The organism is Paenibacillus plantarum, from assembly GCF_013141695.1.
Classification (GTDB): Bacteria; Bacillota; Bacilli; order Paenibacillales; family NBRC-103111; genus Paenibacillus_E; species Paenibacillus_E plantarum.
Genome location: NZ_WHNY01000026.1, coordinates 1 through 57,671 on the forward strand (window position 1 = coordinate 1; position 57,671 = coordinate 57,671).

Here is a 57,671-nt window from a genome sequence, read left to right on the forward strand (position 1 = left end):
ATTTTGCTGCTTCTCACCTTTTGGAAGCATTAGATGGATTTCCTACAGTTAATTTTCACCAAAATCCACCAATCAGCCAATCTCGACCTTATTAGCTGTACTTTTTCCATCTATTCGCTAAATCTCAGGTGATACGGCGATTTTAACTGTGTTTTTTACAGTTAATTGAGTGCTAGCTACTCAAGTGAGCACTCAATACACTACTTCTATTTTCCCCCAGCACAACTCGCTGTCAGCATGCTATATGGTCAAAAAGCCGTTCCCGGGATAACCACCCTTGGAACGGCTTTTCTCAACGACTAAATACCTTGGAAAGTGAACCCATACGCATACGTGCGGTTCGCGAATAACGTAAACTCCGGATGCGTTCTAGCTCCCCAGCTATCGTCTCCGCCGACGCCCATCTGCTTGTAATTCACACGGACCACTACTTTATCACTCGCAGGTAGTTTATAAGGGTGATCGTGCGCCTCCAACTCGGATGGCGAGTACGGCAAAGCGTTAAGCTCAACGGTTGGTAAGCCCGCAATACGGAGTCCGCGCCCAGCCGCATTCGTTAAGGTCGCCCAGCGAACATCGGTCTTATTGCCGCATTCTTGTGGACGCAAATATGGAACGAATTGCTCTTCAACTGTTCCGTTATGAAGCGCAAGCTTTGCGCCTACATTACGATCCCAGTGATTTTCGTGCGGCCCGCGGCCGTACCAAGTTAAATTCTCGAACGCAGCATCTAGTTCGAACATGACGCCTACTTCAGGAATTTCCGGCAATTTGTCCCCCGGTGTTAATTGCATACCAACCTCAACTTCTCCGCTTGCGGACACAGTATAAACTAGTTGAACTTCGGAAGCAGGTTTTGTCCCCAACTCATAACGTACACGAACCTCAGCGCGTCCTGCATCCAATGATTTCGCGTTCAGTGAAAGGAGTTTACGCCCGCTGCCCGCTTCCTGCCATGTTGCACAGCGAATGTGGTGCTGGTTCCCACGGTCGTTATCCGTGTAAGCACGCCAGAAGTTAGGTACTGGCCCACTTTGGAATAACTCGACTCCGTCAAACTGATAGGAAGTGATATCGCCAGTACCTGCGTCAACTTGGAGTGTAAAACGCTCCCCTTGCAAGCTGATACGCTCTGCAGTGAACACGACTTGAACAGCAGTCTCCGTAGAAAGCGCAGCCGCGGATTCTTTTTCCGCTTCCCAGTTGCGTGCTTGGGATGCTGCATTCACTGCAGGAAGAATAAACTGCTCCCATGCGATTTCATGTCCCTTAGCTGCCCATAACGTATCGTCTCGCAGTACCAAACTCAGCGTTAACACGAATTCATCGTTCGGGAAAAGACGCTCAACAGCGTCAAGATTCAGCTCAATCGTTGTCGTTTCACCTGGTGCAACTGCATAAGATCCAGTAAACGGTTGGCTTTCTACAACACCATTGCGTGCAATCGTCCATGTCCAATCATACTCATTCAAGTTGGTGAACAAGAATTGATTCGTTACCTTGATTTGTCCCTTAACCGCATCTACCGCTTCGAACTTCACATTCTGGTAGCACTTCTTCACTTCGTGCAGCTTCGGTGACACTGAACGATCAGCGAAGATCAAGCCATTCCCACAGAAGTTGCCATCATTCGGCGTGTCACCAAAATCACCGCCATAGGCATGATACGAGATGCCATCTTGCGTCGTCGTACGAATCGATTGATCAATCCAATCCCAGATGAATCCACCTTGCAGAACTGGGTATTGATCGAACAGCTCCCAATATTTAAACAAATTGCCGCAAGAGTTCCCCATTGCATGACTGTATTCGCAAAGAATAAACGGCTTTTTCGGATTGTTTTTAGCGTATTCTTCGATCTTTTCAATTTTGGAATACATTTGACTTTCCATATCCGACGCTCTTTCCGACTCACGCCACCAGAACACGCCTTCATAGTGAACAACCCGAGAAGGATCAGCTTCACGAAGGAAATCATGCATTTTGAAGAAATTATCTCCACCAAATGACTCATTCCCCAGCGACCAGATGACGATCGACGGATGATTTTTGTCTCGCTGCATCATGGAGTTGGCACGATCAAGTACGGCCCCCGTCCACTCAGGACGACTTCCTGGCACCGTTTCACCTAATTCGAATTGCGGATAGCTCCAAGAGCCGTGGGTCTCCAAATTCGTTTCATCAATCACATACAAACCATACTCATCACAAAGCTCATACCAAAGCGGATTATTCGGATAATGCGAAGTCCGCACAGCGTTGATATTATATTGTTTCATGAGCAAAATATCGGCAAGCATACTTTCCGCATCGACGGAACGACCGCGATCACGATCGAACTCATGACGATTTACACCTTTAAATGTAATGACCTCGCCGTTGATTTTCATCAAGCCATCTTCAATTTCAAACTTGCGGAAACCAACCTTACAGCTTTCTGTCTCGAGGAGCGTCCCCTCTTCATTCCATAAACGAAGAACGAGTGTGTATAAGTATGGACTCTCAGCACTCCATTTGGCAGGTCGATCTATATGAGCGGAGAATTCCACCGCTTGGCTCGCCATGTCACTCGTTTGAAAGCCTACCCGAAGCGGCTCACCCCATAGGGCTTGCTGTTCACCATCGTATAGCACCGCTTCCACATGATGTACACCTTGGCTATTCAGATCATAGTTGGTAATCGTCGCTTGAATGTGCAATTCAGCATCCTCGCAAGCCGCGTCCAGATTCGTATTTACTTTGAAATCAGCAATATGTGCCGTTGGTGTCGAGTATAAATACACATCACGGAAAATCCCGCTCAAACGCCAGAAATCCTGATCTTCTAACCAGCTTGCATCGCTCCAACGATACACTTCAACCGCCAGCTTGTTCTCACCATCGATCAAATAAGGCGTGACATCAAAATCCGCTGGTGTAAACGAATCTTGGCTAAAGCCAACCAAATCTCCATTCACCCATACATAGAACGCGGACTCCACACCTTGAAAGCTCAGATACACCGGTTGACCGCTCCAACCCTCAGGGATCGAGAAACTACGCACATAAGAGCCAACAGGGTTATACTTTACCGGGGCAAATGGAGGCTTAAGATCCTCATGTCCGACCCATGGATAAATAATATTCGTATACTGCGGGAAATCAAAACCTTGCAGCTGCCAATGTGACGGCACAGGCATATCTGCCCAATTGTTGGTGTCAAAGTTTGTTTTATAAAAATCCTGTGGACGTCCTTCTGCATTTTCGGCAAAATGGAATTTCCATGTCCCATTTAAGTTTTGATAAAATTGCGATGCTTCCCGTACGCCAGCCAGCGCTTCTGCTTCCGTATGATAAGGCATGAGGGTCGCATGTGCTTCCAGGCGATTCAATTGATATATTTGCGGATTGTTATTCCATTCGGGGTAACCGTTTTCAGGAGCTGTGTATACAAATTTATTCGCCATGGGTGAAATTCCTCACTTTACGTTATTGGATTAACAATTTAGCTTACCCCCTTATTGTACAAGACAATTATTTCTTTTAAAATATAAGAAACAACGCATGATATATTAAAAAATGAAAGAGATGGTTGTTCCATGGCGAATGATTATAGAAAGTTTTTTGTCATTACTGAAACCGACCGCAAACTCCCTCTCATTCTCGAAACGATCGGATATGAGCGCGAGCAGCAATTTTATGTACGTGAAGAAGGCTACCCTTGTTTTCATTGGCTGCATACGATTTCCGGCAGTGGCGAAATTATTCTAGACAGCGGCCCCGTTAAGCTGAGTGAACGGCAAGGCATGCTGCTCGCTGGTGGCGTCCCTCATGCTTATCAAGTCCCAGATACCCCTTGGTCGACTTGGTATCTGACCTTCGATGGTGCATTAGCTGCCTCTATTGTGCACGCTTTGGAAATCCCGCTTTCTACCCCAATTAGCTGGGGGGCTGATACGCCATTAGCTAGTATTCATGAGTATTACTACCATAAATATCGTGATAGCCACGACTTCACCGGCACTAACGGCTCTGTTGAAATCTATCAATTCCTGACGCTGCTGAAGAAGCACGGCATTATCAACAAGAGCGCTTCCTTCTCGCAAAGTCATGATCGGCTTCTGCCGCTGCTGCTCGAGCTGGAGCATAGCTTCGGCGCTGCGCACGTCGGTCTGAGCTGGATGGCGACTCAGCTCGGTGTCTCGGCGCAGCATGTGAATACGTTATTTCGCCGCGCATTCGGACTCTCTCCATATCAATACCTGCTCCAGCTGCGCTTGCAGAAGTCCAAAGAAATGCTGATCGCGCAGCCTGATCTGACAGTGAAGCAAATCGCAGAGGCCACGGGCTTTCTCGATGCATCGCATTTCATTTCGACCTTCCGCAAAGCCGTTGGGCAGACACCGGATGTATTCAGGCAGCCGTATTTGAAATGACACTTGCAACACTTTCCCTGTTGTCATTCCAATTAAATGGAAAAACGCTATCTAAATGTCCTCGGCTGCTCTAGTAATGACAGATCGAATCTTCCACGCAAAAAAAACCGCCGCAGCGGTTATTCACAACATCTATTTAATGATTTGGAACAAATTCACTATGCGCTTCGAGCAGCTTTTGGACGAAACTCTCAAAGTCTCGTAAATTCGACGAAAATTTGAAATCGGTTACACCCGTGTGGAAATCAATAACCGTTAGAGCAACGCGATTAAGGGGATACTCGGGAATGGCTTCAGAGGCAAGTGAAATATTTTTGAAAGGGTAGATGGATGTTTCACCATAGAAACGAAGCACTGTTAAATGATCATCTCGTAACTCCAACGAAATCTGCTGTTCCGCATCCGTGAAACTCTTCAATGTACTCATCATAAATCAATCCTCCTCTTGTCCTTTATTTTACTCTTTCTTTGGAAGATTAAGAAGCCCAATTTCCAAATATTTGTTGGTAATCCTAGCGTCGTTAGAAGTTACTAGATGCAAAAAACCTCGCCAATGGCGAGGTTTCCTTGCCTATTTATACTTTTGAATAAAAGCTATCGCGCTTGCAATATCTTTCTCTGGCTGAGCGCCAACTTCACGCTCGATTGTCAGGTAGCCCTTGTAGCCAATTTCTTGCAGAGCTTGGAAGTAACGTCCGAAATCCACATGACCTTCGCCTAATGCCAACTCGCGGTACGTATCTCCAGATGTAGCCGCCTCCGCGATACTCTCGTGTGTCATCGGTTTAAATCCTAGTGAACCATACACTTCACGCGGATCAACTTGACGAAGTCGAATACCGTCCTTCACATGCGTATGAACGATATAATCTTTCAACGTGTAGACACCTTGAACCGGATCATCTCCCGTTACCATCACCATATTCGCTGGATCAAAGTTAACCGAAACACCTTTGGTAGATAGGTTGTCTAGGAAGCTTTTCAAATGTGCCGAAGGTTCCGGCCCTGTTTCTACTGCGAAATAGGCGCCTAAGCTGCTCGCATATACACCCAGTTCTTCACATGCCTGCAGCATCGTTTGATAAATAGGATCGTTCCGATCCTCGGGTACAACACCGATATGTGTTGTCACAACGTTCGACCCTAGTTCAACAGCAAGATCAAGAATGCGCTTGGATTTCTCAATTTTCTCGGCATTTACGGTCTGATCTTGGAAACCATGTCCACCTAGATCGCCGCAAAGGGCTGAAATTTGAAGATCCAATGACGCGATGTAGTCGCGTAATTCCTTACGTGCTCCTGGCGTTAAGTTCGCAGGATCCATCTCGCCAGAAACCGCATAAATTTGGACGCCATCTGCCCCTAATTCTTTCGATTTCTTTAATCCGTCCCGTAGGCCAAGTCGCAAACTATCTACCATAATACCGATTGGATTGATGATCATATTTTAAACACTCCTTATCGCGAGCTTAGCGTTAGTTAATTTCATCCCAAATTCTTCGGATATTTTGTAATCCGATCAATGTGCCTCGCTTACACTCTTCCATCCCCTCAAATTCCAAGGATATGTAACCATCGTAGCCTGAGCTTTTGACCACACGTAGAATTTCAGGAATATTCAAATCACCTTGCGCCACAATGGCTCCGCGCAAATAGGTGCCATACGTTGACTTGAACCAGCCTTCTCCAGGATTCTGATTGGAGGGGCGAATGTAGAAATCTTTCACATGGACAATAGAAGCATAAGGAAGATTATTCGTCACAGCGGCAACGGAATCCTCGTCCACACATACAAAATTACCAACATCCAAGGTTGTCCGGAAATTCGCACGATCAACAGCATGAATCAGGGCTTGAACACGTTCACTATGCTGTACGAAGAAACCGTGATTCTCTACGCTCGTAACAATCCCAAATTGGTTCGCATAATCAGCAATTTGACGACATGCTTCAGCTAAGCGATCCAAATTGGCGTTGAAATTACGAATGGAGAGATCCTCACTTCGAGCAACATCATGCCGCATTTTCTTAACACCTAATCTGGCAGCAAGATCAACCTCGCCTTTCACACGCACAATTTCCTGCTGATACTCTTCTTCTGTCTCAGTAAGGAAATTAGCGCCGATGGCATAATTGGAAATATCAATACCTCGAGCCTGAGCTTTCTCACGAATCGCATCCGCAAGCGCAAAGTTACCCGGTAAATCATACCCCAATGGGACAATCTCGACATGTTCACCTCCCTGATCCGCAATCCAATCGATGACGTCCATAATCGACATTTCGCCAGACTTTAATGCTTGATACAGACTATATGTGCTAACACCTAACTTCATATGTGCTCCTCCTAGGCTCCGATTCGTTCGGGCTATAATCTGATTTCTTGACCCTTCGCTGCAGATTCATAAATACCGCATAGGATTTTCATGATTTCTAGACCATCTTCAACCGGACTAATTGGTGTTTCACCAGTTTGGCAGCAAGATACGAAATGATTGATTTCATTTTGAAAAGCACTGTTGATATCTATTGATTTGTTATTGATTTGAGGCGTCACATTCGTAATCGTATCCAAAATCTCCGTTACGAACACGATTTCAGGCTCAAGCTCGACTCCGCCTTTGTCGCCATACAATTTGACAGCGATTTCATCCTTCTTAGCATGCAGCGTGAAACTAACATCCACCATGAGGGAAGCCCCATTTTCAAAACGAATCAATACATTCGCCAAATCCTCAACCGTGTTGCGTTCCGCATCATAATCCGCTGCTTGATAGAAAGATAAGTTCTTCACATTCTTCCGATTGCCTAGCTTGTTATACGTATGCCCGCTTACCGCAACTGGTTTCGGTTTGCCCATCAAGTACCAACATACATCAATCACGTGTACGCCAATATCGATCAGCGGCCCGCCGCCAGAGCGCTCAACGTCCGAGAACCAACCGCCTGGATTACCTAATCGACGAAGGCAAGAAGCTTTGGCATAATAAATCTCACCTAGTTGACCATTATCTATAAAATGCTTCACAAGCTGAGCATTCGTATCATATCTTCGCACAAATCCAACTTGAAGAATCTTCCCTGTTTCACGAACCGCATCTTGAATGCGTTGCGCTTCTTCAACCGTTTTACATAGCGGCTTCTCTACCAAAACATGCTTGCCAGCATGAAGAGCAGCAATACTGATCTCGGCATGCGTATTGTTCCATGTACAGATACTCACCGCATCAATCTCCGGATTCGCCAAAAGCTCGTTATAATCCGTATAAATGTTCGCAATGTCATATTTCTCCGCTTTCGCGGCTGCTCGTTCACGATTAAGGTCACAGACAGCGACAATGACAGCATCCTCTGATTTCGTATATGACGCAAAGTGCAAATCTGAAATTGAACCTGCACCGATAACACCAATTCTCAACTTGTTTATGCTCATTGCACATTCCAGCCTCCTTTAAATAACTACTACTTAAAGTTAACATGCTTTGGACACAGCGAGAATACCTAAGATAAGCAGCTCCATGGACTATATGTTCAAAATCTCACGAAGATTCACCGCTGTTCATTCAAGGAATTAGCAATATTTTGCCCGTACTCTGTCTACTCTCAAGTAATCGATGAGCCTCAGCGCCATCCTTCAGGGCGAACGTTGTCAAAGTATCCATTTTCAGATTGCCGGCACGAAGTGCTTCGAATAAATCATGTGCCCGCTGGATTCGATTCTCTAAACTAGTTACGTGATTCCAGAGGTCGCCGCCGGTTAACGTTTTGGAGGTATCCATCAGCATTCTTGGATCTACAGGTGCTGGGTCTCCGCCGGCCATGCCATAGAAAACGACCGTTCCCTTGATTCGGACTGCGGCAAAGCTATCCATTAAGGTGGAGCCTACCGAATCATAAGCTACTTGTACACCGTGCTTTCCATTAGACCACTGTAACACTTCCTGGACCCAATCCTTGGAATAGAGGATGACTTCATCTGCTCCAGCGTCTAGCGCGACTTGCTTTTTGGCTTCGGATGAGGTGAGTCCGATCACCCTGGCACCTTTCCTTTTGCACAATTGGATCAAAAGCTGACCCACACCGCCTGCAGCGGCATGGATCAGAACTTCATCTCCAGCTTGGACAGGGTAGCTGTCGTTCACCAAGTAATGCGCAGTCATGCCTTGCAGAAGCAGGCCTGCCGCATGTTCAAACGAGATGTCCGCGGGTAACGGAATCGCCCGATCAACAGGAACGGCAACTAGCTCCGCATTAGCAAAGGGCACGTCGGCAAAGGCGATCCGGTCCCCGATTTGAATATGCTGGATGTGCTCAGGCACGCTTTCGACGATCCCTGCACCTTCATACCCAAGAATATACGGCGGATTCCCAGCCAAATGATAATTCCCTTTGCGACGATAGACGTCCGCGAAATTAAGACCTATCGCTTTCGTCCTAACCAGAAGTTGTTCGCTATCTACGATCGGGTCAGGAATCTCTTTATATTGGAGAACTTCGGGACCTCCGAATTGTTCGAAAATTAGTGCTTTCATAAGTGACCTCCCCTACTTAATTAACCATTGTCATTTTAACATAACCGCTTGCAGAACCAAAAAAAATGCCTCCAACCGCTCTACAGCGAATGGAGACACTTGTAAACTATCGACTTACTAACGCATGGTGAGTAGGCAATTCCGTATAAGGCATGGGTTTATTGATGTAATAGCCCTGAATACCCCAGCACTGCATGTCAGCAAGCATATGGAAATGATCACTCGTTTCAATGCCTTCCGCGACAACGAGTAGATTCAATGCTTTCGCCATGGCAAGAATAGCTGCGATCAATGGTACATTGCCATCTGCGATGAAAATACGGTCGATCTTCAACTTGTCAATCGGCAGCTGCGTCAGCATACTTAGCGATGAATATCCTGTTCCAAAATCATCCAACGCAACGGTAAAGCCTGCATTCCGCAGCTTACCCAGAATGAGTTGTACTTCTTGCAACGAGTGCAAAGTCGTACTTTCTGTAATTTCAAGTTCCATAGAGGTTGGGTTTACACCCTCCTCTTGCAAAATTTGCAAGACTTGAGCAACAAAATTCAATTCATTGAGTTGGATCCGTGAGATATTGACAGATATTTTGAACAATGGACCATAAATAGCCTTCAGTTGATGCCAATCCTTGCAGGCTTGACGAATAACCCAATAGCCGATCGGTACGATAAGTCCTGTTTTCTCCGCAATCGGAATAAAGTCTCCTGGCTGTTTGTGCCCGCCATTCTCGCTATGCCATCTGAGGAGCGCTTCCGCACCAATCGCCATTTCTGAGGCTGGATTATAAATAAGCTGATAATGCAAATACAGTTCGTTCTTATCTATCGCTTGCGAAAGGGCTATCTCATGGATGAAATTTTCGACATGATCGTATCTAGAAGAGGCTTCGTACAAATGATAGCGTTTGCGACCTGTTCCTTTCGCTGTGTACAAAGCAGTATCAGCTTGCTTTAGTAGATCTTGAATCGTTTCATTCTGTTTTCGCTCAGCAATCCCAATACTCACAGTCACTTTCACTGCATGTTCATCTACGCGGAAGGGTTCATCGAAAAGCCCGCTCAACTGCTCTGCCGTCTCTTCAATTTGAGTGGAGGATACGGAATCCACGACTACGAATTCATCACCACCTAAGCGAATAAGCGAATAACGGCTATCACCAAATACCTCAATCAGCCGACATGCGACTTCAACAAGCACTGAGTCTCCAGCCTGATGGCCGAAGGTATCATTAATATTTTTGAAATTATCCAAATCCATTAAATAAATCGTCGGCGGCTCCAACACATGCTCGAGTAAGTATCTACGATTGAACAGATTAGAGAGATCATCTTGGTAAGCATAATTGTACAGAATGTTCTCCTGCTGTTTGCGCTCTGTAATATCTCGAGTCACTGAAAAAATAAAGCTAACATTCCCATCCGCGCCCAAAATAGGCGTTAAAATGCTCTCGCCACTTAAAGTACCATTAGGTAATTTGACGCCATCCTCGTATCGAATCGTTCGACGTTCCTCGACTACTCTGGCATATTTTTGATATAAGTAATTTGCCATTTGGCTCGAATTCGATTCAAAAAAAGTTGTTCCCATTTGATCCATTGTGATCCCACTAAATTTCGTTGCGGCATTGTTAACGTAGTAATAAGTTATCTCTGAACCTGTCACTTTCATAATGTAAATAGAGTCTTCAATATCATCCAGCATCATATGCAGTAAATTCAAATCCAATGTTGTCGTTGCAGGAATTGTCATCCGTTGGACTCCTTTATCCGAATAACCTAAGCTTTTCGCCCAGATGGGTCGATTGTACTATCTATTCGACATAGTTCTTTCGTATCCCTTCCTAAGTAGTTCTAGAACCACCATTCTAGCCGTATAGCAATATGAAAAATTAACACCAAAGCGATCTATAATGCTGACAGCAAAATAATCGTTTTGTGCTAATCATAATCGTTTTACCTCCTTATTCGAAAGTACCGCGAAGCTTACAATTACCTTATGCAAGTAATTAAAGCTAGCAAACACGGGAGGTTACACGAATGATAACGAAAGGGAATCCATTCTCAATCAGCCAATATGTCAACGAAGGCTATAGCGGGCCTATGCAGGGGCTTTCGCTGGAAGAATCCGATATGTACTATAATCGTTTCTTTGAGGTCATCGAACAGAATAAATATGAACCTGGTCCTACCAAAATGAACCTGTCAGCCTGGCATCAGCGACATCTTTGGGCCTATACGCTAGCTACACATCCAAGTATCGTTAACGCGATGAAGCAGATTCTTGGAGATGACTTGGTGTTGTGGGCCATGCATTTCTGGTACAAAGAGCCTAATAATGATAAATTCATCCCTTGGCATCAGGATATCAATTATTGGCCGATGGAGCCTGCGATCAATGCAACCGCCTGGGTGAGTTTAGGATGGTCGATTCGTGAAAATGGTTGTCTTCGCGTGATTCCTGGCACACACAAGTCGATCGTCGAGCATGTTTCAACTGGAACTGATCAAAGTGCGTTCGAACAAGGATTGCCAGCGGAGTCGATCGATGAATCGTTAGCGATAGACCTTGAGATGTCTCCAGGTCAGATTGCCTTTTTCAATGAAGCTACCTTCCATGGTTCTGAAAATAACAAATCAAATATACCGCGTGTAGCCTTCTCGGTTCGCTATACGACGCCTGAGGTCAAGTTCAAAATCGATGAGTGGGGCGGCGATACCTCGCGTATCCGTACCTTCCTTGTAAACGGTGAGGATCGGTTGAACCGAAACGAAGATATTAAGGGCATCGTGCCTCAGGACTAGTTAGGAAAACGCTGTCACCTCTGTATCCAGGCATGATAGAATAATAAGAGCAGACAAGATCCGGGGTGCGGAGGGATAGGCATTGAATTCTTTTCAGATGATGATTGAGGCGTTGGAGATTCGATTTCTTCATATAACACAGTATCAGCTTGATTATCGTTGGCAGGCCAAAGAGCGCAAACTACAGCACTGTGTGATGTGGTATGTGCATAAGGGAAGCTTCCAGCTTGCGATTGATCAAGCTTCTATGCGGTGCAATGAAGGCCAAATCATCATTTTGCCTGCCCATAGCACGATTAGTTTCCACGCCATTTCAGATGAATTATTGCTAACAAGCATTAACTTCGATGCCGAAATCTCCTTAGTTAACAACCGAAGCTGGGTGCAGCTTCTGAATCTTCCGAATGTATTTGAGGATAGGGCCAGCAAGATTGAGCGGATTGTCCACGAAATGCTTATTCCTGAGAATGAGGCGACAGCATATGCACATCTTCTGCAGCAGTCATCACTGCTTCGAATTTTGTATGAGCTGCTGCATACAGAAAATGTGGCGGAGTCCAACTCCAGTTATTCACACTTGGACAAGCGTATCCATACCATCATCCATTTTCTTCACGCGCATCCGCAACAGATGCCTGAAATAAAGGAGTTAGCTGAGCTTGTTCAGCTGAGTGATTCTCATTTGCGCAAATTGTTCATCAAACAAACTGGACAGGCTCCGCTCCATTTCGTGCACAGCATCAAAATTGAACAAGCCAAAAAGCTCCTCGCGACTAGCGTGAAGCCCGTTTCTCAAATTTCTTATGAACTAGGTATCGAGAATTCAAACTATTTCTCTCGCATGTTCAAAATCAAAACCAGCTTAACCCCGCTGCAGTATCGGCAGCAATTTGGTCTGTGGTTGAACGATTAGAATTGGCTAAAACCTACAGTTAATTCAGGCTGATTTCTGCATGTGCAGCAGATGCTCGATAATTAGCTGTAGGTTTTCCATCCAGGATGAACTTAATCTACGCCAGCTCCAACGTAACCCGTATACTCACCTGATCTTCCACCTCAGACGCAGACAGATCAATTAAGTAGACAAGCTCTGTCCCGCCCTCGTGATTCTGGTGTTCCACGGATTGAATCGAAGCCTTCAACTGTTTCGCATCATAGCGCATTAGTTGTTGTTGACCTAAACCAAGCTCCAATCGAATCTCACCTTCCCGCACGATAACTGGCCTGTGCTGTGTAACGAAACGTTCTGTTACTGAAGCGCCTGACTCACGGAACTCAAAGGAATCCGAGATTGTCAGCTTGCCTCTCAGTTTATCAAACTCGAAGCTTCGCTCAAGCTTCTCAAGTGTTGGCACGGCATAGGCTTGACTGAGTTCAAGTTTGAACTTGTCACTTGCATCCGTACATTCCGCAGCTAGTACCTGCGCACGATGCTGGATGCCCGCTTCCTGGTGTCTGCCGTTGATGATTGGCACGCTATGACCCGCCGAACTGTTACAAAGGATCGCGTACCGCTCCTCGCCAAAATATTGTTTGGTATATAGGCCCGCTCCCAAATCTTCAAACCATCTGACCCCATCCACGATCCATATGAAGTGTCCGATGTCATTGTGATTATGGGGCTCATCGTTATGCCCGCCTTTGGCTGCAAAACTAACGAGCTTGCTGCCCACCTTCGCTCGGCTCACCATCCATTGCGCTTCTGGCAAGAAATCCGTTTGAAGCGGCATTTCTTCACGTTCACGAAGCAGCTCTTCATTTAACCACACCACGTTGCGAACCGCACTAGCGAAGCGGCCACAATGATCAATAATTGCTGGCTGATTGTCCAATGTTGGAATCCGAATTTCATCAAACTGTTCGCACAAACGGCTGAAGATGCCAATTTGAATGCCATTGTTCCGTGAACAGTCAGAGAAATTGGCAATATGATTGCCTTGCAGGAAACAGCTTTGTGGGAATTGGGCAACTCTGCGTGCTTTGGCGTTCGATTGGAGAATGTCCACTTTACCGCCTGTACGCTGCTTCAGAAGTTCACTGAAATACACATAATAGCCGAAGCCATAATACCAGTAACCCAAGCCTTCCAAGCAGGCGCCTTCTTCCGAAAAGCCCTCAAGAAAGCAATCCATCGATGCGAGCACTCGTGCAATGACAGGCATCAGTGTTTTCGAATCCTGAATGAGGTAAATAGCTGTCATACCGATATTCCCCGCACAAACAGCGGACCAATTGATATCGCACGTTTCCCACCAATAAGCTCTCTTAAGTGTCACATAAGGCTCAAGAACCCGCTCCATAATTTCACGGTGAACCCTTTTTACCACGAGACCATTTAACTGAGTTTGGAACATATGGCAAGTCTCACTCAGCGCATGGGCCGTTTCTGAAGCAAATAAATCAATATGTTTATATTCTTCTCCTTCTACGGCAGCATCATGATTCAACAGATGAGCTGGCAGACACCACGTATATTCATCACAAATAGCCCAAATTGTATCTTCTAAAGCGGGCAGATGAGGTTCAACGCCATCCTTCAGCGCCGCTACGACCAAAGCCGCTAACCGTCGACGGCGATCGAAATAAAGTGCTTCGAATTCGATACGCGTTCCCTTTGAACGATACAAGTCCCACTCTCTAAAGGGTAATGCGGCAATCGGCTTGCTCCCGAACTCCTTGATCAGCGGTGAAATTTCGTTAAAGACAGAAGTAAGTAAAGGACTCTCCGTATGCCTTATTGGTGTTGTGGCCACCTGCAAAGCTTCGTGAAACAAACTGCCTTGATCGCTTTCAGCTTCTAGCAAAGCATCTAATAGATATCGACTATTCATCGTTTTACCTCCCTATGCACATACGATTTCGTTTACCTTTAAATATAACCGCTAACGATTTCAACAAACTAGTCATTATCTTTACCACTATACGTCAAAAATTGACCTCTTCGCTAATATGAAAAAAAGCCTCACGCAATAAGCGGAAGCTTTCTTCTCCAAACCATAAATATTACTCTGCTGCCCCGACTGCCTTCAGCCATGCATTGGCAATTAATGCATGTCCAGCAGCTGATGGATGTACGCCATCTGGTGCCCAGAAAGCGCTGTCAGCTTGTGTTGACGCTTGTGCAAATAACCCATCCAAGCATAATAAACGCGCGCCGAATTCTCTTGCTAATTCACGCACAGCGGTAATCTTCGGATCCAAATCTTCTCTCCATAGCTTGCGATCTTCCGGCACGGGTAGTACAAAAGGCTCGATAAGAAGCAATTTCGCTCCTGTGCTTGCTGTTTGATCCAAAAGTTGACGATATCCCTCTTTGAACTTTTCGGTCGAAGTCCCATCATTGCGATCAAATCTGCGCCACGTATCATTGATGCCAATATAAATCGAAACGAGATTAGGTTTCAAGTCTAAACAATCTTCTTGCCACCGCCCCTGAAGATCAGGCACACGATTGCCAGATATTCCACGGTTTATGAATTTAACTTGTTTCTCTGGATATTTCGCTGAAAATTGAGCAGCTGTCATAAGTGCGTAGCCTTTGCCTAAATCATTGCCATTCTCACGAACACGTCCAGCATCTGTAATACTATCCCCTTGAAATAGTACGATATCTCCTTGCTCCAACCATACTGCCATTCGAACGAATCCTCCTTTGATTTACCACTTCTGCTTCTGCTTACTTACAAATAATTTCCTCACAAATTATACCATGTCCTAAGAAGCGAGTGTACAACTAATATCAACGAAAGATGTGATGCATTTTACGAAAATGCGTTTAAATAATGACAAATTTGGACAAAAAGATACGTATTACCAAATTAAACGACGATGCCGTCCGCTTCGGACACGTGTGTATATTTGGACAAGGAGTCTTGCTGATGGATGCCATGTCTACGGTCTCACCCACATACATCTCTGACCAGCTTGAAGATAACCTGCGTGAACTCAACCACATTTATCATAAGTGTCACGATATTCACATTCACACATTCAACATCGGTCAAACAACCAAAGCCTTAGTTATATATGTGGAAGGCCTAGTTGATCATGAACTTTTGAATAAAGATGTCCTCGCACCATTAATTAACGAACCTGAAGCCGATTGGAACTACACGGTCAAGGATTTATCTGCTCTAGTCTCTATCTCGAATATCACTGAACATACGCGTATGGACGAGTTAATTTCCAACTTATCTTCCGGATGTGTCGGACTATTCATTCAAGGCGTCTCGTCTTGCTTCGCCCTAGGCTTGGCCAAATGGGAGAAACGCGCAATTATCGAGCCAAGTGCTGAATCCGTCGTACGAGGACCTCGCGAAGGTTTTACAGAAACGCTCACGATCAATACCTCCATGCTTCGCAGAAAAATCAAGAGTCCAGCTATGAAAATGATCGCTTACACCATTGGCACCCACACGCAGACTACCGTTATTGCCGTATACATGGAGGGCATCGCGAGAGAATCACTTATCGAGGAAGTAAACGAGCGAATTAGTGATATACAAATCGACGGAATTTTGGAGAGCGGCTACATTGAGGGTCTGATTGAAGATAGTCCTTTTTCGCCATTCCCGCAAATTCAAGTAACCGAGCGACCTGATGTGGTCTGCGCTGCGCTTCTGGAAGGCAAAGTCTCGATCCTTGTAGACGGCACTCCCTTTGCATTGATTGCTCCTGCGACACTCTTTTCCATGCTGCAATCTCCAGAAGATTACTACCAACGGTTTCTCATCGGTACATTGATAAGATGGATGCGCTATGTATTTTTCCTTACAACTCTTTTATTGCCGTCGCTATATATCGCAATATTAACGTTTCATCAAGAAATGGTGCCGACATCGCTATTACTGAGCATAGCAAGATCCCGTGAAGACATTCCGTTTCCCGCTTTAGTTGAAGCCTTACTAATGGAAATCTCATTTGAAGCGTTGCGTGAGGCGGGAGTTAGACTCCCTAAACAAGTCGGTGCTGCTGTCAGTATCGTAGGTGCGCTCTTCATTGGGCAAGCTGCAACATCAGCCGGTCTTGTTTCTGCACCAATGGTTATGGTCGTCGCCATTACAGGGGTTGCCTCCTTCATGATGCCGCAGTACGCAACGGGTATTGCCCTTCGTATGCTGCGCTTCCCCATCATGTTTTTGTCCGGCATCCACAAAAAATCGCTGTACCTTTCATTTTCCCTATCCATATGCTAGGTATTCCTCTACTACTCTGGGGAATTTCTTCGCTTAAAAACAAAAAAAACCGAGAAGCACACCCGTAAGTGTGAACTCGGTCAACCTATTTAAGCGATCGTTCGAAAAAAAAGAAGTTGATAATAGGTATTCAACAGTTCATCCAACTCGATAGAAAGTTTCAATACCGTTTCAGACAATAGGCCGTATGTTTGACTAGCAAGATTCAGTTCATTACGCAATGCCTCAATCTTTTCTTCCAACTCATATCGATGTCCCATATTGATCCCTCCGATTTCGAAATTCCTACTGTGGATAACTCACACGTTTTGTTACCTTTATCATAATCGATGATTGTTAAGAAACTATTAGCAAACTATACGAATTTACGAAATTTTACAGAAAATTGTTAAATTTCGACCACTTGACCTGCTGGAATTTCCACTGGTTCGCCTTCAACACTGAGCCATACCGTGATAGCCGAAGGATTATGGATGATTTGACAATTAACAGAGAACCGCAGGTTGTCAAGCGCTTTCATATAGGCCACAATTTCAGCATTGGTTGCAAACCAAATGTCGGATCGTCCTTTTACTTTCTCGCCAAATTGCTCAAGGATCTCCCAGTTGTTATCGTTCTCAAACTCATAACTGTGTCCCCATACATAGAATAAGGCCAAGCGTGAATGTCTTTGTTCTAATTGTACGAACGTATCCGCAAACTCAAGCATGTTCTTATGGTGACACGTAGGATGCCACTCCAAGAAATCTTTCGGCATTTGAAATCCGCCGTGGCTAGCAACCGTCCGTGCATACTCAATCCCTAGTGTTGGAAGCGCCTGGATGACACGATCTGAGTAGCTTCCAAAAGGGTAGCTCATGCCACGCACAGGATAGCTAACTAAAGATTCCAATGCTTCGCGATCTTGCGAGAGTTCACGAACAATTTGATCCATTGGTGACTGCTCTAAAAAAGGATGATCAATGGTATGAGCAGATACCTCATGACCTTCGAACAAGGATGCTACCTCAGATGCCTCAATATAGCCTTCTTTTCCCAAGAAACTACTGTTCAAATGAAAAGTTCCCTTGATCCCATACTCATTCAATATACGCACGAGCCTGCGATCATGTTCCCTCCCATCATCATAACTTAGCGTTAAAGCTTTGGTAACACCTTGTGGAAACCGATCAAATCGAATGCGCATAGAATTCCCTCCCAGAATATGACTATTACATTATTTTAATGTAACAGAATCTTCTCCAGTGGGCTATCATTTCCTTACTCAGCTAACCAATTCGATAGATTCGCTTTCACAAAAGCATCATCATTCAAATGTGGATAATCTTTGTACATGCGGTCGATTTCTTCCGATTGTCCTGGGGACAATTCTTCATGCGGATTCAAACACCAAGTTCCTTTCAACAGCCCTTGTCTACGGAGCACTTCATGAATACCCGGGATGCATCCAGCGAAACCATTGGCGGGATCGAAGAATGCTGCGTTCGTTTCGGTTACTTCGATATTACGAGTGAGCCATTCCGATGCCAGTGCGGGGTTCATTCTTATTCCCTTGATTTCGTCTAACAGCTCCACCGCTTTTTGCGTCCATACTGCCCAATGACCAAGTAAACCACCAACAATTCTTTTCTCTATGTTCTTACCCTCGAATTGGAATTTATAAACAGTTAGAAGATCAGTAATAATGTTATCATCATTCCCTGTATAGAGGGCAATCTCATCGCGGCGCTCCGAATAGCAGACAGCACGCACCACATCAATCGTTTGATAGCGATTGAAGGGAGCCATTTTGATTGCGACAATGCCTGGAATATTCGCGAATTGCTTCCAGAAGTCGAAGCTGTATACCTTGCCTCCAACTGATGGCTGAAGATAGAAGCCGATGACAGGCATTTTCTCGGCAATACGAGCTGTACGTTCCAAGATTTGTGCTTCTGTCCAGCCAGTCAAGCCTCCCATCGATAATAACGCAGCATCATAGCCCAGCGAGATTGAAATATCTGTCTCTTTCTCCGCTTGTTCGGTAGGACCGCAAATGCCTGCAACCTTGATAAATGGTCGCGTGAGTCCTGCAAGCTCCACTTCTTCAGCAGCCATACGAAGTACTTTCTCGTACAAATTATATTTCGGATCGCGGATTTCAAATTGTGTGGAATGCACACCAACAGCAATACCACCAGAACCTGCAGCCATATAGTAACGAGTTAATGCGCGTTGACTTTGCTCATCCAGCTGGCGATCTGCGGTTAAGGCAAGTGGATGTGCTGGAATGACGAGCCCATCATGCAGCGCTACCCGTTGCTCATTACTTAATTCCCTACGTTGCGTCATAGTTAGAATTTCCCCTCTCGCTCTTGGAAATGAGTAGGTTTATTAATCATACTGCCCCCATGCTCGATCCACTCCGCAACCCAATCCAGCATCTGGAGAAGTGATACGCGCGGGTATCCAAATAGCTGCATACTCTTCGCCGCGTTGCTGAGCAATGCCGTTTCTGACTCTTGCCCTTTGAAGATAGGCTCAATACCCAGTCTTTGCCCCAGCTGCTGTGCCGCATATTTCACGGATACGGTCTCTGGCCCCGTCACATTCAAGAAATTCGCTGGACTCTGTGTCGCCAACAAAGATCGGATCGCGATTTCATTCGCATCCCCTTGCCAAATACAATTGAAATGCCCCATGGAAAGATCGATGGCGCGTCCTTCCTTCAAGGACTTCGCAATTTCCAGTAGAACGCCATAGCGCAAATCAATGGCATAATTCAAACGGTAGATCAAAACTGGCGTTCCATTCTTGTGACTATAGTGCTCGAACATCCGCTCGCGGCCAAGACACGACTGTCCGTATTCGCCGATTGGAGCTGGACTAATGGCTTCATGCGCCCCGCCATACGTAACCGGTGTGAACGGATATACATTACCTGTTGAGAATACGACGATACGGGACTTGCTAAATTTCTCAGCTACGCGACCTGGCAGGTAGGCATTCATCACCCAAGTGAAATGCTCCTTACCCGTAGTTCCAAACTTCGTGCCAGCCATGTAAATCACATTAGGAACATCTGGCAATGCCTGAAGAGCCTCATCATTTAACAGGTCGCAAGCAATTGTTTCTACCCCAAAGGATTGTAGTTCTTCCTGCAGACCAGCTTCGGAGAATCTCGAAACGCCGTACACCTTTTTATCCACACCTGCTGCCCGAATGGCATTCATCGCTAGCCTAGCTAGACTCGGTCCCATTTTCCCACCGACACCCAGAAGCATAATATCTCCCTCTAATTCCTGCATAAACTGTATTAAAGCAGGTGATGGTGCTGACATGACTTTATCCAAATCTTCTAATGTTCTCATTCTCGTAATCTCCTCACATCATGATCTATATTTAAGCTTCCTGACTGTAGTATACGGACTCTCAAACATAAAAGACAAATCTTTATATTGTCTTTTAATAAGCGGAACTCGGGAGAGCGGCGCTAGGGTGAGCGGGAGAGCATACCATTAACTGTAAAATATACAGCTAATTATGCGTAATTTCCTTGAAAACCAGATTTAACTGTAAAACATGTAGTTAAAACTGCCTCATTTGTTCCGATCAGCTAAAATCCACAAAATTAACTGTATGTTTTCCAGCTATTCTGCGTTTTATCAAGCTATCCCGAAATTTAGCTGGAGAAAATCCATCTATTCGCTTGGTGCTCAAGCCACACATCATCTCGCCATTAATAGATAAGGGGTAAGAATCGCCTCCCCCAAGTCCTTTAAACAAATACAATCTTACATGTTCTAAAAAGAAAGAAACCGCTCCATGTGGCTGAAGTCAGCGCTGGAACGGTTTATCTTCTAAAGCTTAGACTCTGCTGGGATCAGCCGCCAAATTCTCCAGAAAGTGAAGCCGAAACGTTTGTTTCGGTCTTCCTTTTGGCACCTTCACATAGCCTACACTGGAAATCAAGTTGTGATCCATCCATTGCAGCAAGAGCCGATGCGTACTTCTGACAGTTACGCCAAGGATACTCGCTAACTCATGCACTTCGTAATCCAGCTTGCTTGTCCGTGCCACAGTCGTCATGAGGCGACTCAAATACGTCGATGTCATCCCGGCATCTTCTGCACTCTTCAGCAACTCAGGATCTGTCATCGACAAGTCTCTGCTGAGGGGGTCAGCCATCTCCAGAGGGCCAATTAACGTCTTGTCCTCCCGCACGATGAAGCAGGTATTGCCTCCGGCTTCTTTGCATCTGCGCAGCGCAAGGCGAGCATGCGTACCCGCTTCATTTGCACTGCGACCGAAGCCGATACCCATACTAAGAGAGAGACCCAGTGATTTCCAAACTTCCCGTGCAAGCGGAACCGATTTATAGCCAACCGTTTCGCGTTCGAAAATCCCCCGTGTCGTAAAAAACAAATACTCATCAGCGCCAAGATGTGTTAAATAACCATCCAACGACTCCACATAGTCGATCAGTTTTCTATGAACTTCCAGCTTGAAGCGCTGAATATCATGCTCTGTACTTTGCTGCTGCAGCTTTTTGCCGAATTCATCCACATTGATCATGCCAACTAGGATCTGCGCTTCTTTGCTGCGCCGTGTTTCCGTCGAGAGGAGTGCACGTTCCAATGCCACTGTTATGTTCTGATCAGTCGGTGTAATCCACTCACACGGAATCCCCTGCTTGTTAAGCGCGTCAGCGACCTGAATATCTGTGGTTAGCGCCGCTTTCGTTGCTCCCCTGAGGAAGGCCTCCTCATGGAATTGCGTCATCATCTCCACTTGCGGGTACGGTACGCCATCATAGATTAGAAAGCTAGCAGGTGTTTCACCGATTTCTTTGACATGCCTACTTAACGTTGAAGATGTAAAAGAATCAATACTAAAAATCGCATCCACCTCATGAAGCTGCGGCTTACTGCGTAGCCGATACAACGCACTAAATAGCCCGGTATCAGTCAACGGGATCATATGAACAGGCAAGTGCGTGAGCACATTCTCTTTTACACGTCGATAGAGTGTCGGGCCTGTTACTAGCAGCACTTCAACCTCTAACAGCAGCTGCTCGGCAATCTCTGACGCCGTTTCGGCCGAACATGCGCGTGCGATAGGCTCGAAGGACGGGAAGGACGTCGCAATCACACTCAATACTTTATTCACAAGAGCCTCTGGCCCTAATATCCCAATGGCAATTCGATTCGGAATATCCATGTGTGACGGCTCCTTTGCATCATCAATATGATCAAGTATACCGCTGTTCATGAATAAAAGACAAATCGTTATTGTGTCTTTAAATTGAAATCATGACATAGGCAAGACGATTTCAATGTGGAATACCCCCCCCCCCCGCAGCCAATAGTCCGAAATTACCGAACTAAACTCTCAGTCCGCATCATGAAATCAACTTTAGTCCTAAATAACCCAACTAATTCGCTGCAAACACCCCTTTCACATGAAAAAAAGAGAAATAGTTCGGCAGAATCGGACTATTGCTCCTTTTGGGAGAGGAATCCTCCGTTTAATTCGGAAAAATCGGACTAAAGTGGCGATTAGCGCACCACCTATGTCCCTTCTGATCCGTTCACCTGACTAAAGCAAAAAGCCCGGCCGTGAGAATCACGTGCCGAGCCTCCTATTGACTAGCTTAATTCCGCAAGCAGCGGCATTCCCGCTTGTGCACCAAAGCGCGTCACTGACAACGAGGCCGCCTTAACAGCAATCGTCGCTGCTTCAAGCACCTCTTTGCCTTGAGCAAGAGCGACGGTGAAAGCTGCGTTACACGCATCTCCTGCACCCGTGGTATCCACAACTTGGACGCGAGGTGCTGGAATCGTGGTCAGGTTCCCCGATACCAGCATAGCTACGCCTTTCTCACCTCGCGTGAGCAACAACCGAGGTCCCGTAGCTTCCCATTGCTGCATGCCAGCCAGCAGCTCAAGCTCGTTCGCATAAGCAGCCCCGCTGAGCAGCTCAAATTCTGTTTCATTCGGTGTGATGAAATCAACGAGCTGCAGCAACTCAGTTGGCAGTTCAACCGCTGGCGCAGGATTGAGCACGGTGCGAACGCCAGCTCCGCGCGCAATCTCAAGCGCTGCCTGCACGGCAGGCAGCGGAATCTCGAGCTGCACCAGCAAAGCATCCGCTTCTTGAATGAGCTGGGCATGCTGATGAACTTGCTCAGGCGTTACTTTGCCATTCGCTCCTGACACAATGACGATGCAATTGTCATCCTTGGTATGTAAGATGGTTGCCGTGCCCGTGGAACAATCGTCTCTGCGAACAATGGCCTCTGTGTGAATGCCATGAGCGGTCATTTGGGCTAGCAACGCATCCCCGAAACCGTCTTGGCCCACCGCCCCGATCATGGCAACTTGGGCTCCTAGCTTCGCACATCCGACAGCTTGATTAGCCCCTTTGCCTCCAGGGATCGTATGCAGCTCATCCCCTTGCAAAGTTTCACCAATCTTAGGCATTCGGCTCATGGATACGACTAAATCCATATTTAAGCTGCCTACAACAGCAATGCGTACTGTCTTCATGCAGTTAGACCCCTTCTTCTATTAAAATGTATACAAAGTTTCCTTATAGGTTCGTTCAACTGGGTAGGAATTCCTTTTTTTTGCCGAGAATCAACTTAATCGTAATATGCCATCAACAACTAGTTTGAGCCGCTCAGCTTCTGGAAAAAATCTCGAAATACGTGATTACGATCAATATAATGAACATAGCGAATGAGATGCCGTGATTGATCCTGGCTCCATCTAGCCTCATCGGATACGATCGGACTGGATAAAAGTACACTCGGTGTGCTTCGTTCATTCACAAGATAGGCAATCGTTGAAATATCCCAAATGACACGAGAGTAAGCGAAATGATCAGGATGAACTTGTCGGAAAGTCTCATACAAATACTCACCAATCACACCAGTTTCCTTCACATAATCTTTCATCTCGGATAACGTTGTTTGTAGATGCGAGGCAACGCCCATACAAGGAATTAATACGAGTGGCACACCGCTATTCAAAATAATTCGTACTGCCGGAATATCTTGCTCCAAATTAAATTCCCGCGTATGTTGCCAGTGGAGCGCATGCCCTCCTAACCAAACGACAACGATGTTCTCGATAATGCGCGGTTCCATAAGAATGGCGGAAGCCACGTTCGTTATGGCGCCAATCGCGACAACGTACAAGGGATCCTCCGGCGAGGAAGCCAATGCACGTTCGACCAAATTGCGGGCTGCATCGCTCTCCACCGGAGTTTCCGGATCTGGTAGATAAGCCTCAGACCCTTTGTAAATAGGAATGTCTGTGCGCCCCATCAGATTTAGAATTTTGTGCAGCTCGTGATAACTCTTCTCCATGCCATCCTTCGGCCCAGTCGACAGCTCATTAAAGAAAGGTGCTGCATAGAAAGCTTCCACTTGAAGTCTTTCTGGCGATTTCAAAGCATACACAACAGCGAACTGGTCATCAATTTCATTGAAGGTATCCGTATCGAGCACCATTCTTATCTTGCCGGTTCGTGAATTCAATCGTTCCATTCGTTGTTCTTCCGTTATTAGTGGATATTGCATAGGACAACTCCTCATCTTTTATATCATCAATTGGCTTACATATTTACTCTACAATTGAGAATATACAGATATTCTACCTAAATTCATGGTATATTTTTATCATAGATCGGCTTACTTTTTATACGATTCGGCTATCTATGATATATTTCAAGTGGAAGGATCATCTGCGATGAATGGACATTTGGATTTTCTTTTTCGAACAACAAGGCCTCAGAATGGGATGATTCATTCTCATAAACACCAGTGCTATGAATTGGTTTATTACATACAAGGAAGTGGCTCAACTCGAGTTGGAGAGCACACTCACCTCTTTCACAATGACACCTTCACGTTAATTAAGCCACATACGCTGCATGACGAGAAACATACGACGGACAGTGAAGTTCTATTTGTCGGATTTCAAGCGGAGCTAGGCAAATATCCCCTTCGAGAAGGTTTATATGTCGACCAATCGGAAGGAGCGATTCTTGCCTTGCTACAAAAAATGATCATTGAAATGCAGAATAAACGCTCTTTCTATACGGCTAAGCTGAATCATCTAGTTGGCGAATTAATTATTGAACTCCTCCGTTATGATGAATTCACTACCTCCGAGCCATCTGTTGATAAGGTCATTTATGCCAAAAACTACATCGATGAGAATGTCAGTCTGAAGATCAGTGTTGACCTATTAGCAGATTTGGTTGGCTACAGCTATGATCGATTCCGTCATCTATTTAAAGAAGAATATGGTCTTTCACCTATGCAATACGTGATGTCCAAGCGCTTCGAACTGGCCAAACGACTGTTGAAACAAACGGATCTCTCCATTTCCGCCGTTTCTAATGAGAGTGGTTTCTCCAACGATACACAGTTCTGCTCGCTTTTTAAGAAAGAAACAGGTCTCTCTCCCCGCCGATATCGCCTGCAACAATGAACATGAAGGAGCTGCATGAACCCTTATGTCTCTACAGCCTTATTTTGAGCAAAATAAAAACCAAAGTGGTTTAACCGATATCGACAGACCCTTCTATGTGGGGTGCCAAATCACGCTTCATGAGGGTTACCAGATTGCTTCGCACTGGCATTATCATATGGAAATCATTTATATTGCATCTGGTAAAGCCTCGATTACAGTAGGCAATCATAGCTTTGAAGCTGAACAAGGTGCGTTCATTCTCATCCATCCTTGTGAGGTGCATAGCGTCACGGTTTCACCTCTTCAACCCTCCAAGCATTATGTCATCGGATTCGATCCTGACATGTTAAGTCCCATGCCGCAGCTGGCCTTTGAGCTCCAGTATTATTTACCATATACGGCGACGTTTCATGGTTTGACGACTTGGCTTACACCAGCAGTACAAGACACGCTAGTCCTCCAAACGCTCATTGAGGAGATGTACTCGGAGTACCAATCGAAAGCTTTCGGTTTCGAGCTTGCTGTTTCGTCCTCAATATTTAAGTTGATTCTATGGTTGCTGCGCTATCAGCGAACACGTCTTTCCCCTACTTTTACCGATGACGCAGGTGAAGATACGAATAAGATGGCCGCATTCCGCCAGCTCCTAGTGTCCATCAACGAAGATAGCGGACTCACGATGACAGCAGAGGAAGCAGCCAAGCTGTGCCTGATGAGCTATAGTCGATTCGCGAGCTTTTTCAAAGGGGTCATGCATACCTCATTCACCCAATATGTCCTGTTTATCAAAATACGAAGAGCCGAGCAATTACTGCTCGACCCGACGAAAAGTATCACGCAAATCACCTTGGAAACGGGCTTTAATCATACCAGCTATTTCATTAAACAATTCAAGCGCATCAAAGGTGTCTCTCCTAAACGTTATCGTAAAGAACGATTGCAGGTTACATATGAACACCTTGAAGGATAAGCTCTCTTATTCCCACGTCATCTCTGCACGAGCAAGCAAATCTTTCAATACCGACAGTAGAACAGCCCCTTTGCGTTAAAATGCAGGAGGTTATCAGATCAGCCACATAGATGGAAATAATACAGTTAAATCCGCCATAATTCACCTTTTAAATGGATTAGATGGAAAATATGTAGTTATATTCATACGTTTTCAGCTAAAGTAGGCGATACACGAAAATTAACTACTCTTTTTCCATCTATTTGTAAATCCCAGCCGTAAATCATGAAAATAGCTGTACATTTTCCAGTTAAACGAGGCACGCAGCCTTTTCAGCATCTTCACTGCACGCCAGAAAAATCTCCATCGGTTTCTTCCTAAAGAATTCCGATCCTGATGAATCCAGCCTTCTTGTGGCAACGTCTTCCCCCTATCTCGTATAAATGGAAAATACCCCGTGTGCAAACGGATCTGATTCATTTTTCTCCTTTCGCTGAAACAAAAAAGACAACCCGCAGGCTGCCTTTTCTTCTCACTAAGCGGTATTCATTTAGTATAGAGCTATACCTGCTCATCCACCATACGATTCGTTAGTGCACCTAATTTCTCAATTTCAATCGTTACCACATCGCCATGCTTCAAATAAACACGCTGATCTACCGGCTTACCGAGCACAACACCCTCAGGCGTTCCTGTCAATATAATATCTCCAGGCGACAACGTCATATGCTGGGAAATATAGCTGACGATTTCATCACAGTGGAAAATCATGTCCGATGTATGCGAACTCTGTCTTGTCTCGCCATTCACCGTGCAAGTGATAGTCAACTGATTCGGATCACCAACTTCATCCGCCGTTACCAAATACGGACCCAGTGGACTGAATTTATCACAGGATTTCCCCAGCAGCCATTGTTGTGTACGCATTTGCAAATCACGTGCCGATAAATCATTCACGTTGCAATATCCAAACACATGGCTTAATGCCTGCTCCTTGGACACATATTTCGCCTGTTTCCCGATGACGATAACAAGCTCAGCTTCATAATCAACCTGACTTGTGACACGATTCGGAAGCGGAATATCATCGCCAGGTGCGGCAATCGTATTATTGAACTTGTTGAACAAAATCGGATACTGAGGAATGGCCGCATTCGTTTCTTCAGCGTGCTTGCGATAGTTCAAGCCTACGCATATAATTTTACCCGGATTGGTGACACAGGGACCGTAGCTTACTTGAGATTCATCTAACAGGTAGGCACTTTTCGCCGTCGCCCCTTCAAGAACTCTTGCTATATAACGTTCAAGCCCAGGAATCACCGTTTCAGAGTTCGCAATGACCGACATGATGTCAGTTGGAATTCCGTCCTCAGGGAACGCTTTCAATGCTGCTGTAATATCGAATACGTTGTTGTCCAACTTCACACCAAGATGTCTACTACCGGAGTGGTCAATCGTAACTAGTTTCAAAATGAACATCCTCTCTCTGCGAATAATTGCAAATGCTGATCTTTACTTATGCATTCTTACCGAATACCGCGCCACCATCAATGTATAAAGGTGAACCCATCATGAATTTGGAATCATCTGATGCTAGGAATAGGGCAGCTTGCGCAACATCCTCTGGCGTTCCGAGCTCATCGCTAAGTTGTCTACTTTTCAGTGAGGCGATAGCTGCCTCAGGATCATCATAAGATGTTTTTAAATAATTCTCAACAAATGGTGTTAAAATCGTACCAGGCAACAGCGCATTTACCCGAATTTGGTAAGGGGCATAATCGACCTGCATGGATTTCGTCAATGCCAGTACTGCTCCTTTGGTAGCTGCATAGGATGCACGTCTAGCTAACCCAATCTCAGCAACGCAAGAGGACATATTGATAATGGATCCACTGCGCTTTTCCATCATATGGGGAATAACATATTTGGACGGCAAGAATACGCCGCGAATATTCACACGAATGACACGATCCCATTGGTCCGGCTCTAACTCATGTAGGGCGCCAACACCGCTAATTCCTGCATTATTAAAAAGCACATCAATTCGTCCATACGCTTCGATTGCTCGGTCTACCATCGTCTTTACGGAATCCGGATCCGTCACATCGGCTTGTAGGAAGAGCGCATCCCCACCATTAGCTTGAATTTCGGAGGCTGTTTCCTCACCTTTGACCGCATCCAAATCATTGACGATCACATGTGCTCCTTCTTTTCCAAAAAGTAGTGCTGTGCTTCGCCCGATGCCTGATCCTGCGCCTGTAATTAGAATTACTTTCTGATGTAATCTCATCTGGTTTCACCTCTTAGTTTATTATAATAAACTTAGTTTATAAAATATCATAGACTAAGTCTATCATCCGACGTCAATCGCGTCAACGCCAAATAAACCAGATACCACCCGTTGCCCGGATCTAAACTGGTTTACCTGAAACTTCGTCTTGGTGGCTACAGTGGCACGGTTGCCGACAACGCATGTGCGAGGATCTGAATCTCTTCTCTCGCCAAATCTTGTTTCTGTATCCATTGATGTATGGGCATCGAGCAACTAACAGCCGCTATCCAATTACCGTTCCGATCAGCAATCGGCATGGCGAAGCAGTAAAAGCCGAGCACGATTTCTTCTTGATCCATCGCATATCCTTGTTTTCTTACCATTCGAAGCTGTTCCAACAGTTCTTCTCCGCTTCGAACCGTATTCGGAGTAAAAGCTTGATAGCTTCCTTCTTCGTACAAGGCGAGCACTTGAGCATCCTCCAAAGCAGACAGTAATACTTTACCCATCGCCGTCGCGTAGGCAAGCATACGCATGCCAGGCTCAGAGATGAGACGAACTGGCGTTGGCGCCTCTTTTTTGGCTAAATACACGAGCTCGCCTTTCTCCAATCTAGCCAACTGAAAGGTTTCACCAAGCCGCTCCACGGAGCGAGCAGCTTTCTCCTCAAATAACTTCACTAGCGACATACCAGAGAAATATGCGTTGCCAATCACACCGAAAAAGGAGCCGAGCACATAGGTATCCCCTTTTTCTCGGATGACCCAATTCAATGTCTCCATCGTATGTAAAAGCGAAAACATCGTGCTCTTATTAATCCCCGTTGCACCGCTCAAGTCCATTAACCTAAGTTTAGAAGGCTGCTCTGCAATTAATTGGAGAACATCTTGTGCTCTTTCTAGTGCTGGGACCCAATATTTTCTTTCCATGCGCATACCTCACTTAAACTTGACTATCCATAACCGTTTCAATTGATCCTTTATTACAGTAATTTGACCGTATCGCCGAGTCGAATTTGACCTGTTTGAATGACAGAAGCATAGACACCAAACTGCAGGTCAAAGCTTTCGTTTACTTTTTTGAGTACAGAAGGATCCTTATCCAGTGAATCTGGATCTATCGTAATCATCATACATCGCTCACAGTAGCTGTCTACCTGCAATTGTACTTCGCCAATAGAAATCTGTCGAGCTATCCATTCTCCTTCGGAGCAGGCATCGTCATCTAACGCGACTACGAAATTTCCACGAAAGCGACGTTGGTCCAAATCCTTACCGTGCAGACGCTCGAGTTTCCTTAAGCTAGCATCTGTGATAAGAAGTATGCTGGCACCATCAACGGAAAGCAGATGTGGATGTTCTGGATGCTGCTCTTTTAATCGCGACATGGTAAGGGGAGTCTTCGTTTGACTTTGAATTTCTTTCAATAGTGCGTCATCCCAACCGAATAATCGCCCATCAGCAGCTTTTATTTGGATATCTCCGTTGAGATAACTCGCTTGATAGGTTAACATGTTAGGCATATTTCGTGCCGTAACATATCGCCACCAGCCCGATTTGGATTCATCATAAAAGGCTCCAAACCGATCCCCTAGCATCCCATAGGTTTCAATCTGACATGATGTCAAATGCTCACCGGCGAATGACTTTATGGGATACCGATTAATTTCACTAATTTTACCAATGGTCACCTGCACAGGTCGTTCCTCCATCAATCTGATATTCCGCACACGCAACCATTTTACCATGTCGTATACCTCAGAGCTAGGTAATGCCAGTCGCCGCGCTTACTAGTAGATGAAAAAAGCCACCTGATTTGGCGGCTGATCTTTATCTCTATATGGTGATGTAAATATTAGAGGTTAACTACATTTTAGAGAGTATAACCGAAGTAATCATCCCTGCGACCGGAAGCCAGAACAGATATGATTTGAGAAGTCTACCTAACCAGTTGTGTTGAGCAACTACCATTTTTGTAGGATCGTGATTTCTTTGTAAGTCTGTTATTGCGCCTGTAGCATTCCAAGTATTCATATAATTCGACCTGCCGCCACTTCCGGGGGAAAAAAACATAAGCATTACCACCAAGAAACCTAGCGAGCCCATAAAAACGTAGTCAGATATTTGTTGCAACATGTTTAGCGCCCCTCCCATAGCTGATCTACATTTAATTATATATTAAAATTTGAATTTATTCCATTTTTACCCTGTTAGGTTATCATAGAACTTCTCCCGCTCAACATTTGCAAATCATCAACAAGTTACCATCTGGATCCTTAAAATTAAACCAATGTCCATGTTCGATACCCGTGACGATTTCAACATTACGGTCTTTCATGAATTGATAAGCCTGCTGTATATCATCCGTGTTAAAATGGAACGCAGGATTTCTATATGTAGCATCCACATGAAATATTTTGCTGTCCAAAATAAGATTTGACCCATTATTATCCAATGGTATGCAACAAAGATGGTCAGCGATAATATCAAATGTAGGTTCCAATCCAAGAATACCGCAATACCATTCTCTTGCGTCTCTAATGTTACTCACAGGAATAAAAATGCCTCCGACTTTACTTAAAATAATGCCCACATTTTTCACACTCCCTAATTATTAAAGTACTACGTATTAAGATCTATTGTATCATATTAATTGGTAAAATAAGGAGGTTCCTCGCTCAGGTGTTAGATATCTCTGCACAACGCTGAAATTGAGGAACGTGGTTCCCTATCTCAGCAACGTGCTCCTTTACCCCGCAACCAAGACATCGTAATAGATCACAAAATAAACCTGAGGCTCTGCCTCAGGTCCTTAGTAATTACCCAATCTGATGTGTATAGGGAGGGTTGTCCATGTTTCAAGATAAACAGGCGAGCATATTCTTCCCAAACCTAAAGAGTATCGCAAAAAGAGGAGGGTTGAATTTTCTAACGGACATGATAGCCTCTAATAGCTAAAAATGAGGCCGTTTTGATTTTTAATGGACACCATAGGCGTTATTGACTGTTTTGTGTGGCAACATGTATGGCAAGGGACTACATAACCTCCGTGGCGTCCGTTAGCACTTGGACTCCCTGCTTTTCTTATTAAATAACGGCCCTCCTGTCCGTAACTCAGAAAAAATGAAAGCTAACCTTGCATCACAACTGGTTCCCCCCTCATCTGCTCTTATCCCAACAGCAACGGTTAACCTAATCGAAGTCTTACTACTACCCATTTTTTTTTGAAAGGGGGGCGCTTTCACAACACCCCTAACGTGATTCTCGTAAACCCCAAACATATAAAACCTTATCTTTCAAAATAAGCCACACAGTACGTGTGGCTTTCTATATGTCTTCCTTACTTAAATGCCTAAAAATTTGGCAAGTTTATCAAGCAAACGTTGTTGGGAAGACAACTGTATCGATATCGTGTCAAATCGATTGTTCAGTAATTCTTCATTTGAAACGACTTGTTTGCTAACTGCTTCATCGATTAGCTCATTTAATTTCTGCGTATTGATAGCGTAATTATTACGCATTTCTTGCTCTAATTCTGTGATACTTTCCTTATGTTGCTTACGTAATTCATAGGTCACTGCATGCATCTCATTCCTAAGATTTTGCTCCAACACTTCTGTGATCTTGGGTTGAATGGTACAGAGTTCTTGTTCCATCTTCGAGATACTTTCTTGAAGTTGATTCTTTAACTCAATTGACGTGGCCTGCGTGTCACTCCTGAGGTTTTGCTCCAGAGCTTCTGTCAACTTGGGCTGAATCATAGTGACTTCTTGGAGCTCTTGTTCCAATCTGGAGACACTTTCTTGAAGTTGATTCTCTATCTCACTTGTTGTTGCCTGAATGGCACCTCTGAGATTCTGCTCCAGAGCTTCTGTCAACTTGGACTGAACAGTCGAGAGCTCTTGGAGTTCTTGCTCCAACCACAAGACACTTTCTTGTTGCTGCTTCTGCAACTCACTTGCCGATGCAAGAATTTCGTCTCTGAGGTTTTGTACGAGAGCTTCTGTCCTTTGAGGCTGAACAGTACTGAGCTCTTGGAGCTCTTGTTCCAACGTCAAGACACTATCATGCAGCTGCTTCTGTAACTCATTTGTCGTTGCCTGCATTTCACCTCTGAGATTTTGCTCTAGCAATTCTCTCAGCTTTGGCTGAACCGTATAGAACTCATGGAGTTCTTGCTCCAATGACGAGACACTTTCATGAAACTTCTTCTGTAACTCATTGGATGATGCAATTATTTCTCCTCTGAGACTTTGCTCCAGAGCTTCTGTCATCTTGAGCTGAACGGTATTGAGCTCTTGGAGCTCATCTTCTAACTTCGTGAAGCTTTCATTTTGCTGATCTTGCAGCTTCGTTGTTCCTGCGAGTAATTCACCCTTGAGATCGTGCTCCAGTGTTTCTATCAGCTTAGGCTGAACGGTATAGAGGACATGCTGCAGTTCATTAACTTGCTCTGAAACACTCTTATATTGTATGTTGAGTACATCAATGTGAGCGGCAACTTCGCTGCTGTCATCTTGTTCAATGACCTCAGCTACCTTGCAAGTAAAAATCTTGATGATATTACGCAGTTCTGCAACTTCTTCAGAAATGCCATTAAATTGAAGATTTAAGGATTCAGCTATTTTTGTAATCCGTTCATCCTGATTAGCGTCCTTCGTGACTTCGATCATCTTTTCCATAAATGTAAGAACAATATTGCGAAGTTCTGCGACTTCATTCGTAAGCTCATCGAACAGAACGTTGACGTCATTTTTAGTTGGCGCGACTTGTCTACCACTTGCAATAGAAGATATACCAACCAATTGACTATCATCTACTACTTCGTTTATACGCCTTGGTGTTTTAATTGCTTCTATTTTTTGCGTTAATAACTGTACCAGGTTACGTAATTCCAAAATCTCACTACTTACAATTGGGTTAACTTTGTTGTCTACAAGTGGTTCGTTCAATTCTGGAACACTCACTGCTGAAGAAGTAACAGGTATCTCTCCACCACTAGGCGTACGAATACCTTTCTGGGACATTTCCTGTAAATGTTCGCTAATCATCTTATGTGATTTATTGGCATCTTTCATTTTTGCAATAACTCGAAATATTTCGACTACTTCTTCTGTATATCTTAAGCCTCCTCCAACAGTGGTGGACGGAAGAAAATCAGCAAATTGTTTGGACCATTCCACGACTGTTCCTTGCGTTCTTTTGATTAAACGCGCAATCTCATTGACCTTATATGTCCTTTTCATTTGTTAACGATCATATCCTTTCTTCTTATATCCCGTAGGCTTAGGCATCTATAACATGTTATTCAGGGCCATATACAAATGACAATGAATATGTGAAATAGTTAGCATCGCAAAGAGGCTGCCCCATATGTAGGACAGCCTCGAAATAAAAAATATGAAATTATTTTACAAGTCCATGTGGATCAATGACGAACTTGCGAGAAACACCACGATCAAATTCTTGATACGCTTGAGGCGCCTCGGCCAAAGAAATGAGAGTCGCGTTGACCGCCTTGGCAATCTGTGCTTTGCCACTAAGAATCGCCATCATCAGATCTCGGTTATATTTCATAACCGGTGTTTGTCCCGTGACGAATGTATGTGATTTCGCCCAGCCCAAACCAAAACGAATTTTCAACGTACCGATTTTAGAATCTTCATCCACTGCACCAGGGTCCCCTGTGACATAGAGTCCCGGAATCCCCAAGCTGCCTCCTGCACGCGTAACTTCCATAATGGAATTGAGCACGGTTGCTGGTGCTTCACCATGCGCTTTGCCATGACCATGGGCTTCAAAGCCTACGCAATCAATCGCGGAGTCCACTTCAGGAGAGCCCAGAATCTGGTCGATTTGCCCGGCTAGATCCGCATTCTCACGCAGATTAACGGTTTCGCAGCCAAAGCTTTTGGCTTGTGCTAAGCGCTCTGCATTCAGATCCCCAACAATGACAACCGCAGCCCCTAGCAACTGTGCAGAATGCGCAGCAGCAAGACCAACTGGACCCGCCCCAGCTACGTATACGGTCGAGCCTGGACGAACGCCTGCACTAACAGCGCCATGATAACCTGTTGGGAAAATATCAGAAAGCATCGTCAAATCTAGAATTTTCTCCATCGCTTTCTCTTTGTCCGGGAATTTCAGCAGCTGAAAATCGGCATAAGGAACCATCACATATTCGGATTGTCCACCAACCCATCCACCCATATCCACATAACCATAAGCAGAACCTGGACGATCTGGATTTACATTCAAGCAAACATTGGTATTCCGCTCTCTACAACTACGGCATCGACCACAGGCAATATTAAAAGGTACGGAAACAAGGTCTCCCTTTTTGATAAACTCGACATCACGACCTACTTCAATGACTTCCCCCGTAATTTCATGACCTAGAATAAGCCCTGAGGGTGCGGTTGTACGCCCCCTTACCATATGCTGATCACTGCCGCAAATGTTGGTCGTTACGACTTTAAGAATAACACCATGCTCACATTTTCTACCGACATTCAAAGGATTAACGCCAGGTCCATCTTTTAGTACTAATTCTGGATAATCGGTGTCACGAATTTCAACACTTCCTGGTTTGCTGTAAACAACTGCTTTATTTCCTGCCATCTTCTCTTCTTCCCCTCACACAGTAGTTATGCTGAGTTAGTCCCATTCATAAACAGTGTCTAAGATCGCAAAAGCTCGGAAGTAACGCAAACACAAGAATACTATTCTCCCTTCTCACCTATTATCCTGCCTGTACGCCATGAAAATGATAGCGATTACAAAATAAATCAAGAACGCACAGCCAAGCTGTTGCGCTCTTGATGGATAACTCTCTTTAAACGAACTTATGGTGCGCTAGGTCCAACCTCTGAAGCTGCCAGTGGATGTTTCCCAAAGGAAGTGCTTGAAGAGCGCTCATCCGCTCCAATGTCATTGGAGGAACGTGTTTCTCCATCCATATCCTCTGTCACATACGAATAGCTTCCTACTGCTGCATTGATTGCCGGACTTGTGGATGACAACTTTTGCAATCCGTTTAACGTCGTGAGTAACGGGTTTGTTGCCCATATTTGAGCCGTAGTCCTTGAACCATTGTTGCTTACTGTGCTGCCGTTCCCTATGTTCCCCTCAAATACCGTGTTGGTGGTGCCAACTTCATAATATAGAGTCCCTGTAGAATTTTTTACGATATTATTAGCCACTCTGCTGTCCTGTGGAGCTAAGGGTTTACCTGAACCAACGATGATGCCCGTCGTGCTGTTCACAATCGTATTGTTGACGACTTGTGCTCGGTAGATTTTCCATTGCGCTTTCAAGTCATCCGCTGATGGGTTGGAAGGATAGCCACCTGTACCACCATCATAATCAGCATTATCAAGAATAATTGCGTTAGCCGTCAGATTCTCCATGTAGTTGTTGTAGATCTTATGATCATTGCCATAAATGCGGATTCCTGCTTGTTCCGATTCTACTCCATCACCGAGGAAATAATTGCCGTAAAAGGAGTTGCTATGTCCATGTCTTGAGGTGAGTCCACCCTTGGACGTTTTGAAGGTATTGTAGCGAACCGTATTATTACTGCTTTTTACAGAAACGATTTCGGGTTCACCATCGCAGTTTTCAAACAGATTGTACTGGATCGTATTATACCCATTGGACAGTGATATTCCTGATAAGCCGAGACGTATTGTTTCCTTGCCATTCGCGACCCATGGCCCTACGTCATGAAAATAATTATATTCAATAACATCATACTGAGAGATGTTTCCATTTCCGTCACCTTGATAGGCAATTAGCGGATCCGTGTCGCTCTTCGGACCAAAATCATTATGGTCAATGCGATTATGATGGCTATTAACGCCACTAACCTGCAGCCAGATGAGGGTTCCTCCTGTTGCTTGTAGGGCAAATCGATTTCGAGTTACTCGAATGTTATTAGAACCATCTAGCAGCAGTGCTGTGTTTCCTAAATTTGTGAACTTTAATCCTTCGATAACGACATTCGAAGAATTTTGAATTTGCAGAGAGGCACCGCCAGAAATGATTGCCTGACCTGAATTAGCTGCCTTGATCGTGATTGGGTTACTCGCTGTGCCATTTTTGTTACTTAGTACAAAAGGTCCTGTTTGCGAGTAAGTCCCATTGGCTAGAACGATTGTCGTACCTGCGCTCGCATTACTTAAGGCAGTTGCTAACTGTGCGGAAGTGGAAACAGACACACCCGGTATCACTGGGGCATCACCATAAATTTCGACCTCGGTATAACTGTTCCATAAGTTAGCAGAGTTACCATGACCAACAATTCGCACATAACGAGCTGACGCTACATCCGTAAAGTCGAAAGTTTGGAGGCTTGTATTCAAACTGCTCGTCACATTTGCCTGAACCGTCGTGAAATTCACATTATCGGTGGACGTTTGAATATCGAAAGTGGAGGTTCTCGTATCTCCGCTTACAAAAGCCATTTTGATATAACCAACCCTGACGCTTGATCCTAAATCGTACTTAATCCATTGTCCGTTACCGCTAGCTGACCAACGAGTGGTTAAGTTGCCATCTACTGTGTTAGCAGGCACGTTGCCATCATCGCTACTCGCCGTTACGGAAGCTCCTGCGATGGAGAACTTCGTATCTACGGAAGCGCTTGCAGAAGTGTCGCCGTAAATTTCTACCTCGGTATAACTATTCCATAAGTTCGCAGAGTTGCCGTGTCCCACAATCCGCACATAACGAGCCGGATCTACATCGGGGAAATTAAAGGTTTGGAGGCTCGTATTCAAGCTGCTGGTCACATTAGCCTGAGCCGTCGTAAACGTAACATTATCTGTAGAGGTTTGAATATCAAAAGTCGAGGTTCTCGTATCTCCACTGATAAAAGCGATTTTAATGTAAGATACTTTTTTCACCGTGCCCAGATCATATTTAATCCACTGCCCATCTCCGCTTGCTGACCAACGCGTCGTTAAGTTTCCATCCACCGTATTGGCAGGCACATTCCCATCATCCGCGCTCGCTGTTACTCCAGATGCCGCAACCGTCAGTTTCGCGTCTGCCGCATAACCAGCAAAAGGAATCATGGTAAGAAACAAACTCATTAATAGCATAACAATTCCAACTTTTTTACCTTTTCGCATAAATACATCCTCCCTTGATTCTCATTTGAACCCTTGCATCCGATCTAATCTTTGAACTCCTTTCATTCGTATTGAGTGCGTGCACTCTCCATCAATTTAATACAAATTACGGAAAATAAGCATCATCATAATCGTGAATGCACCTTCAAAATCGAAACTGATTACCCTCATTACCTAAACTCGCTATTCAAATATAGATGTCAGGCATATGAAGAGGCCCATGCTCAGTTGCATGGACCACCGACGATCATTCGTATGATTTATTTACATGCTTCCACCATAAGCATCAATGCCATGGACTGCCCATACGGCATCGGACATTGTTTGATGTTGCGGTAATAATCAAGGTTATCCTTTAAGCCTGTACCGTAAGAAACACCATGGACAATTCCTTCATCATCAATTTTGCTTATGACACCTTCCAGTGCTTTCAGTCCCACAGCGCGATAACGCTCATCAATAAAACCTTTCCGTACTGCCTTCAAGATGCCATAGGCAAACGCAGAAGAAGCCGATGTTTCCAAATACGAATCAGGCTGATCCAATAGGGTATGCCATAGGCCGCTTTCATGTTGAAGTGTGGCCAGTGTTCTCACCTGTCGTTCGAGTGACGAGATCAGGAACTGGCTTACACCCGTTGGCAGCGGAGCGATATCCAGATAATCTACCAGTCCTGCTGTATACCAAGAATTGCCACGTGCCCATAAGGCTTGCGCATAATGATGGTGCCCGATAAATGTCCAACCGTGAAAGAACAACCCCGTCTTCACATCGGTTAAATATTTGAGATGGACTAAGAACTGTCGGATACTCTCTTGGAAATAAGCATCATCTTGCAACAGGACACCCATGCGTGCTACGAACAAAACGATCATATACAAGGTATCATCCCATAATTGACCTTCGTTCAGATTCCGTGTAACACAATGCTGAAGGCCGCCTTCATCCGTTCTCGGCATTTCTTCCATCACATATGTGACCCATTCTTTACAAAGCGCCACATACGCCTTATTCCCTGTTTCCTCAGCCAAATAACTTAACGTCAGCATGGGACACATCGTATTTACATTCTTGTCCGGTAAGCCTTCAGCAATCCGCTTGTCAAACCATTGTATGAGCTCATCTCTGATCGCTAAGTTGCCTGTCTCCTTATAATAGGCGTACAAAGCAAACAATCCAACGCCCTGAGGCCATTCCCAATTATCCATCGACACAATGCCAATCGCGACACTTTCTTGAAATGCTGGTTTTAAAGCTTTCATTTGATGAATGAGCTTTGAAATGATGTGTTCATACTTTTCAAGCGTAGCAGCATTTGTCATAACTCATTTCACTCCTTAAGTGAGAATAGGCTGTATGAGACGGTCCTGTAGCTGTTGTGTATAAAGACTGCGAGGATTTACATGGCTACCGAAACTTTCCCAATAGGCATCCTTGCGTTGCCTTTGATCATAGGGACTCGGGAGAAGTGGCTTGCCCTGACTTCCAACATGTCCGATCGCATAGTTTTGAGCGGTCGGTGGCTGTTGAGAGACCAGCTCATTGGACGTATTCCACGTAACATAGTTCGCTCCTGACCAACCATGGCCGCTCCCTAACCAGGCCCGATCCTGAATATGGATACGTCCCTCTACATTGTCATAGAGGCATCCCACTGACCACCGATGATGCGGTTCACTCGTGTTGTAATCCTTTTGCGACTCGCAATCGAGGAATACATTCGGCCCTGCGACACGTGCATCCACTGCAAAAGCATGTCTTGCGGTTTCCGAGTAAGATCGCTGTACGAGTGTTAATTCACCCATCAGATGATACGAATAGCGGCGGCCTCCCGTGATCACGCTGATAAAGTCATAGACTGCACAATCTTGGATTGTGATCCATTTCGCAGAGCGTCCAACCTGCACCAGTGCATGTTGGAAATGGAAACCAACGATATTGCGTATCCAAGCGTTTTTGACATGATCCAGATAAATAAAATTAATCGCATGCTGCTCGTCGGCCAGGTATGGTTCTCCGCCCTCATTACCGTCAATTCGCGATTCCACGATACTTGGATCATACGAAACAACTACCCTCAAGGACTCGATACCGATCTGTTCGATCCGGCCCCCATCCTCATACTTAATAAGTGCTCCGCCTCCCCAGCGGCTTTCAATCGCATTCGCGATTGGAGCGTCCAGCGTGATGCAATTGCCATCCATATGGGTGATTACTCTGTCGAACTCCAGCTGGAAGGGCAGCCAATTTGCCGTCCCGCCTGCAACGGGCCTCATGCGAATGGCATCCATGCCAATGGCATGAATCCAGCGTTCATTCCCGTAGCGATGCACCTTGACAGTGTCTCCGACCCGATATAAGGAAGCATCGGTAACATGAATCGTTCGAGCTCCCGATGTCACATAAAGATCGGAAATGGAGGTCTGCGTTTCAGCCAGTAGACACGGAGCTGATTCTCCCTTAATCTCGATCAAATTCCGCTGTTTGGTACCTGTAGCATACAGTAAGGTTCCACCTTCGTTTTCTCCTTCACCGCGTAAGACAATTCCACTTACCCTAATCTGCAAGGTACCATCAACAGGGTAGACGCCCTTCTTCAACAGAACGGTGCCGCGAAAGCCTGACGAAGATGGCGATAATGCAGCTACCTGATCAATCGCGTCTTGAATATGTGTCGTATTATCTCCCTCTACGGGTTCAAGTGAAATAACAGATGCGATATCAGGAATCGCTACGCCGCCTCCACCATATCCGCAATTCGAGAAGTCGATGATCTGATTCCCCTTGAAATCAGGCACATAAACCAGTTTCCCATTTGTATCGACATGTACGATTTCACTTTGCCCCTCTATCGAACTATGAACGGGCTTAACGGTAAAATAAAAAGCATCATAGAAGGCGCTGCCATCTTCTACTTCCATCACAATGTTTATCCGGAATTGACCAGGATCCCTCGCTTCGCCAGGAAATGTAACTGTCGTTGCCGTATCCACTGCCAATTTGCACACGGGATGACTCACAATCAACTGATCCGTGGACATGTTCACCAATGTAACTTGCATGGTCATCGCTTCTGAAGGCCTAACATGCAACTCTGGAAGTGTACGACCAAGTTCCAAGAAAGCAGGCTGTCCAATTTCCATAACCAAGGAAGGATGTACAAGATCAATATCCACCAACCATTCCGTGGGATTATACACATCTATATAAAAGCTTGCCTCTTGCATCACGCCATCTAAAGTTACATTAGCCTTAATCTGAGAGATGCCCGACTTGAGACAGGTTATCACCCTATTCTCATCTACCGACACCACTTCCTCATGGCTGCTACGAATTGAAATTTCCCCATACGTTAAGTCAGCATCCGAACCATCTGTCAAAATTCCTTTCAAATCCAGCTCCGCTCTGTTGTTCACTTGCACCGCTAATGTATCATCTTGATCGTAATCGCGGCCTTCTACCGTGCAAACTACGCGATCTAACAAGGGACCCGCAGGAATCGCTAACCGATCATAAATACCGAAATCAATGAGCTGAAAATCACGTTCCGGATCAAATAGCTCCACTTCCAACTTGACATATCGTCCTTTAACTCTTGGAAACAAAACACTTTCGTCAGTACGAATTCCGCCTCTCGACGTTTCCCGACTAAAGGTTTCAGTCCAAATGACATCGTCGGTAGAATGAAGAATACGGTATTTAGAGATGAAACCGGATGCCAACTTCAACAGGACAAGATTGAACGAATAGCAATCACCCAGATCAACCGTAATCCATACGCGGTTATCATCCTTTTGATCGGAACTTGTTGGTTGCCAATAGGTAGTAAGGAAACCATCTACCGCGTGACGGCCAGTCCCCTTCGTACGTTCTGAACTGCAGGTTACTTCGCAATTTTGAGCGAGATTAATTTCCGTTATTGCTTCTGTTTTAGACATTCAAGCGTCCCTCCATCCTGATGCTGCTCATTCATGAGCTAGTGGAATCACCATATTCCAAGTTTGTGTAGCGTCATGAAATCCCTTGGTACCATCTGATGTAGCTGCAAATAAATGAGTAGGTTTACCATTTTGAAACAGTAGAAAAGGCCTTTCTAAATTACCCATTGTTTGGGTAGTCCCATTATCCCATGTGACTTTTCGAGAATACGCAAGTGATGGATGGATTTCCCAATTCATACCATCCTTCGAGAAGGCGTATACACCACCGTACTTTTCACCGGATAGATCGCCATCCATATCTTTCGCGATCATGGCATAACCGTCATCTGTACGCCACACGAAAGGGTCTTCCAAATGTGCGTCGGGTGGGAAAAGCGGGTTTTCACTCATAACACGGTAAGGGCCCTCGTAATGATCTGCTCGCGCAGCCCCAAACGTCATTTTCGCATGCCCATTGCCTTCATATTGTCTTGCTTTATAGATCAACAGCACGGAACCATCTTCCGCTATGCACGGGGCAGGATTAGACGTTAAGAAACTGTCGAACTTCCCTGGCCTTGTTGATACAATAGGTTCATCACGCCGCTGCCAGGGTCCGAACACACTATGCGATACCGCCAATCCAATACGTTTGTTCGCTCGAGCAACGATACATCGCGGATCTTGGAGCCCATATCCATCTCCCTCAATCGGATCCGGAAAAGGATGTGTTGACCCCATATAAAACAGCAAATACTTGTCTTTGTGCTTAACGATATGTGGATTATGCGTGCTCCGCCCATCCCAATATTCGGCTCCTCGCGCAGGCAGTACGACCTCCTGAAACGTGTAGGGTCCTTCTGGCTGATCTGAAACAGCCCGAACGATCTCGGAAGAAACCAACCAACCTGGATGCATCGGAAGTGATTTAGGCCACCTAGAGGCAAATAAGTGGAATTTGCCATCATCACCTTGAACGGCAGATCCGCACCACACCCAATAATCCTCCATTTGGAATCCACCGTTTCGTGGAGCTGGCAAGAAATTTTTTAGCATAACAACATTCTCCTTCCTATTTGCTTTCATTCATATGAATTCATGATTCGTTAGCGTAATTTCTTTCAAGTTCATCAAGACGTTTCCACAGATCGTGTTTGGCTGAACCGTTATCACATATTCTCCAGGAGCATGAAAGTGAAAGAGTCCGATCTCGGAAGATTGGAATTGGTATTCGCCGCCCGTATTCGTTACGGCAGCAGCTAACTTATCTGGACCAACTGCAATCTCGAAGGAGCCTCCCGCAGATGCTTCATCTGCACCGTACACAGCAGTTACCTTGTACGCCCCAGCGTCCATCACTCGAAACTTCCATTGCATGTAATCTTGCATAGAGGACCAGTTTTTCACGTTGTCTCTTCCCTTTTTCCCCGTATCATAACGTAACGCCTCTCCATACAGCTCCCCGTCAAATACACCAAAAACATTCGTGACACCGCCAGCAAACAACACTTGTCTAGGATTGACATCTAGTTCGTCATCAAATTCAACTGCAACAACGGTACATATGGAATCAAGTGCTTCAGCTGGCAGCTCGATGAGGTGATCACCGCAATCGTTCAGTAACCGATGCGATAAGGTTGTTTTCGCTGTATCTGCCAATAGATAACAATCCTGGATCGAATTACGAATGCCAGGCAGTAAGAGTTCACCGTGAGCAGGCCAATCCCAGACTTGCAAGTATAAGGTACTGCCTTTGCGTGTACAGCGCCCCCAAGGGGTCCTACCGATCGGACTGCCCTGTGAGCCATAGATGCTTTCACCATTCAGCTCAAGCCAATTCCCGATCACGCCAAGTAATTCCAACGATTTCGCATCGAAATTACCATCTCCTGTTGGCCCCACATTGATGACGTAATTTCCACCCATACTGACGACATGAATCATGTCATGGAGGACTTCTTCGGCACTTCTCCACGCATGATCCGTTTGGTTATAGCCCCATGAATGATTTAGCGTTGCGATCGATTCCCAATCTCGCTGTTGTGCGCTAATGTGGCGCTGGTTATCACCTGTATTCTCATAATCACCGAATCCCTCACGACGAACTCGACGGTTGATTAGACAGTTTGATTGCGTTTCATGGACCAAATCTACAAATTGCTTTCCATGTTCATCCGTAATTTTGTGCCCACAATCAAACCAAAGGATGCCAATAGGGCCATATTGGGTTAGCAGTTCTTTCACTTGAGGAAAAGCTTTTTCTTGTAAATATCGCTCATAGCGATTACGTTTGTTGTCATCCACCACCCATGCGTGGAGCGGATCATAGGCACTAATATTTGCCGGGAAATCCAAGGTGTTTCCTTGAGAATCCGGATGATGCCAATCCATGGCATGCGAGTAATACAAGCAAAGTACCATATTTTCTCGCTTACAAGCATCAGCTAATTCCGCCACGGGATCTCTGCCAAAAGGGGTTGCTTTAACAATCGTGTAGTCACTTACTTGCGAATCGTACATCGCAAAGCCTTCATGATGCTTAGCCGTGAAGATCATGTATTTCAAACCAGCATCCTTCGCAGCACGAACCCAGGCACTCGCATCAAATTGATGAGCATCAAATTGATCGGCGATGCGTTCATATTCATGAATTGGAATTTGAGCCCTTAACTGCAGATGCTCCGCGTAAGCAGCATTGACGGGGTCTCCTTTCCATACACCACCGGGCAGCGAATATAACCCCCAGTGAATAAATAAACCTACTTTGGCCTCGCGCCACCACTTGATTCGCTGCTCATGTGCTTCATCCGCCAACATTTCTTGGAGCTGACTCCCTCGTTGACTATCCGCTTCCGCGTTATCCATTAAATGATCTTTAATCGACATTGATCTTCCCCCTATTTCAAAGACCTAACCCTGTAATATCTCTTCAATTTCCAATACATCGATGTCAGAAAGCTTAACGCCAGAAGCCCTAACATTCTCCTCCACTTGTTGGGGGCGGGAAGCACCTATAATGCAGCTTGCGACATTATCCAGACGAAGCACCCATGCCAACGCCAGTTGGGCAACGCTTAGTTCATTGCGCTCTGCGATCATTCTCAGTTTATCTACCTTGTCAAGCAGCTCTTCCTTCATAAAATGTATGATCGCGCCATTTTGCTCTGGATCCGCTGCCCTGGAGTCGCTCGGATAGGGTGTGCCTGGTTTATACTTGCCTGTCAGAATCCCTTGAGCCAGCGGCGAAAACACAACTTGCCCGATCCCTTCCCTCGTACATAAAGGAACAATTTCCTTTTCAATGCCGCGTCGAAACATATGATATTGCGGCTGATTCGAGATAATTGGATGTAAATTCAGCCTCTTCGCCATATGTGCGGCGTCGAGCAGTTGCTCCGTTTTCCACATGCTAACGCCCGTGTAAAGGACTTTACCTTGCGTGACCAGATCATCCAAGGCGCGAAGCGTTTCTTCAAGCGGAGTATCTGTGTCATATCTATGGCATTGATACAGGTCAATGTAATCTACACCAAGTCTTTGCAAACTGGCATCGCATTGCTCCCTAATATGTTTGCGGGACAATCCGCGGTCATTGGGGCCGTCCCCCATGGGCACACACACCTTGGTTGCCAGCACATAGGATTCTCTGGGATGTTTGGACAAAGCCCGGCCCACCACTCGTTCCGCATCTCCTTTATGATAGACGTTCGCTGTATCGAACAGATTTATTCCCAACTCATAGGCTTTATCAATAATCGATTCCGATTGTTTGTCATCGATCGCTCCACCATAGGTTAGCCAACTGCCTAAACTGAGTTCACTTACTTTTAAGCCACTGTTGCCTAATCGTCTGTACTGCATGTTAGAACCTCCCCATCCTACATTGCTATACGAAAATGAGAATAAACGACCTCCGACTCGATGTTACTATCCTTGTTCCCCTTTGTCATTGTTCATACTTATACCCCTATGTCTTTTTTTATGATGGAGCACGGATTATGTCAAAAAGAACCACCAAGGTCGTTCACATGGATGGTTCTTGTTAGCAATCTTCACTATTAATTCTGTAAAGCTTTTAACCAATCCAGCAATTGTACTGCCGTCGATTCCTCGATGAATTTGCCTTTTTGCGCTTGAACAAGTGCTTGTAGTGCATACAGCTTTGGATTAAGGTCTAGTTTCGATGCCTTCTGAATGAGATTAACCAAGGTCATTAATCCTCTGTAGATGCCTTCACTTTTGATCCAACCTTTTTGTTTCGCAATCGTAATGACTTCGTCCAAGTGATCTAAGTCCATTTGAACTTGCAGGTTAACTTGCTGCGTTGTTGAATTGCCAGCCCGATCTGTCGCAGTAACAGAAATTACATGGTTCCCCCGTGTAAGTGTCATCGGTTCAATGACATAAGGTGGATCAACTGGCTTGCCATCGAGTAGGATTACTTGATTAGCAATGCCGCTCAGCGCATCTGTGATCCCAAAGTCTAAGTGAATGGCATCTGTCAAGTAAACCGACATGGAGACAGTTGAGATCATGCTCGGAGCGCTTCGATCCAATTGAAGCGTGACGGACTTCGGAGATTCTTCGTTCCCTGCTCCATCAACGCTATAATACCTGAGCTCCGTCGTACCTTCGCTATTAATCTGAATGGTAGTTCCTTCTGTGAAGATACTACCGTTCACACTGTAATACGTATGTGCAACACCACTGCCTCCATCTGTTGCGGAGAGATGAATCGTTTGGGTATCTTTATGCCATCCGGCTTGCACATCATTCGAGGTGATCGGTGCAGTCACATCTGAATCTCCGCCTACGTAGATTTCATTCATATTATTCCACGTATCCTTGGAGTTGCCCTTACCGTTGTATTTAACATATCGCGCGTTTTCTTTCCCAAACTGAAAAATCTCTAATCCTGCAGTTTTGCCACTGCTTTTCCCACTAAACACAGTCTTCCAGCTGACGCCATCTTCCGATACCTGCAAATCAAAGTTATACTTGTCGACATCCCCTTTCAGGAATGCAATAAGCACAGAACGTACAGGTTTCACGACACCTAGATCAAATTGGATCCAGTGTGTAATTCCCTTGGCCGCATAGCGGGTTGTCAAATCGCCATCGATTGCACTCGCAGGAGGAAAACTTGCATGATAACCTGCGCTTGCTGAAACATTCTGAATAGGATAACTAATGAAACGATCTTGCACCTCACCATAAATAGGGTAACCCGACAGCTGCACCTCATATTTTGCTTGCAAATACGGATCCTGGCGGTCCTTCACCGTAATAATTGCCATTCCAAACACTTGCTGTGGTTGCGCAATCTCCACAATATGACTGCTAGCTGCACTTATCGTTGGAATGACCTTCGTACCCAGTGGCACTGCAACTGAGTAAGCATACGTAGAAGGTGAGAAATTAGCGATAGATACACCATTGATATGAATATCCGTTAATTTTGGCAATAAGGATTCAATTGGTGGTGTATGACTTTTGGACAATACAAGTTTATCTATCTGTGCAGCGTTTCCTTGCGACATTATCGTCAACTGATGGAAGCCATCTGTCAGCATTAAAGGCAGATCGGCCGTCGACCAGCCCCAACCTGACGCATCTGTAGACAAATTGACCTCTGTCCCGCCGTCCAAAGATACCTTGAGGTTTCCTACACCTGCTCCACTTGCAGAACCCAACATATGTAGATACACACTGCCGCCATGCGTGACATTCAAATCAAACGTTAATGAGGCTGCTTCTTCTTCAGAAGATAGCATGAAAGCGCCTTTGGAGCATGTGTCACAAGCCCCTCTTGTAAAATACCCTTCCCTGCTTGAGTAACTTTCTGCTTCCCACGTTGGAGATAAGTCTGCATCCACCTGCTGAGTCCAGCTTGTGTGATCTTTGGCCCACATGATCCGGGCAAAATAGATGGGACTGGTTAGTACAGTACTCATATAATAGGGATTCGTTAGCAATTTATAGACAGTTGGATCTGGCGTAAAAGGCGAAATATGCAGATATTCGCTCCAGAGATTCGTCAATGTACAGCTCGTTGGAAGGCCGTCCACTTTACAGTAGAAGTTACCTGTGCCGGTTGAGATTACATATCGAATCGTATTGGCAAGCTTAATTAATGTGTCTTGTGTAACGCCATATTTCCCACGATCATATGCCCTAGTCATACCCATGATATCATTCGCAGCATGAACGCCATCAGCGTCCTCGACTTTGCCGAAATAGTCAGCAACATACCACCATTTATATACATCATGACCTTGCACTTGATAAGGTTCCAGTGATGCGGTAAACCAATCGATCGAGGCTTTGACGATACGGTCATAGAGGTCTACTCTAGTCAGATCATCGGCTAGCAGCTCGTGACATTCCGCCAAACGCATAAAACCGTTATTGATCATCATCTGCTGATTCCAAGGTATCGCCGAGTTAGGTGCTCCACTGCCTGTTGTACTCCAGCGTGTATCATTCGGCCAATACTGGCGTAATGTGTCTGGCTTTACGAAATTCGGGATCATATACGTATCCATGGATTTATCTAACTCGGTAATGTATGATTTCGCTCGCTCCAAATATGTCTCGCCATAGAGTGAACCATTTCCAAGGGGTACCGTTTTATTCCACAATGACTTGTTTTGAAGAATCAGTTTCGCACTGTATGCAATATGTCCGATTACATCGCCGTTCTCGCTGCCTGAATACCCTTCAATGAGCAAGCCATCACTATTGACTTCGCCAACCTTCTTGTTCGGCCACGCCAGCTCCCTATTTCCGTTCCATAGAACACGGCCGATCACTGGATTATTCCTAGCAGAAAGCATATTTTCGCTAAATGAAATCATCCGATCGAGTATCGCCTGATCCCCACTAATTTCGTACATATAGCCCATTGCTTCTACGTTCTGACCGCTAGGACCATAGACGAAATCATTTCCGATATTACTAACCGGCAGACCGACGGAAGAAGATAAGATATATTGCTTAAACGAATTAATCTCCTCTTGCGTGACAGGGCCCTCAAGGCTGCTAACCACCATGGGTGCCCCCGTGGCAGCGGAGGCTTTGGGTGCTAAAGGAGCCCATATCCCCGAGCAACTAAGCGTAAGTGCCAAGCATGAGACAAGTAGTTTACGCCAACCTTTTGTCATTTTTGCTGGAATTGCTGCTGACATTATGAACCCTCCTTATTTTCGCGATCATCTGTAATCGCTTTCATAAGCAATCATAATTTTTATTACGCCTTCAAGCATACTATTTTTTTAAGCTCTTATTTATCAAAATTATGATTGTAGCCTATTATCGTTGAACGTGACAAAAAAAGAAGATTAGCGCAAACATGCCGCTAATCTCCTTCTCAATGCCTGTCAATACTAGTTAATTTTAGGATAACTCCTCACATCAATTTATTGATTATACACTTCCATCTCGTTGATCGTTGGTACGGCACTTGCTGTGGTCACATATAAACGTAAATATCTGGCGTTCACACTAGTGAAGGTTATCGTCTTGTTTGCGCCGATCGTAGTGCCTGATGCACCTGCAATATCTGTATAGGTTGTGCCGTCACTCGAGGACTGAAGTTTGAATGATGTCACCCTCTGGTAGGTAATTTCTTTGATAACGACTTGATTGAACGAAGTGGCGGCACCCAAATCAACGCTGAGCCATTGGTTATTCAGTGAACCGCTCGATGCTGACCAACGAGTCGCTGAGCTGCCATCAAACGCATTCGCCGCAGGATAAGTTGCACTCCATGTCGTAGATGCGTTGTAGGTTTTGCCCAACGCGAGATTCCCCCCGCCTGATAGCGTCGTTGCGTTCGCTGTATTGCTTGCTGTGGACAAGTTTGCTGCAGCATCCTCTGCTCTTACCGTATAGCTGTATGAGGTCGAGGCACTAAGCCCCGTATCGCTGTAGGATGGCGACGTTGAAGAGCCAACTAATGCGCCATCCCGGTATACATTGTATTCCGTTACCCCCACATTATCTGTCGAAGCTGTCCAGCTCAAATTAATTTGACTGTTAGATGCTGCCGTTGCAGTCAAGCTCGTCGGTGTGGTTGGCGCTTGTGCATCTGGAGGCGCGTGCGTCGTAGCACTAGCTGTATTACTTGCAGCTGAAATGTTAGTTGCCGCGTCCTTCGCTTTTACCGTATAGCTGTATGCGGTTGAAGCCGTAAGTCCTGTATCATTGTAAGAGGTTGTCGTAGCAGATCCGACCAGAGTGGCACCGCGATAGACGTTATAGCCCGTTACCCCCACATTGTCTGTCGAAGCTGTCCAGCTCAAATTGATTTGACTACTTGATGCAGCGGTTGCTGTCACATTCGTCGGCGCTGTTGGTGCCGTTGTGTCTGATCCGCTAGGACCATATACTTCCATCTCATCAATGTTCGGTATGTTGCTGGCTGTTGTTATATACAGCCTTAAATACCGGGAGCTCACACTAGAGAAGCTAATCGTTTTATTAGCCCCGATTGTCGTTCCTGTCGTTCCGGCGATATCGGTATAAGTGGTGCCGTCGGTCGAGGACTGGAGCTTGTAAGCCGTCACCCTTGGGAACGAAATTTCTTTGATCACTACTTGGTTGTACGTCGCAGGTGAGCCAAAATCAACACTAATCCATTGATTGTTAAAGGAACCGCTCGATGCTGACCAGCGAGTCGCAGCATCTCCGTCAAAAGCTTTGTCCCCTAAGTAGGTTGTGCTCCATGTGGTGGAGGCACTGTAAGTTTTGCCCAATGCGAGATTCCCTGATGAAACCAATGTGGTTGCACTAGCAGTATTGCTTGCTGCTGATACATTAGCTGCCGCATCCTTCGCTTTTACCGTATAGCTGTATGCGGTCGAAGCACTGAGTCCCGTGTCGCTGTACGATGTCGTTGACGAAGTGCCGACGAGTGTGGCGCCACGATAGACGTTATAACCAGTAACGGCCACATTATCTGTAGAAGCCGTCCAGCTCAAATTCACTTGACTGCTTGATGCTGCGGTTGCGGTCAAATTAGTCGGTGTAGTCGGTGCTTGCGTATCACTGCCTGTGTATCTTTGGTTCTTCACATACATAAGGCGAGCGAATGAAGCCATTGTTGTACTCGTCATATTAGGCATAGTCGCATTGGCCAATGTGTAATAAACATCCGGGCGGAGCGCTGCTAATTGGATATTCCCGCTTCGAGGATACGTCGTCGGTGCACCATGCCCCGTTCCATCTGTACCGTCAACTCGACCCGCGTAATCCCCTGGTCCCCTCATCATCACGTCGGCATACATATTGGCAAAAGGCGTCATCATCGACGCTGTTATGCCATAACGACCGATCAGAAACGCTCGATAAAAGCCCGATACGTCTAGAGCGCCGTGATTAGAATCCTCGCCTCCCAGTAAGGTCGGATTATAGCCCCAGTTATATGCAGTGTTTCCTTTACTGTCCGTATAGGTTTGTTTGGCTGAATTGTCGCTGAAAAACCAATTAAGATTCGTCTGAACAATCCCGTCGTATTGCGAAACTAGAGAAGGATTATCTCCTTTGATCGCATGAGCAGCAGCCAGATTCTGCAAACCGTAAGTGATCATCATCTGCTGATTCCACGGGAATACGCCTCCGGGCATGTAAGGCGATTGCGTTTGGAAGTACAGTTTATTCCCTCTCGAAAGATCTAGCAGTTTCGGAAAGAGGAATTGGCTAACCACATAATCAGCCTCTGTAATAAACGTATTTGCACGTTGTAAATAGGTTGCTCCGTGTCCATAAGCATCGCCGATGGGCACCGTCGTGTTCGAAATTACCGGGGTCTGGAGAATCAGTCTGCCGCAATAGGCAAGATGACCAATCGAGTCTCCATTGGCTGAATCTGCAGAAGCTGTACCGGTATTATTCCCCGGCCATACTGGCGCAATCGTGTTGGTCCACACGGTGCGTTGCCCATAAGGAGCAGGAAGGATATCGTTACGCTGGGAAAGGAGCACGTCGCAGAAATAGATCATACGGTCGAGGATTTCCGTATCATTCGTTAACTCATACATGAGCCCCATCGCTTTGATGTTCTCACCGCTTTTGCCCTGTGCATATTCACTTTGCATGGATCCGGTATTGGGCCAGACAACAGGCTCCACCGTCTGAATATACGATTTGAAGGAGTTTATTTCGTTCTCCGTGATGGGTCCATCGAAACTGTCAACCACCATTGGACCGGCAGCTAAGGCTTGATTTCCCTGGAACAATCCAATGACAAAAGCGATTATTACTCCAAATAAGATAAGTTGTTTCTTGGAGAAAGTAAAAACACGATGCTTCCTTTTGAGGTGAGAACTGGTTAACAATGGCATTATACAACCCTCTTTACACATCCCCATCGGTTGGAGTATTTGCTGACATCTAGCTCGAATTCATTGCATGCAATGAAACTTCTTTGATTGGAGATCTCGCACCTCCTTATTCCTTCACCTCCCTCATTAAAGCGTTTTCACTTCCAGAAAGATGATTGAGCCCCACCTACCCAAGGCAGGCGGAGCATAGTTCAGTCGTTAAAGTACTTCCCCTTATTTTTTCTTTGCATCGAATGCTTGTTGGTAAATTTGCAAGTACCTCGGCAGTTTCATATTATCCAAATTTTTCAAATATTCATCCCACTTTTTATCAATGTCCAAGTCCCCGATAATCATTCTCGCGGTTGACTCCTTCCGATAATCATCAATCGTTTTGCTAATATTGGCGATTTCATCGGTCTGCTCGTTTGTGAAGCTTAAGGCAGGGATCATCTTTTTAGGGTCTGGTTTGTACGGCTCATATTTCGTTAACGTTTCTTTATACAGGATGTCTTCCAGTGGATTTTTCGGATCAGCCGTCTGCGCTAAACGCCACTCATTCGTACGTAAGGAAGGACCAACTTGTCCCCAAGTTGCATTCTTTGCTCCAGGAGAAGTATTACCGATTAATGTATATTTGGCAGGCTTGCCATTGATACCGATCTCATTAGGAGCAGCTACTTTCCATTCCATGTCCGGTCTGCCCAGTATAGCGCGATTGGTGGCTTCCTCAGAGTATAGGAAATCAGCTAGACGCATTGCAATTTCCGGGTTTTTGGCTTTATTCGTAATCACAAATGATCCAGATGTGATACTTTGTGGAATGTATTTGGATGCTTGAACGCCATTAGGTCCTTTTAAAGGCGGCACTGCAACGTAATCCAACCACCGCGTTCCCTCCAATGTGTTGAAGATTGTCGGATGTTGAGCCGCAACTACGCCCAAAATAACATTATCCGGATTTTCACCCAATTTCCTTAATTGATTCCGATCTTGAGTTAATGATTGCGGATCAAGCAAACCTTCTTTGAACAACTTGTTGATATACTTAAGCCCTTCCTTATATTCCGGTTGCGTAAAGGCTGCGTTAATTTTGCCGTCTTTCATGAACTGCATATTGCGGTCGCTGTCAATAAATGCTTGCAAGAGAAAAGTATCAATGTAAGAGTTGGCTATGTTGGCACCGATAAACGGGATTTCGTCCGCTTTTTTATTGCCGTTCGGGTCTTTCTCCTTAAACGCTTTCAATACCTGATAAAACTCATCTGTCGTTGTTGGCATCTTCATCCCAACAGCATCAAGCCACTTCTGATTAATCCAAAGTTTGGTAGGCTGCGTACAGTGAAAGCACTCGTTTACTGAAGGTAGACCGTAAATGTTGCCATCTGGTGAAGTAGAAAGTTCTTTCGTATACGGGAGTGAAGTAAACATTTTCTTGGATTCAACGCCATATTTGTCTATGAGCTTGTTGAGTGGAATGAACACTCCATCTTTACCATATAAGGTCAATTGAATTTGATCGATGTTGAAACCTAGATACACATCCGGATAGTCACCGCTAGCCAATGAGATATTAAGTTTTTGCTTTGGATCGCTTGCCACTTCCCATTCGAGATGAATATTCGTTTTTTCTTCCAGCCATTTGGTAAACTCGTTTGTCTCAAAATTTTCAACAGCTGGATTCGTTCGAGACAATACCTTAAGCGTCGTTTTCTCCTTGGTAATCGGAAGCACACCAGGTGGATTTACGACTTCGTTCTGTGCTGATGCTGTTGAATCAGGTTGTTTCGTAGCCTCAGAGCTCGTATCCGATGTTTTACTACAACCGCTTAGCACCACTGTTGCACTTAAGATTAGGCTGATCGCTGGGCCCCACAACTTCATTCTTTGCATGTGAAAATCCTCCCTTATTTATCTGTAAAATGTATATAAGCTTACCCTTTTAGTGAACCGATCATCATGCCTTTGACGAAATGACGTTGAATAAAAGGATAAACAACTAAAACCGGAATTGTCGAAATAACAATTAATGAATACTTGAGAAGTTCTCTCATTCCTTCTCGTTGTGCTGCACCTACGACATCCGTGATGATTTCTTCATCAAAGGTGTTCTTCACTAGCACTTCACGCAGAATGATTTGAAGGGGGAACAGATCCGGTGATTTCAAATAAAGAAGAGCGGCAAAATAGGTATTCCAATGTCCTACTGCGTAAAATAACGAGAGCACCGCAATGATAGGTCCTGATAATGGTGCCACGATTTTCACTAGAAATTTATAATCACTGCACCCATCCAGATGTGCGGCTTCTAGAATTTCATCAGGAATCGTCGTTTGGAAATATGTCCTTGCGATAATGACACTCATGACGCTCATGACACCTGGGATAATCAACGCCCAGCGGGTGTCGAGTAAACCTAGTTCCTTAATCAAGAGATAGTTAGGTATTAACCCACCACCAAACATCATGGTAAATACAAAGAGCGCCATTATCCCATTGCGAATATAGAAGTCTTTACGTGACAGAGGGTAAGCCGCAATCAGAGTCATCATGACATTGATGATGGTTCCTACAACCGCATAGAACAATGAATTGGCAAACCCCACCCAAACGCGATTGTTCTTGAATACGGCTTCGTATCCCTGCAAAGTGATATCGACAGGCCACAACCATACCCTACCAGAAATGACGGCCGTTGATGAGCTGAAGGAAGCGCTTAACACATAAATGAGGGGGTATAAGACAGACAGTGTAAAGAGGCAAAGCACCGTGTAGTTCACGATATTAAATAGTTGATCGCCTCTGGATTCTTGAATTCGGGTCGACTTCATTTTTTTCTTTGCACCTCTCTACCACAGGCTGGTTTGCCCTAATTTTTTGGCTGCTTTGTTAACTGTGTACAATAAAATAAGATTGATGACAGAAGTGAACAATCCAATCGCGGAAGCGTAGGAATATTTAATTCCCGTTGAGAGCAGACCCACCTTGTACACGTAGGTATCAATAACCTCAGATGAACTGAGATTCAGTGGATTTTGCATCAACAGCACTTTTTCAAAACCAACATCCATTAAATTCCCAACGCTAAGAATCAACAATATAACGGCAACCGGCAAAATCCCGGGAATATCCACATGTCTCATGCGTTGCACTTTACTCGCACCGTCCATGACAGCGGCCTCATGCAGAGAAGGGTCGATGGCAGCCAAAGCGGCTAAATAAATGATACAGCCAAAGCCTACATTTTGCCAAATACCTGACCAGACATACAGCGACTTAAAGTTGTCCGGATTTCCGAAGAAATCAATTTTCTCAAAACCCAATTGCGCAATAATCATGTTGACGATACCAGTTTTGGGATCCAACAGTTGGATAATGATCCCCATCATCACGACCATCGAAATGAAATGTGGTGCGTAAGTAATCAACTGCACCGATTTCTTGACGAAAGAACGATTTACGTAGTTTAAGCAAAGCGCCAGCAGGATCGGGAATGGAAACCCTGCAAGCAAGCTGTAAAAGCTTAAGCCAAGCGTATTTTTGATTACCTTCCAGAATTCATAGGAGTTAAAAAAGTTTTTAAAATGCTTTAACCCAACCCAGTCACTCCCAAAAAAACCTTTATGAGGCACATAATCTTGAAAGGCAATGACTGCACCGTACATCGGTATGTATTTAAAGATGAGTATGTACAAGATGGGCAGTATGGATAGTAGATACAATTGAGGCACTTTTCTAATATTCGTGAATAACTTACTTCCGAATTTGATTTTTACTTTGCCATGTGAGCTAGTCACTTTACGGACGATTTCCACGCCAAGTCTCCTCCTCTCTTTTGTTATCTTTATGATACGTTTTCAAGAGAAGGCGAACATACTAGTTTTTTAAGCACCTAGGTAACTAATTTATGGTTTTCCAGTTATCTTTTACACACAAAAAAAAGGATGGCGTACCTCCTATTGAAGGAACTTCATCCTAGTTGGCTATATGGCTATTGCAGCTGAGGCATAACTCAGCTCATCTCGCTGACTCGGCATGCGCAACGTTAACTTGGCCCCTGCCTCAGTCTCATTGTTGTCAATACATAACCCGTATTGCTCACCAAAAACAATTTGAATCCGGCTGTGCACATTGGCTAACCCGATCCCACCCTCGCGCTCTATACGAACGGGCAACTGGGAAGTGCTCACATGCTGTGCGGCTAGCTTAGCCTGCAGTTCCTCCAGTCTTTCTGGCGTAATACCCACGCCATTATCCGTAACGGTTACGATGAAATCATCCCCATCCATACAGGCATCAATACGGATCCGATGGTGGCTCTCGATGCCATCAGGAAATGCATGCTTAAACACATTCTCGATTAACGGCTGCAAGGTGAGGCGCACCATTTTTTTCAATAAAAGGTCCGGCGGGACTGTAACTTCGATTTCAAACTCGTGACCTAAGCGGTAATTCATAATATTCATAAAATGAAGCACATGCTTCAATTCATTGGCAACCGTTATTTCCTCCAAGTCGGCACGTACCGAATAACGAAGCATATACGATAGAGATCTAACGATCTCTTTGATTTCCTGCGAATCCTGAACGACAGCGTAACAAACGATCGTCTCCAGCGTATTGTAGAGAAAGTGAGGATTAATTTGTAATTGCAAGGCTTGGAATTCAGCAGACTGCCTTTTCAACAAGTATTCCTTATTCTTCAACTCCTCGGCATAGACTTGCTCCATAAGCTCTTGCAGTCGTGAGACCATCATATTGTAGCTGACCGTAAGTCGGTCCATTTCGTCCGTTCTGCCGCTGATGGCGACATGTGTCCAGTTTCCTTTTTCCGTTTTGCGCATGCCGTTTTCCAGCATTTTGATGGGCCGAATGATGGATTGCCCGAATCGGTAGGCAAGAATCAACGCAATTACTAGCGCAATCGCACAGGTGTATACCGTTGTTTTACGAATATTTAACGCAGGCGCTCTAAGCTCATCAAGCGGCATGGAGGCAACCAACGTCAAGCCCGTATAGTCTGATCTTCGGTTAAAATGGACACGTTCAACATCATCTTTATATTCGAAAATCTGATTTTGATTTTCACGCAGTTTGGTAAACAGTCTGGCATCCAACTGCTTGCCAATCATGCTGGACATCGGGTGATAGATGATTTTCCCTGTGTCATTCACAATATAGAAATACCCTGTTTCCCCCAGACGGATGCCCTTCCATAAAGATGTCAGCTCTTCGATATTAAGCTCAATGCCAAGTATCCCTTTGAAGATTTTCGATGTCTGGCGATCTGAGATTTTGCGTGTTAGTGCTAGCTTCCCGTCCAGAAAACTCCAATCCATAATCGTTAATTTGCCGTCTTTATCTGTAATTTCCTTCAAGGAGTCCAGCTTATCCAACAGGATCGAGTTGCTGAAATCTGATGTATCCGCATTATGATCATAGATGCTAAGCCCGTTATATCCGAGTAAATACACCATACTAATTTCAGGATTATTAATAAAAAGAGGCTGAAGGACCTTCTCTTTCATCGGTCTGATGGATAGGAAATAAGGAATGAAATTGTTACCATCTAGATTCAAAAACTCTTTCACATTCGTTGATGTAATCATCGAAACGGTAGCACGATCGTATTTCTTCAAATACATATCCGTATGATTCATCGCATT

The 57,671-nt window shown here is 45.1% G+C and carries 42 protein-coding genes (1 of these 42 running past the window's edge); 6 read left to right on the forward strand and 36 right to left on the reverse strand.

Translation table 11 applies throughout. The features are described from left to right. Positions 1 to 299 precede the first annotated feature (299 nt). A complete protein-coding gene (gene lacZ / locus GC096_RS07100; protein WP_171629549.1) occupies positions 300 to 3,446 on the reverse strand; it encodes a beta-galactosidase, LacZ type in 3,147 nt (1,048 codons plus the stop codon). A gap of 132 nt (positions 3,447 to 3,578) precedes the next feature. On the opposite strand from lacZ, the gene GC096_RS07105 reads away from it, so the two are divergent. Next, complete coding sequence (locus tag GC096_RS07105) at positions 3,579 to 4,415, forward strand: AraC family transcriptional regulator (protein WP_171629550.1); 837 nt, start codon at positions 3,579 to 3,581, stop codon at positions 4,413 to 4,415. 136 nt (positions 4,416 to 4,551) lie between these two features. Here GC096_RS07105 and GC096_RS07110 read toward each other — a convergent pair whose 3' ends face one another. From GC096_RS07110 to GC096_RS07135, 6 genes are all read right to left on the reverse strand, one after another. Beyond that, positions 4,552 to 4,845 carry a hypothetical protein gene (locus GC096_RS07110; RefSeq protein ID WP_171629551.1) on the reverse strand — a complete coding sequence of 98 codons (294 nt, stop codon included), beginning with the start codon at positions 4,843 to 4,845 and terminating at the stop codon, positions 4,552 to 4,554. 141 nt (positions 4,846 to 4,986) lie between these two features. Continuing rightward, positions 4,987 to 5,859 (reverse strand): sugar phosphate isomerase/epimerase family protein, encoded by an 873-nt coding sequence (locus GC096_RS07115; RefSeq protein WP_171629552.1) that lies wholly within the window; start codon positions 5,857 to 5,859, stop codon positions 4,987 to 4,989. Positions 5,860 to 5,890: 31 nt separating this feature from the next. Further along, on the reverse strand, positions 5,891 to 6,751 hold the full coding sequence (locus GC096_RS07120) for a sugar phosphate isomerase/epimerase family protein (RefSeq protein ID WP_171629553.1): 861 nt from the start codon (positions 6,749 to 6,751) through the stop codon (positions 5,891 to 5,893). Between the two features lie 32 nt (positions 6,752 to 6,783). Beyond that, on the reverse strand, positions 6,784 to 7,848 hold the full coding sequence (locus GC096_RS07125) for a Gfo/Idh/MocA family protein (RefSeq protein ID WP_216626054.1): 1,065 nt from the start codon (positions 7,846 to 7,848) through the stop codon (positions 6,784 to 6,786). Between the two features lie 130 nt (positions 7,849 to 7,978). Beyond that, positions 7,979 to 8,947 (reverse strand): quinone oxidoreductase family protein, encoded by a 969-nt coding sequence (locus tag GC096_RS07130; RefSeq protein ID WP_171629554.1) that lies wholly within the window; start codon positions 8,945 to 8,947, stop codon positions 7,979 to 7,981. Between the two features lie 106 nt (positions 8,948 to 9,053). Continuing rightward, complete coding sequence (locus GC096_RS07135) at positions 9,054 to 10,700, reverse strand: putative bifunctional diguanylate cyclase/phosphodiesterase (RefSeq protein WP_171629555.1); 1,647 nt, start codon at positions 10,698 to 10,700, stop codon at positions 9,054 to 9,056. Positions 10,701 to 10,987: 287 nt separating this feature from the next. Between GC096_RS07135 and GC096_RS07140 the strand changes: the two genes are divergently transcribed. Then, positions 10,988 to 11,752 carry a phytanoyl-CoA dioxygenase family protein gene (locus GC096_RS07140; protein WP_171629556.1) on the forward strand — a complete coding sequence of 255 codons (765 nt, stop codon included), beginning with the start codon at positions 10,988 to 10,990 and terminating at the stop codon, positions 11,750 to 11,752. A gap of 82 nt (positions 11,753 to 11,834) precedes the next feature. Beyond that, positions 11,835 to 12,665, forward strand: a complete 831-nt coding sequence (locus GC096_RS07145; RefSeq protein WP_171629557.1) for a helix-turn-helix domain-containing protein — start codon at positions 11,835 to 11,837, stop codon at positions 12,663 to 12,665. A 97-nt stretch (positions 12,666 to 12,762) separates the two neighbouring features. Here the strand turns inward: GC096_RS07145 and GC096_RS07150 are convergent, their stop codons facing one another. Both GC096_RS07150 and GC096_RS07155 read right to left on the reverse strand, forming a co-directional pair. Next, on the reverse strand, positions 12,763 to 14,583 hold the full coding sequence (locus tag GC096_RS07150; RefSeq protein WP_171629558.1) for a heparinase II/III domain-containing protein: 1,821 nt from the start codon (positions 14,581 to 14,583) through the stop codon (positions 12,763 to 12,765). Positions 14,584 to 14,755: 172 nt separating this feature from the next. Further along, on the reverse strand, positions 14,756 to 15,388 hold the full coding sequence (locus tag GC096_RS07155) for an SGNH/GDSL hydrolase family protein (RefSeq protein ID WP_171629559.1): 633 nt from the start codon (positions 15,386 to 15,388) through the stop codon (positions 14,756 to 14,758). Between the two features lie 242 nt (positions 15,389 to 15,630). On the opposite strand from GC096_RS07155, the gene GC096_RS07160 reads away from it, so the two are divergent. Further along, entirely contained in the window at positions 15,631 to 16,947 is a 1,317-nt protein-coding gene (locus tag GC096_RS07160) for a spore germination protein (protein WP_171629560.1), read from the forward strand. Positions 16,948 to 17,036: 89 nt separating this feature from the next. On the opposite strand, the gene GC096_RS07165 is transcribed toward GC096_RS07160, so the two are convergent. The 7 genes from GC096_RS07165 to GC096_RS07195 all read right to left on the reverse strand — a co-directional run bounded on the left by GC096_RS07165 (position 17,037) and on the right by GC096_RS07195 (position 24,511). Next, a complete protein-coding gene (locus GC096_RS07165) occupies positions 17,037 to 17,207 on the reverse strand; it encodes an aspartyl-phosphate phosphatase Spo0E family protein (RefSeq protein WP_171629561.1) in 171 nt (56 codons plus the stop codon). A gap of 128 nt (positions 17,208 to 17,335) precedes the next feature. After that, positions 17,336 to 18,133, reverse strand: a complete 798-nt coding sequence (locus GC096_RS07170) for a polysaccharide deacetylase family protein (protein ID WP_171629562.1) — start codon at positions 18,131 to 18,133, stop codon at positions 17,336 to 17,338. Between the two features lie 74 nt (positions 18,134 to 18,207). Next, positions 18,208 to 19,278 (reverse strand): dihydrodipicolinate synthase family protein, encoded by a 1,071-nt coding sequence (locus GC096_RS07175; protein ID WP_171629563.1) that lies wholly within the window; start codon positions 19,276 to 19,278, stop codon positions 18,208 to 18,210. A gap of 2 nt (positions 19,279 to 19,280) precedes the next feature. Beyond that, complete coding sequence (locus tag GC096_RS07180) at positions 19,281 to 20,297, reverse strand: NAD-dependent epimerase/dehydratase family protein (RefSeq protein WP_171629564.1); 1,017 nt, start codon at positions 20,295 to 20,297, stop codon at positions 19,281 to 19,283. A gap of 496 nt (positions 20,298 to 20,793) precedes the next feature. Next, positions 20,794 to 22,146 carry a hypothetical protein gene (locus GC096_RS07185; protein ID WP_171629565.1) on the reverse strand — a complete coding sequence of 451 codons (1,353 nt, stop codon included), beginning with the start codon at positions 22,144 to 22,146 and terminating at the stop codon, positions 20,794 to 20,796. A 428-nt stretch (positions 22,147 to 22,574) separates the two neighbouring features. After that, positions 22,575 to 23,474, reverse strand: a complete 900-nt coding sequence (gene rbsK / locus GC096_RS07190) for a ribokinase (protein ID WP_171629566.1) — start codon at positions 23,472 to 23,474, stop codon at positions 22,575 to 22,577. Between the two features lie 119 nt (positions 23,475 to 23,593). Continuing rightward, a complete protein-coding gene (locus tag GC096_RS07195; RefSeq protein WP_171629567.1) occupies positions 23,594 to 24,511 on the reverse strand; it encodes a nucleoside hydrolase in 918 nt (305 codons plus the stop codon). 169 nt (positions 24,512 to 24,680) lie between these two features. On the opposite strand from GC096_RS07195, the gene GC096_RS07200 reads away from it, so the two are divergent. After that, positions 24,681 to 25,427 (forward strand): helix-turn-helix transcriptional regulator, encoded by a 747-nt coding sequence (locus GC096_RS07200; RefSeq protein WP_171629568.1) that lies wholly within the window; start codon positions 24,681 to 24,683, stop codon positions 25,425 to 25,427. A 25-nt stretch (positions 25,428 to 25,452) separates the two neighbouring features. Continuing rightward, the gene (locus GC096_RS07205) at positions 25,453 to 26,379 is read left to right on the forward strand and encodes an AraC family transcriptional regulator (RefSeq protein ID WP_171629569.1); all 927 of its coding nucleotides are present in this window, start codon (positions 25,453 to 25,455) and stop codon (positions 26,377 to 26,379) included. A gap of 540 nt (positions 26,380 to 26,919) precedes the next feature. On the opposite strand, the gene GC096_RS07210 is transcribed toward GC096_RS07205, so the two are convergent. The 20 genes from GC096_RS07210 to GC096_RS07315 form a co-directional block, all read right to left on the reverse strand. Continuing rightward, on the reverse strand, positions 26,920 to 27,828 hold the full coding sequence (locus GC096_RS07210) for a fumarylacetoacetate hydrolase family protein (protein ID WP_246302624.1): 909 nt from the start codon (positions 27,826 to 27,828) through the stop codon (positions 26,920 to 26,922). Between the two features lie 46 nt (positions 27,829 to 27,874). Continuing rightward, complete coding sequence (locus GC096_RS07215) at positions 27,875 to 28,648, reverse strand: SDR family NAD(P)-dependent oxidoreductase (RefSeq protein ID WP_171629571.1); 774 nt, start codon at positions 28,646 to 28,648, stop codon at positions 27,875 to 27,877. A gap of 155 nt (positions 28,649 to 28,803) precedes the next feature. Continuing rightward, a complete protein-coding gene (locus tag GC096_RS07220) occupies positions 28,804 to 29,559 on the reverse strand; it encodes an IclR family transcriptional regulator (protein WP_171629572.1) in 756 nt (251 codons plus the stop codon). A 53-nt stretch (positions 29,560 to 29,612) separates the two neighbouring features. Then, positions 29,613 to 30,377, reverse strand: coding sequence for an MOSC domain-containing protein (locus GC096_RS07225; protein WP_246302625.1), 765 nt, complete (start codon positions 30,375 to 30,377; stop codon positions 29,613 to 29,615). Positions 30,378 to 30,495: 118 nt separating this feature from the next. Beyond that, positions 30,496 to 30,765, reverse strand: coding sequence for a hypothetical protein (locus GC096_RS07230; RefSeq protein WP_171629573.1), 270 nt, complete (start codon positions 30,763 to 30,765; stop codon positions 30,496 to 30,498). A gap of 100 nt (positions 30,766 to 30,865) precedes the next feature. Then, entirely contained in the window at positions 30,866 to 31,180 is a 315-nt protein-coding gene (locus GC096_RS07235; protein WP_312886213.1) for a VOC family protein, read from the reverse strand. Between the two features lie 793 nt (positions 31,181 to 31,973). Next, positions 31,974 to 33,875, reverse strand: a complete 1,902-nt coding sequence (locus GC096_RS07240; protein ID WP_171629575.1) for a MerR family transcriptional regulator — start codon at positions 33,873 to 33,875, stop codon at positions 31,974 to 31,976. A gap of 160 nt (positions 33,876 to 34,035) precedes the next feature. Then, positions 34,036 to 35,250 (reverse strand): formaldehyde dehydrogenase, glutathione-independent, encoded by a 1,215-nt coding sequence (fdhA, locus tag GC096_RS07245; RefSeq protein WP_171629576.1) that lies wholly within the window; start codon positions 35,248 to 35,250, stop codon positions 34,036 to 34,038. Positions 35,251 to 35,474: 224 nt separating this feature from the next. Then, positions 35,475 to 37,763: a chondroitinase-B domain-containing protein gene (locus GC096_RS07250; protein WP_246302626.1), complete on the reverse strand. Its 2,289-nt coding sequence runs from the start codon at positions 37,761 to 37,763 to the stop codon at positions 35,475 to 35,477. A 260-nt stretch (positions 37,764 to 38,023) separates the two neighbouring features. Continuing rightward, the gene (bglB, locus tag GC096_RS07255; RefSeq protein WP_171629577.1) at positions 38,024 to 39,085 is read right to left on the reverse strand and encodes a beta-galactosidase BglB; all 1,062 of its coding nucleotides are present in this window, start codon (positions 39,083 to 39,085) and stop codon (positions 38,024 to 38,026) included. A gap of 15 nt (positions 39,086 to 39,100) precedes the next feature. After that, positions 39,101 to 41,701 (reverse strand): discoidin domain-containing protein, encoded by a 2,601-nt coding sequence (locus GC096_RS07260; RefSeq protein WP_171629578.1) that lies wholly within the window; start codon positions 41,699 to 41,701, stop codon positions 39,101 to 39,103. A 27-nt stretch (positions 41,702 to 41,728) separates the two neighbouring features. Next, positions 41,729 to 42,739, reverse strand: coding sequence for a glycoside hydrolase family protein (locus GC096_RS07265; RefSeq protein ID WP_171629579.1), 1,011 nt, complete (start codon positions 42,737 to 42,739; stop codon positions 41,729 to 41,731). A gap of 30 nt (positions 42,740 to 42,769) precedes the next feature. Then, complete coding sequence (locus tag GC096_RS07270) at positions 42,770 to 44,569, reverse strand: alpha-L-fucosidase (protein WP_171629580.1); 1,800 nt, start codon at positions 44,567 to 44,569, stop codon at positions 42,770 to 42,772. A 24-nt stretch (positions 44,570 to 44,593) separates the two neighbouring features. After that, positions 44,594 to 45,544, reverse strand: a complete 951-nt coding sequence (locus GC096_RS07275) for an aldo/keto reductase family protein (RefSeq protein WP_171629581.1) — start codon at positions 45,542 to 45,544, stop codon at positions 44,594 to 44,596. Between the two features lie 197 nt (positions 45,545 to 45,741). Next, complete coding sequence (locus GC096_RS07280) at positions 45,742 to 48,870, reverse strand: OmpL47-type beta-barrel domain-containing protein (RefSeq protein WP_171629582.1); 3,129 nt, start codon at positions 48,868 to 48,870, stop codon at positions 45,742 to 45,744. Positions 48,871 to 49,101: 231 nt separating this feature from the next. Continuing rightward, a complete protein-coding gene (locus GC096_RS38655) occupies positions 49,102 to 52,026 on the reverse strand; it encodes a discoidin domain-containing protein (protein ID WP_246302627.1) in 2,925 nt (974 codons plus the stop codon). Between the two features lie 213 nt (positions 52,027 to 52,239). Continuing rightward, on the reverse strand, positions 52,240 to 53,898 hold the full coding sequence (locus tag GC096_RS07300; protein ID WP_246302628.1) for an ABC transporter substrate-binding protein: 1,659 nt from the start codon (positions 53,896 to 53,898) through the stop codon (positions 52,240 to 52,242). A gap of 41 nt (positions 53,899 to 53,939) precedes the next feature. Continuing rightward, positions 53,940 to 54,836 (reverse strand): carbohydrate ABC transporter permease, encoded by an 897-nt coding sequence (locus GC096_RS07305; protein ID WP_171629583.1) that lies wholly within the window; start codon positions 54,834 to 54,836, stop codon positions 53,940 to 53,942. Between the two features lie 18 nt (positions 54,837 to 54,854). Further along, positions 54,855 to 55,820, reverse strand: coding sequence for an ABC transporter permease (locus tag GC096_RS07310; RefSeq protein WP_312886214.1), 966 nt, complete (start codon positions 55,818 to 55,820; stop codon positions 54,855 to 54,857). A 168-nt stretch (positions 55,821 to 55,988) separates the two neighbouring features. Further along, positions 55,989 to 57,671, reverse strand: partial view of a cache domain-containing sensor histidine kinase gene (locus GC096_RS07315; RefSeq protein WP_216626055.1) — the 3' portion only. Its footprint extends 147 nt past the window's final position; 1,683 of the gene's 1,830 nt are visible here — the last part of the coding sequence; the start codon falls outside the window, past its right edge; it ends in the stop codon at positions 55,989 to 55,991.

Bases quoted from the DNA above. Each gene is read 5' to 3' on its own strand.
- GC096_RS07220 (WP_171629572.1), bottom strand. From the start codon at position 29,559: ATGGAAAGAAAATATTGGGTCCCAGCACTAGAAAGAGCACAAGATGTT.
- lacZ (WP_171629549.1), bottom strand. From the start codon at position 3,446: ATGGCGAATAAATTTGTATACACAGCTCCTGAAAACGGTTACCCCGAA.
- GC096_RS07205 (WP_171629569.1), top strand. From the start codon at position 25,453: ATGTCTCTACAGCCTTATTTTGAGCAAAATAAAAACCAAAGTGGTTTA.
- GC096_RS07180 (WP_171629564.1), bottom strand. From the start codon at position 20,297: ATGAGAACATTAGAAGATTTGGATAAAGTCATGTCAGCACCATCACCT.
- GC096_RS07195 (WP_171629567.1), bottom strand. From the start codon at position 24,511: ATGCAATATCCACTAATAACGGAAGAACAACGAATGGAACGATTGAAT.
- GC096_RS07140 (WP_171629556.1), top strand. From the start codon at position 10,988: ATGATAACGAAAGGGAATCCATTCTCAATCAGCCAATATGTCAACGAA.
- GC096_RS07185 (WP_171629565.1), bottom strand. From the start codon at position 22,146: ATGGATATTCCGAATCGAATTGCCATTGGGATATTAGGGCCAGAGGCT.
- bglB (WP_171629577.1), bottom strand. From the start codon at position 39,085: ATGACAAATGCTGCTACGCTTGAAAAGTATGAACACATCATTTCAAAG.
- GC096_RS07265 (WP_171629579.1), bottom strand. From the start codon at position 42,739: ATGCTAAAAAATTTCTTGCCAGCTCCACGAAACGGTGGATTCCAAATG.
- GC096_RS07155 (WP_171629559.1), bottom strand. From the start codon at position 15,388: ATGGCAGTATGGTTGGAGCAAGGAGATATCGTACTATTTCAAGGGGAT.
- GC096_RS07150 (WP_171629558.1), bottom strand. From the start codon at position 14,583: ATGAATAGTCGATATCTATTAGATGCTTTGCTAGAAGCTGAAAGCGAT.
- GC096_RS07300 (WP_246302628.1), bottom strand. From the start codon at position 53,898: ATGCAAAGAATGAAGTTGTGGGGCCCAGCGATCAGCCTAATCTTAAGT.
- GC096_RS07225 (WP_246302625.1), bottom strand. From the start codon at position 30,377: ATGGTAAAATGGTTGCGTGTGCGGAATATCAGATTGATGGAGGAACGA.
- GC096_RS07240 (WP_171629575.1), bottom strand. From the start codon at position 33,875: ATGAAAAGGACATATAAGGTCAATGAGATTGCGCGTTTAATCAAAAGA.
- GC096_RS07125 (WP_216626054.1), bottom strand. From the start codon at position 7,848: ATGAGCATAAACAAGTTGAGAATTGGTGTTATCGGTGCAGGTTCAATT.
- GC096_RS07105 (WP_171629550.1), top strand. From the start codon at position 3,579: ATGGCGAATGATTATAGAAAGTTTTTTGTCATTACTGAAACCGACCGC.
- GC096_RS07165 (WP_171629561.1), bottom strand. From the start codon at position 17,207: ATGGGACATCGATATGAGTTGGAAGAAAAGATTGAGGCATTGCGTAAT.
- GC096_RS07275 (WP_171629581.1), bottom strand. From the start codon at position 45,544: ATGCAGTACAGACGATTAGGCAACAGTGGCTTAAAAGTAAGTGAACTC.
- GC096_RS07135 (WP_171629555.1), bottom strand. From the start codon at position 10,700: ATGACAATTCCTGCAACGACAACATTGGATTTGAATTTACTGCATATG.
- GC096_RS07305 (WP_171629583.1), bottom strand. From the start codon at position 54,836: ATGAAGTCGACCCGAATTCAAGAATCCAGAGGCGATCAACTATTTAAT.
- GC096_RS07280 (WP_171629582.1), bottom strand. From the start codon at position 48,870: ATGTCAGCAGCAATTCCAGCAAAAATGACAAAAGGTTGGCGTAAACTA.
- GC096_RS07170 (WP_171629562.1), bottom strand. From the start codon at position 18,133: ATGCGCATTCGATTTGATCGGTTTCCACAAGGTGTTACCAAAGCTTTA.
- GC096_RS07230 (WP_171629573.1), bottom strand. From the start codon at position 30,765: ATGTTGCAACAAATATCTGACTACGTTTTTATGGGCTCGCTAGGTTTC.
- GC096_RS38655 (WP_246302627.1), bottom strand. From the start codon at position 52,026: ATGCCATTGTTAACCAGTTCTCACCTCAAAAGGAAGCATCGTGTTTTT.
- rbsK (WP_171629566.1), bottom strand. From the start codon at position 23,474: ATGAAGACAGTACGCATTGCTGTTGTAGGCAGCTTAAATATGGATTTA.
- GC096_RS07215 (WP_171629571.1), bottom strand. From the start codon at position 28,648: ATGAGATTACATCAGAAAGTAATTCTAATTACAGGCGCAGGATCAGGC.
- GC096_RS07160 (WP_171629560.1), top strand. From the start codon at position 15,631: ATGGATGCCATGTCTACGGTCTCACCCACATACATCTCTGACCAGCTT.
- GC096_RS07115 (WP_171629552.1), bottom strand. From the start codon at position 5,859: ATGATCATCAATCCAATCGGTATTATGGTAGATAGTTTGCGACTTGGC.
- GC096_RS07270 (WP_171629580.1), bottom strand. From the start codon at position 44,569: ATGTCGATTAAAGATCATTTAATGGATAACGCGGAAGCGGATAGTCAA.
- GC096_RS07175 (WP_171629563.1), bottom strand. From the start codon at position 19,278: ATGACGCAACGTAGGGAATTAAGTAATGAGCAACGGGTAGCGCTGCAT.
- GC096_RS07120 (WP_171629553.1), bottom strand. From the start codon at position 6,751: ATGAAGTTAGGTGTTAGCACATATAGTCTGTATCAAGCATTAAAGTCT.
- GC096_RS07110 (WP_171629551.1), bottom strand. From the start codon at position 4,845: ATGATGAGTACATTGAAGAGTTTCACGGATGCGGAACAGCAGATTTCG.
- fdhA (WP_171629576.1), bottom strand. From the start codon at position 35,250: ATGGCAGGAAATAAAGCAGTTGTTTACAGCAAACCAGGAAGTGTTGAA.
- GC096_RS07200 (WP_171629568.1), top strand. From the start codon at position 24,681: ATGAATGGACATTTGGATTTTCTTTTTCGAACAACAAGGCCTCAGAAT.
- GC096_RS07250 (WP_246302626.1), bottom strand. From the start codon at position 37,763: ATGCGAAAAGGTAAAAAAGTTGGAATTGTTATGCTATTAATGAGTTTG.
- GC096_RS07130 (WP_171629554.1), bottom strand. From the start codon at position 8,947: ATGAAAGCACTAATTTTCGAACAATTCGGAGGTCCCGAAGTTCTCCAA.
- GC096_RS07260 (WP_171629578.1), bottom strand. From the start codon at position 41,701: ATGTCTAAAACAGAAGCAATAACGGAAATTAATCTCGCTCAAAATTGC.